Genomic DNA, 42,157 nt, shown 5'->3' with positions numbered 1-42,157 from the left:
CATGGGTTTTGAGAAAACCCTAAACTTGGCTCAGCAATCGCAATCTCTTCAAAAGGTCACCCTCAAGAAGAGCACTCAATGATTTCTCGTTGAGTGTTTGTGATGCTGATAATCTTGCTGACTACCAGTCTTACCTCACAAGCACCCACACGAATTGCTTGATTCAGTTGTTAAAGAGCGTTTCGATCAAGTCTTTCGTCTCAACCGAGGCCGCGCATTCTACAGCAGCCTTGTTTCTCGTCAAGCTGTTTTTGAAGAACTTTTTCTTTCTTCTCAAGCGCTTGCGCTTCCGATCAACCTAGCGTCTCTCGTTAGCGGGAGGCGAATCATACAGCGTCTAAAACCGCTGTCAACCACCTCTTTCAACCGCTTCCGATCAACCTGACCGAAGCCACTAACAGGACTCAACCACCACCCTGCCAGCCCGGCGCATTCTACTCGAATTCGCCACCCGTGCAACCCTTTATTTTTGCTAACTCCTTGATTTACAAGAGGTTTCGCTAAAGGCCTGCGCCGGAGAAGGTGCGCATTATAGGCACTCAGATTCTCACGTCAACCGTTGTTTTGAGCTTTGTTGATTATTCACCTGCTGGGTCTGGCGATCGTGTTCCTATATAGATGTAGAGGCTTCAAAGTCTGCCCAGGCTTTCTTCAAACCGGGGTCGACAGGCTTTACACTCAGCCCCTCGTCTCTATGTATCCGATGATCCATATGCCCCACACTTCTGCCGAGCCGCTCGACCTCTTGCTATTTCCGACCTGGCTCGTCCCAGTCGAGCCAGCTGGTGTTGTGCTGAAGAACCATGCGTTGGGAATCCGTGACGGACGCATCGTGCTGATAGCACCCCGAGAACACGCCGGACAGCACGTGGCCAACGAGACGCGTGACCTTTCCGGAATGCTTCTTGCGCCAGGGCTTGTAAATGCTCACGGCCACGCAGCTATGACCCTTTTCCGCGGTCTGGCTGATGATCTACCACTGATGACCTGGCTGCACGAGCATGTCTGGCCGGCAGAAAGCAGGTGGGTCGACGAGGCGTTTATCAAAGCAGGCACCGAGCTGGCTATCGCGGAACAGCTGCAGAGCGGGATTACCTGTTTTTCTGATATGTACTTCTTTCCTGAGGTCGTCAGCCAACTCGTACATAAACACGGGGTTCGCGCGCAAATAACGATTCCGGTTCTGGACTTTCCTATTCCTGGGGCCCGCAACGCCGACGAGGCGCTTCGTAAAGGTGTTGGGCTGTTCGACGACCTCAAACACCATCCACGCCTAAGTATCGCCTTTGGCCCCCACGCTCCCTATTCGGTCAGCGACGATAAGCTGGAAAGCATCCGGACATTGGTCGCAGAAATGGACATCGGCATACATATGCATGTCCATGAGACTGCACATGAGGTGGAAGAAGCGCTGAACCACTATGGTGAGCGCCCGCTTGCACGCTTGGCGCGCCTACAGCTTTTAGGGCCTCGCTTCCAAGCCGTGCACATGACCCAGGTAAACGACGACGACATTGCTCTGCTGGTCGAACATAACTGCAGCGTGATCCATTGCCCTGAGTCCAACCTGAAATTGGCCAGCGGTTTTTGTCCTGTGGAGCGTTTGTGGGAAGCTGGCGTGAATGTGGGCATCGGCACTGATGGAGCGGCCAGCAACAACGATCTCGACCTGCTGGGAGAAACCCGCACCGCGGCACTGCTTGCTAAGGCCGTTTCGGGATCGGCGGCCGCTCTTAATGCCCATCGCGCGCTGCGTATGGCCACGCTCAACGGTGCACGCGCTCTTGGGCTGGACGATCACACCGGATCGCTCGAGATCGGGAAATTCGCGGATCTAGTGGCCTTCGATTTATCGCGCCTAGCACAGCAGCCCGTTTATGATCCCGTATCCCAACTTATTTATTCCAGCGGCCGAGACTGCGTGCGTCATGTCTGGGTTGCCGGTAAGCAACTGCTCGACGACCGTCATCTCACCCGCATGGACGAGGAGCAGCTCATCGCCACCGCCCAGGAATGGGGAGAGAAGATCAGCTCAAAACACTGAGACGGGGCTACCCTCAGTTTTAACCACCGCGACAAACTGACTTACACGAAGCGTTTCAGTAGATGTCCCGCATCTGACCGAACCTGGCAACATGGGCCTCTGCTGCTCAAGCTTCCCCCTCAGGCTTATAAATGGAACAGACAATGAGCAACGTCGATCACGCCGAAATCGCCAAATTCGAAGCTCTCGCACATCGCTGGTGGGACCGCGAAAGTGAGTTCAAACCGCTGCACGAGATCAATCCGCTCAGGGTCAACTGGATTGATGAGCACGTATCGCTAGCCGGCAAAAAGGTCCTGGACGTTGGCTGCGGAGGCGGAATTCTCAGCGAAGCCATGGCTCAGCGCGGCGCTACGGTGACGGGCATCGACATGGGCGAGGCACCCTTGTCCGTTGCCCGTCTGCATTTGCTTGAGTCAGAGTTAGAGATCGAGTACCGGCAGATCACTGCTGAGGCCTTGGCAGAAGAAATGCCAGAGCAGTTCGATGTAGTGACATGCCTTGAAATGCTCGAGCATGTCCCTGACCCCGCCTCGGTCATTCGCGCGTGCCACAAGATGGTAAAGCCTGGTGGACAGGTGTTTTTTTCAACGATCAACCGTAATCCGAAGGCCTATGCGTTCGCAATCGTCGGCGCGGAATACGTGCTGCAACTGTTGCCGCGTGGCACACATGATTATCGCAAGTTCATCCGCCCATCCGAACTGGGCGCCTGGAGCCGCGAAGTCGGGCTTCTGGTGAAGGACATAATCGGCCTGACATACAACCCCCTGACGAAGCACTACAAGCTCTCACCTGACGTGGATGTGAACTACATGATCCAGACACTGCGGGAGGCCTGATGCGTCTGCGCGCAGTGTTATTCGATATGGACGGCACGCTGCTCGATACCGCTCCGGACTTTATCGCCGTGGCTCAGGCTATGCGCATGGCGCGCGGCCTAGATCGTGTTCCCGATCAACAGGTGCGTGACGTCGTTTCCGGTGGTGCCCGGGCGATGGTACTCAGCGCTTTTGACGTCGACCCGCTTTCTGATGAGTTTGAGATACTCCGGCTGGAGTTTCTGGAGCGTTATCAAGGGCACTGTGCCGTTGAGAGCAAGCTATACGAAGGGATGGCAGAACTACTGAGCGAGATCGAGCAAGCAGATCTGATCTGGGGTGTGGTCACCAACAAGCCGGTGCGTTTCGCCGAGCCGATCATGCAGCAATTGGGCCTGGCCTCTCGCTCCGCTGTTCTGGTCTGCCCCGATCATGTCAGCCAGAGTAAACCCGACCCTGAGCCTATGCTGTTGGCCTGTAGCCAACTCGACCTCGACCCTGCAACGGTCCTGTTCGTTGGGGATGATCTTCGCGATATCGAGTCCGGCCGTGCAGCAGGTAGCCGCACGGCCGCCGTGCGTTACGGCTACATCCACCCCGATGACGATCCGGATACCTGGGGCGCAGACGTGGTGGTGAATCATCCGCTCGAGCTCCGTCAGTTTCTCTAGCTGCGAACGCTGGACTGACCCTTCTCAGCCATCACTTTCTTCCGACAACCTTCAGTGGGCAATTACCCCGCTCTGTTTATGAGGCTTCAGATGTTCGAGTACTCCGCCCGTCCCGACCTGCTCAAGAATCGGATCATCATGGTCACCGGCGCAGGGCGCGGAATTGGCGAAGCCGCCGCGAAAGCCTACGCAGCACATGGAGCAACCGTCCTTTTGCTGGGTAAGAACGAGGACAACCTCAACCGTGTTTATGACGACATTGAGGCAGCCGGCTGGCCTCAACCCGCTGTGATACCGCTCAATCTGGAAACGGCCTTACCGCACCAATACGACGAACTTGCCGCCACCGTTGAACGGGAGTTCGGACGGTTGGACGGCCTGCTCCTTAATGCCAGCATCGTCGGCCCCCGCTCACCGATCGAACAGCTGTCAGGTGACAATTTCATGCGCGTCATGCAAGTGAATGTCAACGCAACCTTCATGCTAGCCAGCACCCTATTGCCTCTGCTGAAACTGGCTGATGACGCTTCCGTGATTTTCACCTCCAGCAGCGTTGGCAGGAAAGGACGCGCCTATTGGGGCGGATATGCGGTCTCTAAATTCGCCACCGAAGGCTTGATGCAGGTGCTGGCCGATGAGCTCGAGGGTACCAGCTCTGTGCGCAGCAATAGCATCAACCCAGGTGCGACCCGTACCGACATGCGCGCAAAAGCCTATCCAGGGGAGAATCCCGAAGTGAATCCATTGCCCGCGGAAATCATGCCTGCCTACCTGTATCTGATGGGCCCCGATAGTCAGGACGTAAATGGGCGGGCATTTGACGCCCAGTAGAATATCCAGCAGCGGCGCCTGTTTACTGGCGCCGCTATGGCGGCCTGCATGTCAAATTGGCATCAGTCCGCCGTTTCGCTGGCAACCTGTTGCCGCCGGATTCGCCATCATTTACCTAACCAACTGTTTTTATTAGATATTTTAAGTTGGCATCATATTCGCTATAGAACCTCTATCAACGCAGGCAGCGTTCTGAGGTTCACTCCCATGCTGGCAGATAAGCAGACCCCTTCTACAATCGATATCGGCACCGCGCGCGTTCGACGGCTGGACATCAGTTTCAGCAAAACATTGTCGACGGACCAACATGGCTTTTCCGAGCGGCTAAGGCTACTGACGCTGCGTTTGCAAACCAGCTTGGAGCTCGACCGCCTGCTAGATTTCTTTTTTGAAGAAGTCAGCAATCTGGTTCCACTGCGAGCCCTTTCCTACAGCCACTCCGGCACCGACTTCCAGCTTCAAATAGGCGAAGCCAACGGCTTTGATGTCAGCTATTCACTTTCCCATAGCGGAGATTGCCTTGGCGAACTGTGCCTGTTCAGCTCGCAGTACGTACCCGACCCTGTCTTGGAACAACTGGAAAACGCCCTCGACTGCCTGCTGTTTCCATTGCGCAACGCATTGCTTTACCGACAAGCCGTTCAAGCCTCGCTCAAGGATCCGTTGACCGGCGCCGGTAACCGCGCGGCGATGGTTCACGCATTGTCGCGAGAGACCGAACTGTCCCGCCGCCACAGCCAAGCCGTGTCGGTGATCATGTTGGATATGGATCATTTCAAGCGCCTCAACGATACCTACGGACACCAGGCCGGAGACGCCGCCCTGAAAGCCACCGCGCTATTGCTCAAGGAGCAGTTGCGCAACGTCGACATGGTGTTCCGCTTTGGTGGCGAGGAGTTCGTTCTCGTATTGTCCAACAGCGGACCGGAGGCTGCGGCCGTTGTGGCCGAACGGATCAGAGCCGCCATTCAAAACCTATGCTTGCTGGTCGGAGACAAACAGGTCCGGCTGTCGGCCAGCCTTGGTTGTGCGACCCACCAGCCTGGCGAGTCACAGGACGATCTGCTGCGTCGCGCCGATCAAGCCCTTTACCAAGCCAAACAAGACGGACGCAATCTGACGCGCGTGGCCTCGGCGTAGCGAAATTATCCGCGGGTCAAACAAACAAAAAAGGGCGAGACCTAATGGCTTCGCCCTTCTTTTTTCGCTTTACGCTATGCCGTCATGGCCGCTTGGAGCGATCACCACGCCCGAAACCAGGACGCTGACCGTCAGTAGCTGCCGGACCACCGCGCTTCACCGGTGAGGGTTTGCGATCTCGGCCCACAGCACTTGGCCGCTCCGCCACGGGTGTACCGCGGCTTGGTTTACTGCGCTCATCATTGTCGCGCGGCTTGCGTGCAGGTTTATCACCGCGAGCGCCCCGGCCGCGACCTGCATCCCCAGCCACATCAGCTTCATGGGAAGAGCGCAACACGCGAGGCCGACGGTCCCCACGTCCGATTGGCTTGGCCACCTTGCGCTGCATGCGATCAAGCTTGTCCTTGGTCTTGGCTTTCATGCCTGGCAGCGCCACTGACTTGAGGCCAACCTCTTCGCTGAGGATATCGACTTCGCTCTGGGACATTTCGCGCCAGCGCCCCATCGGTAAGTCGGAGGTCATGAACACCGGACCAAAGCGCACACGCTTTAGACGGCTGACCACCAGCCCCTGGGACTCCCACAAACGTCGGACTTCTCGATTACGACCTTCCATCACTACGCAGTGGTACCAGTGGTTGAACCCTTCACCACCCGGCGCCTCCTGGATGTCTGTGAAACGAGCCGGGCCATCTTCGAGCATGACGCCCGTCTTCAGTCGCTCGATCATCTCCTCGTCGACCTCGCCACGCACCCGCACCGCATACTCACGGTCCATTTCGTAAGAAGGATGCATCAGACGGTTGGCCAGCTCGCCATCGGTGGTAAACAGCAGCAATCCAGTCGTGTTGATGTCGAGACGACCGATGTTGATCCAGCGCCCCTCTTTCGGACGCGGCAGGCGATCGAAAACCGTCGGGCGACCTTCCGGATCGTCACGGGTGCAAATTTCACCATCGGGCTTGTTGTAGATGAGCACGCGGCGAACTGTTTCAGCCGCTTCTTCTCGCTTGAGCAAGCGGCCATCGACCGCAATGGCGTCATGCAAGTCGACACGCTGTCCGAGCGTCGCTATGGATCCGTTGACCTTGACTCGGCCAGCCGCGATCCAGTTTTCCACGTCGCGTCGCGAGGCAAGGCCAATACGGGCCAATACCTTCTGCAGTTTTTCGCCGTGGGCAATATGCGGGGTTGTATCTTCGTGTTCGGTCATCTGGGCACCTCCCGGTGTGGCAGTTCCGATAGAAAGGCCGCGCACTATACGCGCAACGGAATGCTGAAGCACGAGAAGGTTAGCAGCCAGATAGGAGGCGCGCCCGGCGCGCCTCGATTTGCGGTCAGCCTTTGTTCAACGAGGCCAGCGCTTCAGCCGTGGCTTGCTGAATGGCCTCCCAATCGCCGCTTTTGAGCGCGGCACCATCAATCATCCAAGTCCCGCCGACACACATGACATTCGGAAGCGCCAAGTACTGCGCCGCGTTGTTTGCATTCACGCCGCCCGTTGGGCAGAAGCGCACATCGGCAAAAGGTCCACCCAGCGCCTTGATGGCGGCGACCCCGCCGCACACTTCGGCCGGGAACAGCTTGAAACGTCGATAGCCGAGCGCGTAGCCGCGCATGATGTCGGATGCATTGCTGATACCGGCCAGCAGTGGCACGGAGCAATTGACGCCAGCTTGCAGCAGTTCGTCGGTGCAGCCCGGCGAGACGATGAACTGGGCCCCGGCCGCCTCGACCTCGTCCATCATGCGCTTGTCCAGCACTGTACCCGCACCGACACAGAGGTTGGGCCGCTCCTGGCGCAAGCGACGAATGGCGGTAAGCCCATGCGCAGACCGTAGAGTGATCTCAAGGGCCGTCAGCCCACCAGCAGCGAGTGCATCGGCCAGCGGCAGGATTTGCTCTTCGCTGCCAATGGTGATCACCGGCAGGATGCGAGCTTCGGTACAGATCTTCTCGATCAGCGCGTTTTTCTGGTCCATGGTCATGGAAAAGTCCTCGGGCCTCACGGGCACCAGTAGATCTCTAAAGGAGAATGCAGAAACGCCCGAATCGGCATCTGCGAAGGTTCGAGCCGCATGGCCTGGCGCAGCGTTTCCAGCTTGGCGGAGCCCTGAATCGCCAGGCATTGAACGCGAGCGGATGCCAGCAGCGGATAGGTCATGCTGATGCGCTGCTCCGGACTGACAGGCGCCAGCATGGGCAGACAGAAGTCAGTACCATTTTCATCCAACCCTTTTGCCAACAGCGGGCTGTTCGGAAATAGCGATGCGGTATGCCCATCACTGCCCATTCCAAGCACCAGCACATCGATCGGCCGAGCGAAGCCAGCCAGCTTCTCGCTTGCCCGCTCTGCCGCTTGCTCCAAGGTCTGAGCTGCTTGATACAGGCCCACAAGCTGCGCATCGGCCGCGGCGTTTTGTAGGAGGTGTCGGCGGAGCAAGCCCTCATTGCTTTCCGGGTCTGCCGGTTCGACCCAGCGCTCGTCGGCCAAGCTGACCTGCACTTTCGCCCACGGTAAGTCGCGCACTGACAGCGCTTCGAGGAACGCTATAGGGCTCCGTCCGCCCGACACCACCAGGCTCGCACGATCATGATTGGCGATTGCGTATTGCAGCGCACCGGCAACCCGATCAGCCAACGCCTGCGCCAGCTGTTCCGGCCCCGGCAGGCTGTGCGCAACCACGTCCGACGGCAGCTCAAGTTCAGAGATCGCCATACCAAGACCTCCCGTCGCGGGTAATCAATGCAATGGAGGCGACAGGGCCCCAGGAGCCCGCGGGATAGGGCTTGGGCGAGTCACCGATACGCGACCACCCATCGATAAGCTGATCGCACCATTGCCAGGCGTATTCGATTTCGTCCTTACGGACAAATAGGTTCTGGTTGCCCTGCATCACCTCAAGCAACAACCGCTCGTAGGCATCCGGAATGCGCGAGCTTTTGTAGGTCTCGGAGAAGTTCAGCTGCAGTGGGCCGCTGCGCAGATGCATGCCTTTGTCCAGGCCCTGCTCTTTGGTCATGACCTGCAACGAGATCCCTTCGTCCGGCTGCAAGCGGATAATCAGCCGATTGCTGATCAATGACCGTTGTTCGGGCGCAAAGATATAGAAAGGCGGCTCTTTGAAGTGGATGACGATCTGCGAGACCTTTTCCGCCATCCGCTTGCCTGTCCGCAGGTAAAACGGCACACCGGACCAGCGCCAATTACAGATGTCGGCCCGCAGTGCAACGAAGGTTTCGGTGCTGCTTTCAGCGTTGGAATTTTCTTCTTCCAGATAACCTGGAACCTGCTTTCCGCCGACCGCTCCCCCCACGTACTGGCCACGCACAACCTGGCGAGATAAACGCTCCGGCGTGATCGGCGCCAGCGCCTTGAGCACCTTGACCTTTTCGTCACGAATGCTATCGGCAGTCAGGTCGCTTGGCGGATCCATCGCTATCAGACACAGCAGCTGCAGCAGATGGTTCTGGATCATGTCGCGCAGCTGACCCGCTTGATCGAAATACCCCCAACGCCCTTCGATCCCGACCGTCTCGGCGACCGTTATCTCGACGTGGGAGATGTGGTGCTGGTTCCACTGGGTCTCGAACAGGCTGTTGGCGAAGCGCAGTGCAATCAGATTCTGCACAGTCTCCTTGCCAAGGTAATGATCAATCCGGTAAATGCGCGTCTCGGGGAAGAACCGTGCGACCGAGTCGTTGACCAATCGCGACGACTCAAGATCGTGTCCAATCGGTTTTTCCAGCACCACACGGGTTTGTTCTGCTAGTCCGGCACCCGCGAGATGCTCGCAAATAGAGCCGTAAACAGCAGCAGGCGTGGCGAAGTAGGCAATCAGTGGCATCGCCGGAGACACTTGTTCAGCCAGCGCTGCGTAGTCCTCCGCATTACGGAAGTCCATGGTCAGATAGCCCAGACGCGCCTGAAAGCGGCCCAGGGCGGCCTCATCCAGTTGCGCTGCCGGCACGTAGCGCCGCAGCGCTTGATCGATGCGCTCGAGATGGGTTGCTGGCTCTCCCTTGTCGCGGGACAGCGCCAATATGCGCGTATCGCTATTGAGCAGCCCCGCTCGGTCGAGCTGATAGAGTGCAGGGAACAACTTGCGCAGCGCCAGATCACCGAGGGCGCCGAACAAGGCAAAGGTAGTCGCGTCAACAGTAATAGCAGGCATGATTTTTATATTAACCAAATTAGGCTGCGTGACAGGTTCATCGCCGCATTTTAAGCAGAAAATGTTGTTATTAAAACAACATAACTCGATTTTTTCGTGCTCCAGTTTCGCTACTATCCGTAGCTTCGGGCACGAGTCCCTGAAGGAAGAGACATGGATCGCATGAAAAATCTCTTGGAACAGATAAAAAATCGGCTCGACGAGCTGAACAAGGCGGAGCGCAAAGTCGCTGAGGTGATCCTTCGCGACCCGCAGGAGGCGACGCGCTACAGCATCGCGGCACTGGCTCAGGCAGCAAAGGTCAGCGAGCCAACGGTGAATCGCTTCTGTCGCTCATTCGGTGCGGCCGGTTACCCCGCTCTGAAAATCCAGCTGGCACAGAGTCTCGCCAGTGGCGCGGCCTATGTCAGCCGGGCCGTAGAGGCCGATGACGGCCCAGAGGCCTATACCAGAAAGATTTTTGGCAGCGCCATCGCGTCGCTCGACAGTGCCTGCCAGGCAATCGACCCTCAGGCGATCAGCCATGCCGTCGACCTGATGATTCAGGCGCGTCAAATTCATTTCTTCGGTCTGGGTGCATCCGCATCGGTCGCGCTCGACGCACAGCACAAGTTCTTCCGGTTCAACCTGCCAGTGACCGCACACAGCGATGTCCTGATGCAGCGGATGCTGGCATCGGTTGCGCATACCGGTGATCTGTTCGTGATCATTTCCTACACCGGCCGCACCCGTGAACTGGTGGAAGCTGCAACCATCGCACGGGATAACGGCGCCTCCGTTCTCGGACTAACGGCCGCCGGCTCGCCGCTGGCGAAAGTCTCCACGTTGAGCCTGGATATACCGCTGCCGGAAGACACCGATATCTACATGCCAATGACGTCTCGGATTATCCAGCTAACGGTACTGGACGCATTGGCAGCGGGCGTGACACTGAAGCGAGGCGTGGATTTCCAACCCCATCTGCGCAAGATCAAGGAAAGCCTGATGGCGACCCGCTACCCAAGCGAAGAGAGCTGATCACTTCTTTTTCTTCTTCGCCTTGCCTAGCTGTTTGAGTCGCTCGGCGGCCACTTCGTTGACCGCCTTGCGCTCCTTGTTCTTCATCCCCTTCCAAGCCTTCATCTCGTCCCGGCTGCGCCCGCAGCCGATACAGATGTCGTCTTTTAGCTTGCAGATACTGACGCACGGGTTTTTCGCCTTGTCGCCCAAAACCACCTCCAGTTCAGCTAAGGCCCCCTACGAAGAGTAGAAGCCCTTGCCGCCACTAGGTTCTAAGCGAATTAGGCTATCGCCTCGATCAATCCCACCAATATTCGACCTGGACGCCGAAGTTGGACCCATGCTGCGCGCTGCCGAAAGCACCCGTTTCGGACAGCGCGCTGCCAGTGGCCATGAGATTGGCGGCTTCTTGCGCAGCGTCGTTCCACTGAGCGTAGGTGTAATACAGGCGGAACTCGGGACGCGCCCAGAACTCAGGGCCAGCGGGTGACCAGGTCGGGGCGATGGTGAACTTGGTCAGTTTGCGAGTCCCGGCTTCAGCGTCGATCTGATCGTGACCCAGCTCGGCCACCAGTTTGAACTCCTCGGTCAACGCATAAACCGGGCGCACGCCTACCGAAATCCAATCCTGATCGCCGCCATCCTGACGCGTGTCCTTCTGATACACAGCCTGGAATTGCCCACCGAAACGCGGGGTCACCTGCCAGTCGAAGAACTCCACAACCCGCCAGCTCTTAGCACTCTCATCCAGGGTCACATCGCCCGTGTAGCCAAGCCCGGTGCCCGGGCCCTCGCCGTATTGCACTGCGAAGGTATTGCTGCCACCCAGAAACCCGATCTGCTCATGCTGAGCCGTCACGGACCAGCCACTGTTGGAGTCGCCACGGTCCGGATCGGCGATGTAGCTGACACCGAACTGCAGCTCGCCGTTGGGGTTGGTGTCGAAGCCGCCGACGTTGAAATCGTGACGATTGGTGTAATTTTCCTGGAAGACGCTGTCCTTACGCGAGAACGCGTAGCTGTATTGCAACCCTCCAATTTCGACGTTCTCGATGCCGGCACCGGTTGCACTCTGGTTCCAGTAATAGAAGTCGGATATGTGGATGTCATTCCGCTTGTAAAACCTACGGCCGGCCCACAAAGACCCGTTGTTCAGCGCAGCAACGTTGCTCCATTCGGCGTAGGCCTGTACAAGCCGCGCGAAGCCATGGTCGCCGGTGAACTTCGGAGTGTGGTCGTATTCGTTATACAGCGCAGCCATGCCCTCGACGCTCAGCACCGAGCCGTCATCCATCGTGAACAGGTCCTGACGCAGCCCCAACTCGGCGTACTGCTCGCATTCGTTGCCCAGTCGGAACTTGGATGCTGCGCCCGGCAGCTGGAAGCAGGCCTGCGATTCGCTTGCAGTCGATTCGCCGATACCACTACGCACATAGCCGTTGAAGTCCAAAGCCTGCGCAGTAAACGGCATAGCGAGACTGGCCAGCGAGACTGCGAGGCCCAGGCGTGTCGTTTTTTTCATATCCGCTCCAATTAGCTCTTATTGTTGTTACTGCTCTTGGATTGAGCCGGTATGGCTCTCCTTTCGATCCGCATGCCAGCTTCGCTGCTCGTTGCGGCTCTATTTTTCACGGCAGGCGACCTTCGTCACCTACAGTTGAAAAACCTGAAATATCAATAACATTCCCAGGAGACAGGCGCCGGTACGCAGATACACGGCGACCCGGCCTTTTCTTCACTTTGCTGTACCGCGGCTCACCGCGCGACCAACCGGGTCACGGTGCCGTTGCGACCCGAGGAGCCGTTTCCGGGCGTGACGCCCAGTCGCTCACCGCTCTGCGCATCGAACAGCAGCACCTTGTCCGGCTCGAATTGCAGCGTCAGGCTCTCACCCGGATTCGGCGCGGCGTCCGGCGCCAGCCGGCAACACACCTTGGTCTGGTTGAGGCTGACGAAGATCATGGTGTCAGGCCCTGTCGGCTCGATGACCTGAACTTCGGCACGTAGCGAAGGCAGATCGGCTTCGGTCCCCACACTGATCTGCTCCGGGCGGATGCCAAGGATGACCTCTCGCCCTTCCAGTGATTGTCCATCCGCCAGATTCAACGGCAGCTCACAGCGATCCTGACCGCTTTCCAGCAGCGCGCGCCAGCCATCGGCCTGACGGGTCAGCCGCAGCGGGATGAAATTCATCGGCGGCGATCCAATAAAGCTCGCCACGAACAGGTTGGCGGGGTTGTTGTAGATATCCTTCGGCGTACCGAACTGTTGGACGATGCCGTCCTTCATCACCGCGACCTTGTCCCCCAAGGTCATTGCCTCGATCTGGTCGTGGGTGACGTACACCGTCGTGGTTTTCAGCCGTTGATGCATCAGCTTGATCTCGGTGCGCATCTCTACCCGCAGCTTGGCATCGAGGTTCGACAGCGGCTCGTCGAACAGGTAGATCTTCGGCCGCCGTGCCAGTGCCCGGCCCATGGCGACGCGCTGCTGCTGGCCGCCGGATAGCTGAGAAGGTTTCCGGCCCAGCAGATGTTCGATCTGCAGCAACTTGGCGACACGCGACACTTCTTCCTCGATTTTCGCCGCCGGCACCTTGCGCATCTTCAAACCGAAGGCGATGTTTTCCTGCACGGTCATGGTCGGGTACAGCGCGTACGACTGAAACACCATGGCGATGTCGCGGTCCTTCGGGCTGGCACCACTGATGTCGGCTCCGTCCAGACGGATCTCTCCACCCGTGATCTCTTCCAGGCCAGCGATGCAGTTCATCAGCGTGGATTTCCCACACCCGGACGGCCCGACCAGGATCAGAAATTCCCCGTCGTCGATTTTCAAATCGATGTCTTTCAGCGTGTCGTGGTTGCTTCCGGGATAGCTCTTGCGGACGTTGCAAAGTTCAAGTGCAGCCATGATTGTTCTCCTACCCCTTGACCGCGCCGGCCGTGAGGCCACGCAGGAAATACTTGCCGGCGAGGATGTACACCAGCAGTGTTGGCAGCCCGGCGATCATCGCCGCAGCCATATCGACGTTGTATTCCTTGACGCCGGTACTGGTGTTCACCAGGTTATTCAGCGCCACGGTGATCGGCTGTGTATCGCCACTGGCGAACACCACGCCGAAGAGGAAGTCGTTCCAGATCTGAGTGAACTGCCAGATCAGGCAGACCATGATCGTTGGGATCGACATCGGCAGCAGAATCCGCGCGAAGATCGTAAAGAAGCCGGCGCCGTCTAGACGTGCTGCACGAATCAACGCGTCTGGAACACTCACGTAGAAATTGCGGAAGAACAGCGTGGTAAACGCCAGGCCATAGACCAGGTGCACCAGTACCAACCCCGGCGTGGTATTGGCCAATCCCAGCTGCCCCAAGGTGAACGACGCAGGCAGCAAGATCACCTGGAACGGCAGGAAGCAGCCGAACAGCAGCAACCCGAAGAACAACTGCGAGCCGCGGAAGCGCCACATGGCAAGCACGTAGCCGTTCAGCGCACCCAACAGCGTCGAAATGATGACGGCTGGAACGGTGATCTTGACCGAGTTCCAGAAGTAGCCGCCCACGGCATCCCACGCCTTGACCCAACCGATGATGGTCGTGACCTCCGGCCATGAAAGCAGGTTGCCGGTACGGATGTCGGCAGGTGTCTTCAAGCTGGTCAGCAGCATGACCACCAGCGGTATGAGATACATCGCAACAGCCAGAAGCAGCGTCGCGTAGATCGCCACTCGGCTGAACGTCAGGCGCTTGCGCCCTACATGGCTAGTCATGGCGCTTGTTCCTCAGTTCCGAATACAGGTAAGGCACGACGATTGCCATCACGGCGCCCAGCATCAGGATGGCGCTGGCAGCGCCGAGCCCCATCTGTCCGCGAGTGAAGGTGTGCGTGTACATGAACATCGCCGGCAGGTCGGATGCATAGCCGGGGCCGCCTGCTGTCATCGCCGCCACCAGGTCGAACGCCTTGATGGCGATATGCGCAAGAATCATCAATGCACTGAAGAACACCGGCCTAAGACTAGGCAGAATGATGCGCAGGTAGATGCTCGGCAGGCTGGCACCGTCGATCTGCGCGGCACGCACGATGGATTGATCGACCCCACGCAAACCGGCAAGGAACAGAGCCATAACGAAACCCGAGGCCTGCCATACGGCGGCGATCACCAGGCAGTAGACCACCCGGTCCGGGTCTACCAGCCAGTCGAAACGAAAGCCCTCCCAGCCCCAGTCGCGCAGCATCTTGTCGATACCCAAGCCAGGGTTCAGCAGCCACTTCCATGCCGTGCCGGTAACAATCATCGACAGCGCCATTGGGTAGAGGTAGACGGTGCGAATGAAGCCCTCGCGGCGAATGCGCTGGTCCAGCAGGACTGCCAGCAACACACCAATCGCGAGACTGATCGTGATGAAAAGCCCACCAAAGACCAGCAGGTTCTTGCTTGCCACCCACCAGCGATCATTGTTCCAGAGCCGCTCGTACTGCAGCAGCCCGACCCACTTGTAGCTGGGCATGAAGCTTGAATTGGTGAACGAAAGCAGAAAAGTCCACAAGATGTAGCCATAGAAGCCGACCAGAACGATCAGCATGCTTGGTGCCAGCACCAGCTTGGGTAGCCAATTCTGCAGCGCATCCAGCGGGGAAGCCTTCGTGAAAACGGCTGTTGAGCTCATGGTTGGCTCCGATTGTTTGCAGGTTTCATCACAGTCCCGTTACAGAAAGCGTCGATGTCAGCAGTCCAGCAAACGGACAGTCACAACAGAGATTTCGAGCAAGCCGATCCCGTTGCGGCCAGCCCGTGGCAGACCGCAGGGGAGCATCAGGTTGTTGTTCGTAAGACGGGGCGCGAGAACCCGCGCCCCAATGCGCTACTGGACCGCCTGAATTGCAGCGGCCAGTTGCTGGGCCGCCTTCTTCGGATCGGCCGACGGGTCGTTGAAGAAGTTCGTCACGACGTCGAAGACAGCGCCCTGCACATAGCTCGATGCGGCCATGCCGTGAGCCAGGCTAGGCACCAGCCCTGGCCCCTGTGCCGCTTCCTTGAAATCCTTCATCGACTGCTGGGCACAGGCATCGAACTCGCTCATGTCCTGATCGAGCCGCACCGGGATAGAGCCCTTGTTCTGATTGAAGAACTGCTGGAATTCCGGCTCCATGACGATCCGAGCAAGATCCTGCTGAGCCTTGCGATTGTCATCGTTACTCAGCTTGAACATCGCCAGTGAGTCGATGTTGTAGGCAAAGCTGCCTTGGGTGCCGGGGAACGGCACGCACTTATAATCCTCACCCGCGATCTTCTTCGCCGCGCTCCACTCGCTCTTCGCCCAGTCGCCCATGATCTGCATGCCGGCCTTGCCGTTCATGACCATGGCCGTCGCGCTGTTCCAGTCGCGGCCCGCTGCGTTGTTATCAACGTAGCTGCGCAGCTTCTTCAGAGCCTCAAAGGTCTTGACCATCTTGTCGCCAGTCAGCACGTCGCGATCGAGCTCGACAAAAGCCTTGCGGAAGTCTTCAGGCCCAAGGATCGCCAGTGCCAGATCTTCGAAAACGGTTCCGTCCTGCCACGGTTGGCCGCCATGGGCGAGCGGCATGAAGCCCGCTGCTTTCAACTTCTCGGCGGCTGCGAAGAATTCGTCCAGGGTTTTCGGGGGCGTGGCGCCGGCCTTCTCGAACACGTCCGGATTGATCCACAGCCAGTTGACGCGGTGTACGTTCACCGGCACGGCAACGTAATCGCCGTCGTATTTCATGGCGGCGGACACCTGCTTGGGCAGCAGTTCGTCCCAGTTGGCTTTTTCAGCGACCTCGTTGAGGTCGGTCAGCAGCCCTAGTTCACCCCATTCCTGGATGTCGGGGCCTTTGATCTGAGCGGCGGCGGGTGCGTTGCCGGATACGGCACGGGTCTTGAGGACGGTCATGGCAGCTTCGCCACCCCCACCGGCGACAGCGAAATCCTTCCAGGTGTGACCCTCTTCCTCCACGAGTCGCTGCAAGGTATCGGCGGCGCGCTTTTCGCCACCGGATGTCCACCAATGCAGAACTTCAACTTCGCCGGCCTGGGCAAACGGAACGAGGGAAACAAGGGAAACAGCAGTAACTAAACGATGAATCGCGTTCATGAGGGTTCCTTTTCTTGTTGTTATCGATGCAAGTCTTTGCTTGCGCTGCATCGATTCTAGGCGCGCCAACCTTCGCGCCGGGTAACGAAGGGATAGTGATTGGTCACCGTTTCGTTACAAAGCTCGGGTTTTGTAACAAGTGGAGAGAGTCGTCTGCTGCGGAGGGGCTTCATTCGGTCGTGCGCGGCAAACTCAAGGTTACGCGCAAACCACCGGCAGGCAGATTGCGCAGGCTGACCTCACCACCATGGGCATGCGCGATGTTGCGCGCGATACCGAGGCCAAGCCCATAGCCGGGTTGCTTGGCAGCGAGACGGAAGTTGGGCTCGAACACCTGCTTCAGCCAGCCCTCGGGTACGCCGGGGCCTTCATCATCGACATGCAGCACGAAGGTCCCGTTGTCGTCTTCGATCAGCAGATGGGCGCGCTCGCCATACTTCAATGCATTATCCAGCAGGTTGCCTATGCAGCGTTTCAGTGCCAGCGGCTTTCCGGCATAGGGTGCGCGAGCCCGACCTTGAACCGTGACACGACCATTGCCCCCGGGTGCCAGATACGGCTCGGTAACGCAATCGAGCAAAAGGTTGAGATCCAACGGTTCGATGTTTTCGTGGATATCGGTGTCCTTCACGCATTGCAGCGCGCCTTTGACCAATAGCTCCAGCTCGTCCAGGTCGCGGCTGAATTTGCGCTGCAAGGCTTCGTCCTCCAGCAGCTCCACACGTAACCGCAGCCGTGTGATCGGTGTGCGCAAATCATGCGAAATCGCACTGAACAGCTGGCTACGCTCGGTCAGGTAGCGCCCGATGCGCTCTCGCATGCTGTTGAATGCACGGCTGACCTCCACCACCTCGCTTCCACCCGCCTCGGGCAGCAATTCAACCTCGCTGCCAAGCGACATTTCCCGCGCCGCTTGCGCCAGCTGCTTGAGCGGGCGGCTCTGCCAGTGCACCAGAATGCCGATGAACAGCAGTAGGAAACTGCTGGTAAGAAAGATGAACCAGAGTTGCTGCCTGGGGATGCCCTCGTCTTCGAGGCTGACATAGGGCGCCGGCATCAGCGAGGCGAGATACAACCATTCGTTCGGCGCGATCTGGATCTGGGTGACCAGCACCGGCGGGTTCAGCGGTTCCAGGCTCAATGCGTAATGCGCCCAGGATCGCGGTAGCTCATCGAGCTTCAGGCCGCCGTTGAATATGCGCAGATCGTCTGGACTGACGAAGCTCACCGACATGTCGACGTCCTTGCCGAGGCGTTCACGCAGCACCTCGTCGACTTCGGCCAGCACCGCCTGCTTACGCTCGGTCGGCGGCAGAATCTGCATCTCCAGGGGCTTGTCGTTCAGCGACACGAAAAAGCGTGTGCCACCCATGCTACGCAGCTGATCAAGCACCAACGGACGATAGCCCAACGGCAGGGAGCGAAAGTAGCTGACGCTGGCTGACATCGAATGCGCCAGGCTGCGTGCGCTGGTAAGCAACCCCTCCATCTGGCTTGCGCGAAGTTGCGAGACCCAGATGAAACTGGACAGCGCCTGCGCCATCAGCACCACCAGCAGCGTCAGGAACAGCATGCGGCCGAGCAGTGAGCGTGGAACGGGCAGCCAGCGACGCTTAACCGAGTGCGTCATGGTGCGGTGCGACCTGCGCGGCGAGCATATATCCACTGCCCCGAACGGTTCGAATCAATCGCGGGCATTTGCCGGTATCGCGTAACCGCTGGCGCAGGCGACTGACCGCCATGTCGACGATCCGCTCGAGCGGCATGACCTCTCGGCCACGGGTGGCGTTGGCAATGGTGTCGCGGTCGAGGATCTGCTGGGGATGGTCGAGAAACAGTTTGAGCAACGCAAAGTCGGCGCCAGACAGCAGCACCTCTTCACCGTCCTGATGGAACAATCGGTGACTGACCATATCCAGCCGCCACTCGTCGAATGCCCGCACATCGTTGCCACGCTCCTGGCCGAAGTTGACCCGACGCAACAGCGCCTTGATCCGCGCCAACAGCTCACGCGGACTGAAAGGCTTTCCGAGGTAATCGTCAGCGCCCAACTCCAGGCCGATCACTCGATCAGCCTCATCGGAGCTGGCCGTCAGCATAATGATAGGCATCTGTGCCAGCCGCTGGTGGCCCCTCACCCAGCGGCAGAGGCTGAAGCCGTCCTCGTCAGGCAGCATCACATCGAGAATGACCAAGTCCGCCGGGTCGTGGCTCATGGCCTCACGAAACTGCGCGCCGTCAGCAACGGTGCGCACCCGAAAGCCTGATCGACTGAGGTAGGCGTCTAGTAGCTCGCGGATTTCCTGGTCATCGTCGACCAGCAGAATCGATCTTCCAACCTGGCTCACTGGCATCCATTCTCTTGTTATGTAGGTGTATCGAAGCGGGTCAGCCTCCGCTGGATGGGCCCTCCAGCAATTGCTGTAACGCTACGCCCGCGCCTTCCAGCCCAGGGTAGTCAGCGGTTACCACCCAGACCGGAATCTCGTCAAAATAACGGCTCATGCAGCCTTTGTCGCGAAAACTCTGGCTGAACCCGCTACGGATGAAGAACTCAACGAAGCGCGGCACGATTCCGCCGGCGATGTAGACACCGCCTCGCGAACCCGTAGTCAGTACGTTGTCGCCAGCGATCCGACCCAACCAGACGCAGAATTGTTCCAGTACCGATGACGCGTAGGCGTCGCCGGTCAAAGCCGCCGCGGTGACTTCGGCGGGCGTAGCCAGGCTTGGCTGTTTGCCATCCAGCACGCAGCTGGTTCGATAGAGTTCCAACAAACCGCCGCCACTCAGGATCGCCTCAGCATTCACGTGCCCGAACTTGTCGTGCAAACGCGCCCAAAGCGCAGCCTCACGCGAGGTGCCGATCGGCAGACAGACATGCCCCCCCTCCCCCGGCAGCGCCCGCCAGCCGCCGTCCGGCAAAGGCAGGAGCGTAGCGACGCCAAGGCCAGTGCCTGGGCCTATCACAAGGCGTGCTGCACCTGGCTCAGACCGACCCGGGCAGACCTCGATTAGCTCACCTTCGCGCAAGCGGGTCATACCCAATGCCATCGCGGTGAAATCGTTGACCAGCAGCAGATCGCTCAGACCCAGGTCTTCACAGAAGGCTTTACGGCTCAAGCGCCAATGGTTGTTGGTGAACGCGAACTCATCGCCCGAGACCGGCCCGGCGCAGGCGAGGCAGACCGCCTGCAGCGCGTCAACGCTCTGCCCTGTGCCTTGCAGATAGGCACGGATCGCATCTTCCGGACGTGGATAGTCGACGGTGGGCAGCACACGCACCGACTCGATCTTCTGGTTTCGCCACAGTGCGAAGCGCGCATTGGTGCCGCCGATATCGCCTACCAGTGCCGTCACTTGAGCGCCTCCAGCCCCTCGGTAAATACACTTGCGCCCTTTTCCGCCGGGCTGAAGGCCGCCCGCAGGAAGCCGAACAGCTCGCGTCCACAGCCGATGCCAAGATCGCTCGGGGCTGACACATCGTCACGGCTATCGAATTCGGCTTGATCAACCAGAATTCGGAGCTCACCGGTTTCGCCGTCGACTCGAATGATGTCCCCGTCGCGCACACGGCACAACGGGCCGCCATCCAACGCTTCCGGACTGACGTGGATAGCGGCTGGGACCTTTCCTGAGGCGCCTGACATACGACCGTCGGTTACCAGTGCGACTTTGTAGCCACGATCCTGCAGCACGCCGAGGAATGGCGTCAGCTTATGCAATTCAGGCATGCCGTTGGCCTTGGGACCCTGGAACCGCACAACCGCAACGAAGTCCTTCTCCAGCTCGCCATCCTTGAACGCCTGGGCCAGCTCGGCCTGGTCACTGAATACCCGCGCAGGCGCCTCCACGAAGCGATGCTCAGGCGCAACAGCCGAAATTTTCGTAACGCCGCGACCCAGATTGCCTTCCAGTACCCGTAAACCACCCTCAGGCGAGAAAGCGCGCTCGACCGGGCGCAGGATGGCTTCGTCCAGGCTGTTGGTCGGCCCTTCACGCCAGACCAACTTGCCGTCTTCGAGGAAGGGCTCCTGGGTGTATTGGTTAAGGCCTTTGCCCAAGACCGTATAGACGTCTTCGTGCAGCAAACCGGCCTCCAGCAACGTCCGCACCATGAACGGAACGCCACCGCAGGCATGAAAATGGTTAACGTCTGCCTGCCCGTTCGGGTAGACCTTGGCGAGTGTCGGCGTCACTGCGGAAATATCCGCCATGTCCTGCCAGGTCAGCTGAATCCCGGCGGCCTGTGCAAATGCCGGAATGTGCAAGGTGTGGTTGGTCGAGCCGCCAGTAGCGTTTAGGGCTACGACCGAATTGATGATCGATTTCTCATCGACGATCTTGCACAGCGGCACGTAATTGCCCGACTGCGGCGTCAAGCGAGTCACCTGCCGCGCTGCTTCACGGGTGAGTTCGTCGCGCAGCGGGGTATAGGGATTGACGAACGACGACCCCGGCAGGTGGAGGCCCATGATCTCCATCACCACCTGATTGGTGTTGGCTGTGCCGTAAAAGGTGCAGGTGCCAGGGCTGTGGTAGGACAGCATTTCCGATTCCAACAGCTCCTCGCGGCTGGCCTTGCCCTCTGCGTAGCGTTGGCGCACTTCCGCTTTCTGCTTGTTGGGGATGCCCGAGGTCATCGGGCCGCCAGGCACGAACACCGACGGCAGGTGACCGAAGCGCAGCGCGCCAATCATCAGGCCCGGGATGATCTTGTCGCAAATCCCGAGATAGAGCGCCCCGTCAAACATGTTGTGCGACAGCGCGACGGCGGTCGCCATGGCGATCACTTCACGACTGGCTAGACTCAACTCCATCCCCGCCTCGCCCTGGGTTACGCCGTCGCACATCGCTGGCACGCCACCGGCGAACTGTCCGATCGAACCCACTTCCCGCAGGGCTTCTTTGATCAGGTCGGGGAAATACTGATACGGCTGATGCGCCGAGAGCATGTCGTTGTAGGCCGAGACGATGGCCACGTTGGCCTCGTTCATCAATCGCAAACGCTGCTTGTCATCCGCCGAGCCACACCCGGCAACGCCATGAGCGAAGTTGGCGCATTGCAGCTTGCCGCGCTGGGGCCCGTCACTCGCCGCACCGGCCATTTGGGCCAGGTAACGCTGTCGGGTCGGCCGGCTGCGTTCGATCAATCGCTCGGTCACTTCTTGAATCCGCGGGTGCATGCCATCACTCCTGCTCATGAATCTGTAGTTTTACCAACAAAACAACATGGATTTGGGCTTGATTTCTATTTTGACAGGAATAATCTTGTAATTCCTACAACAAATTCCGCCCAGGACCTCTTATGACTATTCGCATCGCCATCAACGGCTTCGGCCGTATCGGACGCAACGTCCTTCGTGCTCTGTACAGCCAGAGCTATCGCGAGCATTTGCAGGTCGTGGCGATCAACGACCTCGGCAGCCCTGCGATGAACGCCCACCTGTTGCAGTTCGACAGCGTCCATGGCCATTTCGACGCAAAAGTCGAGGTGTCAGACGACCAGCTGCGGGTCAATGGCGACCCGATTGCCGTCACGGCGATCCGCAACCCTGCCGAGCTGCCGTGGCGCAAGCACAACGTCGATGTGGTCTTTGAGTGTACCGGGCTGTTCACCTCACGTGAAAAAGCCAGCGCGCACCTTCAGGCCGGTGCTGGCAAGGTCATCATTTCTGCCCCGGCATCCGGTGTTGACGCCACCATCGTTTATGGCGTCAACCACGACACGCTGCGCCAATCGCACCAGATCATCTCCAACGCGTCATGCACGACCAACTGCCTGGCGCCGGTTGCACAGATCCTGTCACGCGAATACGGCATCGAACACGGCCTGATGACCACCATTCATGCCTACACCAATGACCAGAACCTGTCGGACGTCTATCACAGCGACCCGTTCCGGGCACGTTCGGCGACCCAGTCGATGATTCCGACCAAGACCGGCGCCGCCGAAGCGGTAGGCCTGGTGCTACCGGAACTGGCGGGCAAGCTGACCGGCATGGCTGTGCGCGTTCCGGTGATCAACGTCTCGCTGGTCGACCTGACCCTGGAGTTGAGCCGCGAGACGACCGCCGAGGAAGTTAACGCACTGATGCTCGAAGCCAGCCGGCACTCACCCATATTGGCCTGCAACTCGCTTCCCTTGGTCTCGTGCGACTTCAACCACAACCCGATGTCTTCGATCTTCGACACCAACCACACCAAGGTTAGCGGACGCTTGCTGAAAGTGATGGCCTGGTATGACAACGAGTGGGGTTTTTCCAATCGGATGCTCGATACTTGCCGCGCTCTTCACGAAGCGTCATAACCGCATCAGCCCATCCCAGCGACCAAGGAAGAACATGAACCGCATCGATTTCGTGAGCGCGACACTCCCGGCCCGTAAACGTATCGCACTGGTCGCGCACGATCACTGCAAGGAGCGCCTGCTGGATTGGGCAGATCGGCAAAAACCTCAGCTGGAGAAACATGAGCTGCTGGCCACCGGCACCACGGGACTGCTGCTCGGGCGGCGGCTGGGGTTGCCGGTCGAGTGCATGATCAGCGGCCCGCTGGGCGGGGATCAGCAGATTGGCGCACGTATTGCTGAGCGCCGGATCGACATGCTGGTGTTCTTCTGGGACCCCTTCGAGCCACAACCCCATGACCCGGATGTAAAGGCGCTTCTACGGGTCGCAGCAGTGTGGAACATTCCACTGGCGGCCAACGAAAGCAGCGCTGACTACCTGCTATCCAGTCCGCTGCTGGACCAGGCGCATACGCTGAGCATTCCGAACTACGCCAGTTACCTGGCAGACCGTCAAACAGCGGATCAGTAGTCGCGGCGGTCTTCGTCCGAAACGGGTAGATCTTGCTCAGTTTCGTCACGCAGGTCGTCAAAATCGGTCTTCAAACCGGTTTCCATGCTGTCCAGCTCGGCCAGAAGACTGCAGAAACTGGTGTGTTCACGCGGCGCCTCCAGATCCTGCTCGAGATCGGCGCGAGCCTGCAGCGCCGCCGGCACCGGCGCTTCCTCAACATCGATCGGCTGGGGTTCGGGCTCCATCTCACGCAACACTGCCAGCGGCGGCAGCTCATCAAGGTTCTTCAAGTTGAAATGGTCGAGGAACTGCTTGGTGGTGGCGAACATGGCTGGCCGCCCTGGCACGTCGCGATGACCAACCACCCGCACCCACTCGCGCTCCAACAACGTCTTGACGATCTGGCTGTTGACCGCCACACCGCGGATGTCCTCGATCTCGCCGCGCGTAATTGGCTGTCGATACGCAATCAGAACCAGCGTCTCCAACAAAGCCCGTGAATAACGCTGCGGCCGTTCCTCCCAGAGCCGGCCCACCCAAGGCGAAAAGCGCTCGCGCACCTGCAGGCGATAACCACTGGCGACCTCTTTCAGCTCGAACGCTCGGCCCTTGCAGGATTTGTCCAGCACCTCAAGGGACTTGCGCAGCAAGGCTGGCGTTGGCCGCTCGATTTCGTCGAACAGCTCAGCCATTCGCTCAACCGACATGGGCTTGCCGGATGCCAGCAAAAAGGCTTCGAGCAGTGAGGCGAGATCTTTGGGATCGGATAGATTCACAGGCTTGGCTCCCCTGGCTCTTCCTGGTGTAACGAGGGCTCATCGCTGCGTGCCCTGACATGAATCGCCGCGAAGGGCTCGTTCTGCACCAGCTCCACCAACGACTCCTTGATCAGCTCAAGCACTGCCATGAAGGTCACCACCACACCCAGACGGCCCTCCTCAGCGGTGAACAGTGCGACGAAAGGGACAAAGCCCCCGCCCTTGAGCCGTTCGAGCACATCGCTCATGCGCTCGCGGGTCGACAGCGTCTCACGCGTGACCTGATGGCTTTCGAACATGTCGGCACGTCGCAAGACCTCGGCCATGGAGATCAACAGCTCTTCCAGACTGACCTGGGGCAGCAGCTTGCGGGCCCGAGCTTCAGGCGCGTCGAGTTTCGGTATATGCAGGTCACGCCCCACCCGCGGCAGCTGGTCGAGATCTTCCGACGCCGCCTTGAACCGCTCGTATTCCTGCAGCCGGCGGATGAGCTCGGCGCGCGGGTCGAGTTCCTCTTCCTCCACCTCTGCTGAGCGCGGCAGCAGCATGCGCGACTTGATCTCAGCCAGCATGGCCGCCATCACCAGATATTCGGCCGCCAGCTCCAGGCGCACGGCCTTCATCAGCTCGACATACCCCATGTATTGGCGGGTAATTTCCGCGACTGGAATATCAAGAATGTCGATGTTCTGTTTGCGGATCAGATAGAGCAGCAAATCCAGCGGCCCCTCGAACGCCTCGAGAAACACCTCCAGTGCATCTGGCGGGATATAGAGATCCTGCGGCAGATTGTTGAAAGCCTCGCCGTAGACAAGCGCCAGCCGCAGCTGCTCGCCGGGCGCCTTGACGATCGCCTCGGCCTGGGTGTCCTGCATGCTCTCTCCGAAACGAACAAATAGTGGAAGCGGCGACTGCCTCAGCAGGCTGTACGCTCAATGGCCCTAGCGGTAATTCAAACCCATGGCCTGACGCACGACTACCAGCGTTTCGCGGGCTTCGTCACGGGCCTGCTCAGCGCCTTCAGCCAAGATGCTGCGCACCAGATCCGGGTTCGACTCATAGTCATGGGCACGCTCCTGCAGTGGTGCCAATTCGAGCTTGATCGCATCGATGAGTGGCGCCTTGCACTCGAGGCAGCCGATTCCAGCGGTGCGGCAGCCCTGCTCTGCCCACTGACAAACGTCTTCGGTCGAATGGGCCTGGTGCATCTGCCACACCGGACAACGCGTCGGCTCACCCGGATCATGGCGGTGAACACGTGCCGGATCGGTCGGCATACGCTTGATCTTTTCTTCGATCTCGTTCGGCGTGTCGCGCAGAAAGATGGAATTGCTGGTGGATTTGGCCATCTTGCCACCATCGAGCCCCGACACCCTGGGGGAGTCGCTCAGCAGAGCCTGCGGCTCAGGCAACAGCAGCCTGCCGCTGCCCTCCAGATAGCCGAACAGGCGTTCCTGGTCGCCGATGGTAATAGTCTGCTGATCTTTTAGTAGCGCACGGGCCGTGTTCAGCGCCTCGAGGTCGCCCTGCTCCTGGTAGCTCTTACGCAAGCTGGCGTAAAGCTTGGAGCTTTTTTTGCCGAGCTTGCGTATTGCCGCTTCGGCCTTAACCGCAAAATCCTCTTCGCTGCCATACAGGTGATTGAAGCGCCTGGCGACATCGCGAGCGAATTCAATATGCGGCAACTGATCGGCGCCAACCGGTACGACACCAGCGCGGTAAGCCAGGATATCGGCGGCCTGCAACAACGGATAACCGAGAAAACCGTAAGTGCCGAGGTCCTTATGTTCCGAATCGAGCTGCAGCTCCTTGTACGACGGCACGCGCTCCAGCCAGGCCAATGGGCAGATCATCGAAAGCAGCAGGTGCAACTCGGCGTGTTCAGGTACCTGAGACTGGACAAATAAAGTGGCAGAACTCGGGCTGACGCCAGCTGCCAGCCAGTCGACCGCCATCTCATGGACGTTGCGGGCGACATCTGCGCCCGCTGCGTAGTCGGTGGTCAGTGCGTGCCAGTCAACGATGCAGAAAAAGCACTGGTACTCGTGCTGCATCCTGACCCAGCTCTTCAGCACGCCGTGGTAGTGGCCAAGATGGAGACGGCCATTAGGCCGCATTCCGGAGACTACACGTCGCTGCGAATCCATGGAGCTCAAAAGGGTTTCCTTCGTAGGTTTGAGAAAAACGAACGGTTCAGCCGGCGAACGGTGCGGGATCGCCGCAGCCGACCCGCACAACTTCCGGATCGCCATCAACCAGACTGATCACAGTCGACGCTTCGACGCCACCGTAACCGCCGTCAATGATCAGGTCTACCTGATGCTCCAGCGCATCCCGCATTTCGTAAGGATCGCTCATCGGCTCGGTCTCGCCGGGCAGTATCAGGCTGACGCTCATCAATGGCTCACCCAGCTCGGCGAGCAATGCCTGGGCAATCGGCTGGGCAGGCACGCGCAGGCCGATGGTACGGCGCTTCGGGTGCAACAGCATTCGCGGCACTTCCCGAGTAGCGCTGAGAATGATGGTGTATGGTCCTGGCAGATGCGTCTTGAGCAGACGGAAAGCAGCGGTATCGACCTTTGCGAACAATCCGAGCTGGGACAGGTCGCGACAGACCAGCGTGAAGTTATGCTTGTCGTCCAACTGGCGCAGGCGACGAATGCGCTCGATGCCGGTCTTGTTTCCCATCGAGCAGCCCACAGCGTAAGAAGAGTCGGTGGGGTAAACCACCACGCCGCCGCTGCGAATGATCTCCACGGCCTGCTTGATCAGCCTGACCTGTGGATTTTCCGGATGTATTTGAAAAAACTGGCTCATGAAAACTCCATGTTCAGCGGGCCATAGCCTCGCCGGGCTCATGATCGAAAGACCTCCATAGCGGCCTGAGGTCGTCAGGCAGGGCTCGATACATACCCAACTCCGACCAGTCGCCCGGTGCGTGAAAATCGCTGCCGATACTGGCCATCAGGCCGAACTCGCGCGCCAGAATCGACAACCCTCCGACCTGCTCCAACGGCTGCATGCCGTTAACCACTTCCAGCGCATGGCCGCCAGCCTGAGCGAACTCACTGACCAGCCGGCGCCGTTTGCTGCGCGTGAAATCGTACTGCCAGGGATGCGCCAAGCTGATCCAGGCGCCGGCGTCCCGCAGCGTACTGACGGTTTGCTCAAGCGTCGGCCAATGCTGCTTCACATCACCCAACTTGCCCGAGCCGAGCCACTTGCGGAATGCCTCGGCACGGTCGCGAACATGACCGGCTCGCACCAGATAGTCTGCAAAATGCGGGCGCGCAGGAGCATTTTCACTGTCCCCCAGCTCTTGCTGGATTGCCCGCGCGCCTTCCAGCGCGCCGGGCATGCCCTTGGCCTCCAGGCGCTGCGCGATCGTCTCGGCACGCTGCCAGCGACCGGCGTGCAAATCGGCAATGGCTTGCTGCAATGCAACTGCATCACGGCGAAACGCGTAGCCAAGCACATGGATCGTGGCACCGCTCCAGACACAGGACAGTTCGATGCCGTTGACCAGCCGGACGCCAAGCGAATCAGCCGTGGCGCGAGCATCATCGAGGCCTTCGAGGGTGTCGTGATCGGTCAGAGCAAGCAGCTCGATTCCACGCGCATGGGCGCGCTGCACCAGTACATCAGGCGCGAGCACACCGTCAGAGGCGGTGCTGTGGCAATGCAGATCAACAATCATTCGGGACAGATTCTCCAGGGGGCTTGGCAGCTCACAGCGTGTGACCGCCAGCGCCAGCGCTCGTGCCGTCGTCCAGTTTGCCAAAGCTTGCGCAATGTCGTGGAAACGGCAGGCGGACAGCGTTCCGCCAAAAGCGCGGTTTGTTATTATGCCGGGCACATCTGCCCTCTGGCGCGCCTCGTGAAACAAATCATCGACTTCGTTCCGCTACTGCTGTTCTTCATCACGTACAAAATCGAGCCTACAACGGTCGCGATCGCCGGCTTCAGCCTTGGTGTGGGTGGCATTTTCAGCGCAACGGCCGTTCTGATCGCCAGCTCTGTCGTGATCTACGGCTTCTTGTTCGTCCATCAGCGCCGGCTTGAAAAAAACCAGTGGCTGACGTTGGCGGCTTGCCTGCTATTCGGCGGTTTGACGCTGGGGCTGCATAGCGAAACGATCCTGAAGTGGAAAGCGCCCGTTCTTAACTGGCTATTCGCCCTGGCATTCTTTGCCAGCCACTTTGTTGGTGACAGGCCGCTGATTCAGCGAATGATGGGCCACGCGGTCCGTTTGCCGGCGGCGCAGTGGTCGCAGCTCAATGTCGCCTGGATTCTGTTCTTTCTCGTCTGTGGCTTCGCCAATCTTTTCGTTGCATTCGTCTATCCCGCGATCTGGGTAGACTTCAAGGTCTTTGGCAGCCTTGGTCTGACGCTACTGTTCATGGCTGGCCAGGCACTTTATCTGGTGCGCCACATGCAACCCGAACCTGAAGAATCATAGGAGTTCACCATGCTCTACGCCATCATCGCTACCGATGTACCCGACTCATTGCAGGACCGCCTGGCTGCGCGACCCGCTCACCTGGCGCGTCTCGACCAGCTCAAAAGCGAAGGCCGGCTCGTGCTGGCTGGCCCGCACCCGGCGGTGGACAGCAATGATCCGGGTGCAGCCGGCTTTACCGGCAGTCTGGTTGTCGCCGAGTTCGACTCGCTGATCGCGGCTGAACAATGGGCTGCGGCCGATCCATACAAAGCGGCGGGCGTTTATGGTGATGTCGTCGTCAAGCCTTTCAAACAGGTCTACCCCTGAGTCGATCGACTGACTCCAGGTCGTCGTTTCGTCATGGCCACTTAGAGACAAAACCGTTGAGGAAAAAGGAGTTCCGATGCGCCAAGGTCCGCTGTCCCTGCTGCTTGTTCTAGGTCTTGCAACACCCTTGCTGCAGGCTCAAGAAGCCCCCATCGATCCGCCCGCCGAACGGCAGGTCGAGCTGGAGCACCGTCTGAGTGAAAATCTGCAGCAACGAGAGGTGCTCAAGGAAAACCTCGACGCAGCCGCCAGCGCGGCGGGCCAGGCCCAGCTGCTGAGACTGCGCCAGGAAAACCAGCGCCTGCGCCTGCAGCTTGAACAGGAGCAAGCGCAGACGCAGCTGCAGCCACCGCTGCTTAACGACCAGCAACAGTGGTTCGCGGTCGGGGGCGGGGTTGGCGTGCTGGGCTTTCTGCTTGGTGTCCTGACCACGCGCGGCCGCCGTCGCCGACAATGGCTGAACTGAATCGACACGAGCGAACCATGAGCGAATTGCTGCTGATAGACGACGACCAGGAGCTCTGCGAGCTGCTGGTCAGCTGGCTGGCCCAGGAAGGTTTTGTTGCCCGCGCATGCCATGACGGCAAAAGCGCCCGCGCCGCACTTGCAGAACACCAACCTGCTGCCGTCGTGCTCGATGTGATGCTGCCTGACGGCAGCGGTCTGGACCTGCTAAAGCAGCTACGCAGCGAGCATCCTGATCTTCCGGTATTGATGCTTTCCGGCCGCGGCGAGCCGCTAGACCGCATTCTCGGCTTGGAGCTGGGTGCAGACGACTACCTCGCCAAGCCCTGCGACCCGCGCGAACTGACCGCTCGCTTGAAGGCCGTTCTACGCCGCAGCCAGCCGGCCAGCACACCGACACAGCTGGCGCTGGGGGACCTCTGGTACAGCCCCGCACGCGGCGTGGCGAGCATCGGCGATCATGAAGTCACCCTCACCCTCTCTGAAGGACGCATCCTCGAAGCACTCCTCAGCCAGCCAGGCGAACCACTGGAAAAGCAGGCCCTGGCGCAGCTGGCGCTCGGTCGAAAACTCACCCTCTACGACCGCAGCCTGGACATGCACGTCAGCAACCTGCGCCGCAAGCTTGGCCCCCATCCAGACGGCCGTCAGCGCATCGTTGCCTTGCGCAGCCGTGGTTACCTTTACGCCTCCTGATAGCCTTTACCCAGCCTTTACCCAGCCCTGACCGCCGTTGACCTTGCGCGCCCTAGACTGAAGTCATCCGGTCGAAGCCTGTTGAGGCGCCCTAGACAGGCGCTTTATTGGCAACCGGTTTCCATATCAAGGAGAAACTCATGATGCGCAAGACTCTCATCGCCGTACTGTTCGCCTCCACCCTGCCCACCATTGCGATGGCCATGCCAGACGGGAGCCAGCGCCATCATGGCGGCCAGCACTCGCCCTTCGAGCAGCTCGACCTGACCAAGGAACAACGGACCGAGATGCGCCAACTGATGCGTGAACAGATGAAGAATCATCGCGAGATCACCCAACAGTACCTGAGCAAACTGCCCGAAGCCCAACGCAAAGCGATGCAGGAAGAGCTGAAGGCCAACCAGGAAAAAACTCAGAAGCAGGTGCGTGACCTGCTCAAGCCGGAACAGCAGAAAAAGTTCGACGAGCTGCATGAAAAGATGGCGGCCAAGCGTGCCGACCGTGCTGAGTTCGCGCAGTGGAAAGCCGAGCGCGATAAGACCAACTGATCCACTCAAACAGCAAACCTGCCCGGTTCGCCCCTTAGGGATTACACGCGCCGGGCTTTTCCCTGGAGTATCTGACCGGTGCGATCACTGTTCTGGCGCATTCTTGCGACATTCTGGCTAGCCATTGCGCTGGTGGCAGGCTTGGCCATGCTCCTGGGGCATGCGCTCAATCAGGACGCCTGGATTCTCAACCGTCACCCGGGCGTCAATGGCCTGGCCGAAGTATGGACCAAGGTCTACGAGCGCCAGGGGCCGATCACTGCACAGTTTCTGCTCGAGCGGCATCGCAACCGCTACGGTGTCGATGTCCAGGTGCTGGCCGAGAACGGCCAGCCCATCATCCGCGGTACCTTCCCGGCTCGCGCCGCCGCGTTCGAAGCGCGACAGGAACACCGCGACGGTCGCCTACCCTGGCGGCGGCTGACCACCGATTACACCAGCCCCGAGACCGGCAATACTTACCTCTTCATCTATCGCATCCCGAATCAGGAGCTACAAGCCTGGCACCGAGGCAGCCTGTTCTGGCCACTGAGTGCGCTGGCCATCGCTTTAATCGTCCTGACTGGATTCAGCCTGTTACTGACCCTTTCCATTACCCGTCCGCTCGATCGACTTCGCGGCGCTGTTCACGACCTTGGCCAAACCACCTACCAGCAGAATTCTCTGGCGCGCCTGGCAACGCGACGCGACGAACTGGGCGTGCTCGCCAAGGATTTCAACCGTATGGGCGCCCGGCTGCAAAGCCTGATCGGCAGCCAGCGACAACTGCTGCGTGACGTTTCTCACGAGCTGCGTTCGCCGCTCGCCCGCCTGAGAATCGCACTCGCACTGGCGGAGCGGGCCACGCCGGCCGAACGTGAGGTCATCTGGCCTCGGCTAGCCAAGGAGTGTGATCGTCTGGAAGCCCTCATCAGCGAGATTCTGGAGCTCGCAAGGCTGGACGCCGACCCAGGGGCGCCGAACCCCATCAACTTGCGTTCGATATTCGAGCAGCTTGAGGAGAACGCCCGCATCGTCTCGCCGAATCAGCGAATCGACAGCCAAGTCCAAACCGAAGTCCAGCTGCAAGGCTGGCCGGACATGCTCGAGCGTGCCCTGGACAATCTGTTACGCAACGCTCTGCGCTTCAACCCCGAAGGCGCGCCGATAGAACTGCGAGCCAGCAGCGACACACAGCACCTGCTGCTGAGCATCCGCGACCAAGGGCCAGGGGTCGACGAGGCCCATCTCGCGCAACTGAGCGAACCCTTCTTCCGCGCACCGGGACAAACCACCGCTGGACACGGGTTAGGGCTGGCGATTGCCCGCCGAGCCGCGGAACGGCATAACGGCGAGCTTCTGCTGGGCAATCACCCGGACGGCGGTTTCATCGCCACGGTGAAGCTACCACTGAACCCAGCTGACGAGGCCCGATTACAAGCGGAGTGACCTAGTTCGCCCCGGTCCATTCACTGACGAATTGCTTGGGCTCCAATGCCGGCGGGGTCCGCAGGGTTCCTTCAGGGGTGCCAATATAGATGAATCCCAAGATCTGCTCGTCGCCGGTCAGTCCCAAGGCTTTTGCCAGGTACGGATCGTAGGAAAACTCACCGGTACGCCATACGGCCCCGAGACCCTGTGCATGCGCAGCCAGCAACAAGCCGTGCGCCGCACAAGACACCGCGAGCACCTGCTCCGAACCCGGCACCTTCGGGTGCGGCTGCACGCGGGCAATGACGACCACCAGCAGCGGCGCGCGCAACGGCATCTTGCGGGCTTTCAGCAAGGCATCATCGCTGGCCTCAGGCGAGCGCACACGCAACGACTCAGCCATCAACTTCCCCAACCGCTCCCGGGCTTCGCCTTGAATGGTCAGGAACCGCCAAGGGCGCAGCTGACCATGATCGGGCGCACGCAAGGCCGCACGAAACATCAAGTCCAGCTGGGCCGACGTCGGCGCTGGATCAGTAAGTCGCGTGACAGACACGCGGTTGAGCATCAGGTCGAGAGCTTCCATCCGACTACCTCCAAAACGAATCGGACATTCTAGAGGCCCGAGCCGTTCGTTTGGCAGTGGAAGCGTGGCAACCGCCACGTTGGCTAGTTCGTCTCAAGCCACTCGATCAGGCGAAAGCTGGGGCTCCAGTGGTGGCATCAGCGGCGGCAACCCATGGGCGGCCCGAGCCGTGTCGCAATGCGCATTATGCTGACCATCTACCCAAGAGGCCTCGAATTCGCGGCACGTACTCGAACGTTGCTCATACATGGTGCAGCGCACGCCACATCCCACATCGCCCATCAAGCCGACACAACGCGCCGGCTTGGTTTCCGTCCCGAGCATGGCGACGTGAAACGGACTGACCTGCACGGTTGCGCTGTCGGGAACTGCACCACCGGATGAGGCGCATTCGCCCCAAAAGAAAGACACACGAAAATACGCGCAGCAGGCGCCGCACGTGAGGCAGGGATTGTCGATGGACATGGGAGCTGAACACTCAGAAACCGGCAAAGGGCCGGCACCGGGCGGCTATTCTATTCATCGCAGCGAACTTGGGAAGAGGCCTACAGGGCGCCTTGTAAAAGATTTTTCTGCACACCGATAGTCGGTTTACTGCCGCAGCGACAGGCGTAGAATGGCGACCTCATTTTTCGAGCCGAGCAGCAATCACACATGGCCTTGCCGACCCTGCGCATCATCGGTTTCATTCTCGGCATTTTCCTGATCACACTCGCAGTCAGCATGGTCATTCCGATGGTCACGCTGTTCGCGTTTGACCGAACTGACGATCTTCAAGCGTTTCTGTGGTCCAGCCTGATTACTTTCGGCTGCGGTTTTGCGCTGGTTGCACCAGGTCGACCGGCCAATACCAACCTGCGCCCGCGCGACATGTATTTTCTGACCACGGTTAGCTGGGTAATCGTGTGCTGCTTCGCCGCCCTGCCGCTCATGCTCATCCAACACATCAGCTATACCGATGCGTTCTTTGAAACCATGTCCGGCATCACCACCACCGGTGCGACCGTACTCTCCGGTCTCGATAGCGCCTCACCGGGCCTGCTTATTTGGCGATCATTGCTGCACTGGCTTGGCGGTATCGGCTTCATCGGCATGGCAGTCGCCATTCTGCCGCTGCTACGCGTTGGTGGTATGCGACTGTTCCAGACCGAATCATCTGACTGGTCAGAAAAGGTCATGCCGCGTTCACACATGGCCGGCAAATACCTGATCGTTATCTACCTGGTCTTTACGCTAGCCGCCTTCATCGCATTCTGGCTGGCAGGAATGAGCGGATTCGATGCGATCAACCATGCGATGTCCACCGTGGCGACTGGCGGCTATTCGACCTCCGACGCATCGCTCGGCAAGTTCGGTCCAGCCACGCATTGGGTTGCGATCTTCTTCATGATTTTGGGCAGCTTGCCGTTCACCCTGTACGTAGCCACCGCTCGCGGCGACCGTAGGGCATTGTTTGGGGATCAGCAGGTTCGTGGGTTTCTGGTAATGCTCACGGCAACAAGCCTGTTATTCAGCCTGTGGTATTGGTTCAACCATGAAGACAGTTTTCTCGACTCGCTGCGGATCGTGACATTCAGCGTTGTATCGGTCATCACGACCACCGGCTATGCCGTCAGCGACTACGCCCAATGGGGTGGCTTCGCGGTCATGGTGTTCTTCTATCTCACCTTCCTCGGTGGTTGTTCCGGGTCTACGTCCGGCGGCTTGAAGATGTTTCGTTTTCAGGTCGCTTACACCCTGCTGCGCTCGAACCTCAAGCAACTGGTTCACCCACGGGCAGTCATCCGCCAACAGTACAACGGGCATAATCTGGACGAAGAAATTGTCCGTTCGATCCTGACATTTTCGTTCTTCTTCACCATGACCATTGGTGTGCTGGCCTTGTGTCTGGCATTGCTTGGGCTGGACCCGATCACCGCGCTCACAGGCGCCGCGTCAGCGGTGTGTAACGTAGGGCCGGGGCTGGGACCAATCATCGGCCCGGCTGGCAATTTCTCAACGCTACCCGATGCCGCCAAGTGGTTATTATCCGTCGGCATGCTGCTTGGCCGGCTGGAAATCATCACCGTGCTGGTGATGCTGACCCCTTCGTTCTGGCGCCACTGACGGGCTTACGTCTCGCCGATGTCCTCGTTCCACAGCTCAGGGCTTTCGGCGATAAAGCGACGCATCATCTCTACGCAGCGTGCCTCCTGCAGCACTTCGACCTCAACACCTCGGCCACGTAACAGCAGCTCCTCGCCCATGAAGGTCTGATTCTCACCGATCACGACCTTGGGTATGCCATACAGCAGGATCGCCCCGCTGCACATGGGACACGGCGACAGTGTGGTATAGAGGATCGACTCGGCGTAGACGCTGGCCGGTTGCCGACCAGCGTTTTCGAAAGCGTCCATCTCCCCGTGCAGCACCGCGCTGCCCTGCTGAACCCGCCGGTTGTGGCCGCGGCCAATGATTCGCCCCCGGTGGACGATTACCGAACCGATTGGAATGCCGCCCTCAGCGAGTCCCTTCTCCGCTTCCTCAATCGCCGCCTGCATGAATTCATCCATTTACACTGCCCCCTTTTTGTCTTGGTAGATGGTGTTATCGCTATCAAGCGGTTTCGGATCGACGCTTGAACAGGCGTTTGCTCAGCTCGACCACTGCAAACACCAGACCGCCGGCCAATATCCCGAAGGCAGCATCCAGCAGCGTCGGCAACAGCCCGGCCAGAACCGAGCCAATGTAAGGTAGCGCCACAGTGTGCTCTGCGCTGTTCTCGATGAAGTGGTGGATAGCCTTGAAGCCGTGGGTCAGGATGCCACCGCCGACCATGAACATGGCGGCCGTGCCAATCACCGACAAGGACTTCATCAACCAGGGCGCGACCGAGAGAATGGCGCGGCCCAGCGACTGCGCTGCAGAACTGCTGCGTTTGCTCAGCGCCAGGCCCGCGTCGTCGAGTTTGACGATGCCGGCAACCAAACCGTAGACGCCAATGGTCATGATGATCGCAATACCCGCGAGCACGGCGATCTGCTCTACGAAGCTCGCGGCGGCGACCGTACCCAGCGTAATGGCGATGATCTCGGCAGACAGAATGAAATCGGTGCGCACCGCCCCACTGATCTTGTCGCGCTCGAATGCCACCATGTCGACGCTCTCGTCCGCCAACGCCTCGATTTGCTTGGCATGGTGGTCCTCATCGCGATGCAGGAACCGGTGCGCCAGCTTCTCGAAACCTTCGAAACAGAGGAACGCGCCGCCAAGCATCAACAACGGTGTGATAGCCCACGGGATGAATGCGCTGATCAGCAACGCCGCCGGCACCAGAATCAGCTTGTTACGCATGGACCCTTTGGCCACGGCCCAGACCACCGGCAGTTCGCGGTCCGCGTTGACGCCGGTGACCTGCTGAGCATTGAGTGCAAGGTCATCTCCCAGCACGCCGGCGGTTTTCTTCGCCGCGACCTTAGTCATCAGGGATACGTCATCCAGGACCGAAGCGATATCGTCGATCAAGGCAAGAAGGCTACTGGCCAATGCGGGTCATCCTATTGGTTTTTCAAAAAGCGGCGCGAGGGCGCCGCGGTCATATATACGCAAGCTAAGGCTATAGCGGCAGAGCACAAGTTCCGGCAGGGCCACGTCAACACTGCGCCCGGTATTCGCCAGGAGTCATTGCAAACCAGCGTTTGAAGGCGCGAAAGAAATTACTCGGATCGGCAAAGCCCAGCAGATAGGCCACTTCCAGCAAGGCGAGATCCGCTCGCGCCAAGTACTGCTCGGCAAGCGTTCGCCGCGTGTCGTCTAGCAATTGCTGGAAACTGGTGCCCTCCTCGTCCAGGCGCCGCTGCAAGGAACGTTCAGACAGGTGCAGCGACTGCGCCACCGTTTCGCGTCGCGGTTCTCCTTGCGGCAACAGGCGGCAGATCACCTGCCGTGCCTGATGGGTCACGCGGCTGTCCGAGAAGCGCGCCAGGTAATCGCCGGCAAACCGGTCATGCAATTGCGCCAGTTCAGCGTTGGCAGTAGGTAGCGCAATATCCATATCGACATGACGCATCAGCATGCCGTGGTACTCGGCATTGAAGCGTAACGGCGCCTCAAACGCGGCTTCGTACGGCTCGATATCCGCCGGTGGCGGGCCTTGGAAGTAGACTTCAATCGGGACCAGCGGCTTACCGGTCAGCCACCGACAGAATGCAAGCGTACTGGCCAACGAGCCATCTGCGCTCTGGCGCGCCGGAGGCAGTTGGTCGCCATGGATCGCGAGGGTTAACAAGGCGCCGCGATTGGTTGACCCAAACTGCAAATCCGCGCCTTCGGCAATGATGCGCTGGTACCGCACCAAGCGCTGGAAGCTGTCCCTGAGCGTACTGCTGGACATCAGGGCATATCCAACCACATGCATCGCGCCGGGGCGCATCACTTTCGCCAGATTCAAGCCGATCGCCGGATTGCCGGTAATTTCCACCGCACGCTGCCAGAGCCGGGTCATGCCATCCTGGGCAAAACGCGCGTCGGGGTCGTTCAGCGCGGAATAGTCGAGCCCCAGCTTGACGAACAGGTCCTGGCAGTCGAGGCCGTCGAGCTCAAGCGCCTGGACAATACTCAAGGCCCAGCTCGAGGACGTGGTGCGTTCTGTCATCAATCGATTCACTCATGCTCAGACTGTACGTGGCGCGCCGTCACTACAGCGATCTGCGCAGTTTCAACCGCTGATCAATGGTACACAAGGGTACTAAACTGGCACCTGGAGTCAGTGGCCTGCCGTACCTAAGGTTCTAGACTCCAACGACCACAATGACAGGAGGTGCGGCATGAGCACGCAAACCGCCGAACGCTTTACCCGCTTTGCAGATTTCTACCCGTTTTACCTCGCCGAACACAGCAACCCCACCTGCAGACGCTTGCATTACATTGGCAGCTTGCTGGTACTGGCGATCCTCGCCTATGCGCTGATCAGTCAACAGTGGCTATGGCTGCTGGCGATGCCTTTGGCTGGATACGGGTTTGCCTGGGTGGGCCACTTCATCTTCGAGAAGAACCGTCCAGCGACGTTTCAGTACCCCCTGTACAGCTTTCTAGGTGACTGGGTGATGCTGAAAGACATGCTCACCGGCAAGATTCGATTTTGATTTAACTAAGTCATCCGGGCCGAGTCGCAACGGCTGCCGGTCACGGAATGGACCGGCGGTTTGGCGCAGTGGTGGCGACTTGGTTATGATCGCCGAGCCAGCGCCGACCGATGCGCTGTCGCCTCCAACGGCGCATTCCAGAGCGCCGGTTTCTTTCAGGGATAGCAACCATAATGTCAACCGTGACCGGTGAACGACGTAACGGGCTCGCGACTCGTCCACTGCGTGAATATTACGCGCGAGTCTTCGCCTATCTGATCTGCGCCGCCACGCTCGCCGCCGGTGTCTATAGCCAGCAGTTTGCACTCGACCTTTTGTGGTTGGTGCCCTATACGCTCTTGTATCCGCACTTTGCCTATCACCTCAGCTACCGCTTCAAGCGCGAACACCCGGAAACCACCTCCCAGACCCTGTTGTGCCTCGATGCCTTGAACGCGGGCGCTGGTATCGTGCTGCTCGGATGCAGCCTCGTGCCGAGCCTGATGTTTCTGCTGACGCTGAGTTTCAGCGCGCTGGTGGTCGGTAGTCTGCGTCATCTATTGATGACGCTATTGATGGTCTGCATCGGCGTCGGACTGACCAGCTTGCTGGTGCCTTTGCGTTTCGAAGGGGGCAGCTCGGTTCTGGTATCGGCAGTCAGCATCCTGTTCACCACCCTTTACGTGTGCGTAACGGCTTATTACGTGCACCAACAGGGCATCCGACTGGCGCAGGCACGCAGCGAAGTCGAAGCCCAGCAGGCGAAAGCTGCGCGGTTGGCACGCAATCTCGCCAAGTACCTGTCTCCACAGGTGTGGGAATCGATTTTTTCCGGCAAGCGCAGCGTGCGACTGGAAACCCAACGCAAGAAGCTCACGGTGTTCTTTTCCGACATCAAGGGATTCACCGAACTCTCCGAAGAGTTGGAAGCTGAAGCCCTCACCGATCTGCTTAATACCTACCTCAATGAGATGTCGAAGATCACTCTCAAGTACGGCGGCACAATCGATAAGTTCGTCGGCGATTGCGTCATGGTGTTCTTTGGCGACCCCGCCAGCCAGGGTGCGAAAAAGGATGCCGTGGCAGCCGTTTCGATGGCTATTGCCATGCGCAAGCACATGAAAGTCCTTCGCCAACAATGGCGCGGCCAAGGCATTACCAAGCCGATGGAAATCCGCATGGGCATCAACACCGGTTACTGCACAGTCGGCAACTTTGGCGCCGACACCCGAATGGACTACACCATCATCGGTCGCGAAGTGAATCTGGCGAGCCGCCTGGAAAGCTCCGCCGAGGCAGGGGAAATCCTCATTTCCCACGAGACCTATTCGCTGGTCAAAGACGTCATCATGTGCCGCGACAAAGGCCAGATCACAGTCAAAGGCTTCACCCGTCCGGTGCAGATCTACCAAGTGGTCGACTTCCGTCGCGACCTCGGTGCTACCAACAGCTTCGTCGAGCACGAACTGCCCGGTTTCTCGATGTATCTCGACACCAACGGCGTGCAGAACTTCGACAAAGAGCGCGTCATCCAGGCGCTCAATCAGGCCGCCGACAAGTTGCGCGACAAGGTCATCATGTAGCACCGCCTGGCCCGGCTCGGGTCAAAGGGTCATCACCCATCGCTATCTGCCGGCGTTCCGCATGCAGTCGAGGTCTACCATGCCGCCCATCCTTTCCCTGCGTCATTACAACCACGACCAGATCATCCACAGCCACGAGCACACGCAGCTGGTGTTCGGCTTGCGCGGGCAGCTGGATTTTGAGATTGACGGCCAGGGCAGTCGCGTCCAGCAGCAGCTTTTGGCCGTCGTGCCCAGCGATGCGCGCCATGCCTGCGGCAGCGCCGAGGGTAGCCTCTGCCTGGTGGCCGATATCCCCAACTGGGACTGGCTGCGGCAGCGTCTAGGCCACCATGCAGATTCCGCTCATCGCTTGCTCGAACGGCCTGCGGCGTTGCGCCTGAGCCCGACACAAAGCCAGCTGGTCGGCTGGCTCGCGGCCAGTCCAATCAACGATCCGATTATCAGCGAGCAAGGCGCAGCACTGTTGCTGGCGAGCCTCGCCTCCGGTTGCGAGCCAGCCGATCGGCAATATCCGCTCCCGCTGACGGCGCTGCATGCGTACGTCGACAGACACCTGTCACATCCACTTGAAGTCAGAGACCTCGCGAGAGTTGCGGGCCTTTCCGTGCAGCGCTTCCACGCACGCTTTGCCAGCGAAACGGGCTTTACGCCTCAAGAATTTGTCCGGTTGCGGCGCCTGCATCAGGGACGAGAACTTCTGATCAGTACCCATCTGGCGGTCGGCGAGATCGCTGCGCGGGTCGGTTATGCCTCGCAAAGTGCTTTTACCGCAGCGCTGAACCGCCACTACGGCCTTACTCCACGGGCTGTTCGGCGCGAGGCGCGCGACAAATCGCGAGAGTAACGCGACAGACCCACCGCATCCCGCGCCGTACCATGAGCACTCCCTGTTGCAGATGCGCAAACGCACGCCACCACGAGGGCTCATGGACCGTTCCGACTCCCCTTCATCAGGTTTCCGAATATCTGCTGCGCTGGACGCCAGGCCATGACCCATCGCAACGCTTTACTGGCGATCCACTTCGGCGCGCTCATGTTTGGTCTCTCCGGGGTCTTCGGCAAGCTGGCCGATAGCACGCCTCTGATCATTACCCTTGGCCGGGCAGGATTTGCTGTCGTGGCGCTTTTACTCGCTGCACGATTCCTGCGTAGCGGTGGCACGGCCCCAAGCCCACGCCAGCGGGCCGGACTGCTTCTCGGTGGGTTGTTGCTCGGCGGCCACTGGCTCACCTTTTTCATCGCCGTGAAGACCGCCGGTGTCGGTATCGCCACACTGGGTTTCGCCAGCTTTCCCGCCTTTACCGTATTGCTGGAAGGGGTCCTGTTCCGCGAGCGCACCCGACCGGTTGAGTTCGGCATGGTCGCCCTGGTCTGTGTGGGACTGCTACTGGTTACGCCACAATTCGACCTGGCTAGCGAAAGCACGCTGGGGCTGATTTACGGCATCCTCTCGGGGCTGATGTTTGCCCTGCTTTCATTGCTCAATCGCGCGGTTACCCGCAGCGTGGACCCGGTCCAGGCTGCACTCTGGCAGAACTGCATCATTCTGCTGTGTCTGCTGCCTTTTTCATGGTCGTCACTGCCAGCCGTCCCGGCCATGGACTGGCTGTGGCTGGCGTTGCTCGGCGTGCTCTGCACCGGCCTGGCACACAGCCTGTTCGTGGCGAGCCTGAAAGTGTTGAAGGCTCGGACGACATCGGTGATCTTCTCGCTGGAGCCGGTATATGGCATCGCTATCGCCTGGTGGCTGTTCAACGAACAACCTTCGCTGGGGATGCTCGCTGGCGGGGCTCTGATCATCCTCGCCTCGGTCATCACCAGCCGATTGAAGGCGCCATCTGCAGCAACCGCTGCCTCCCCATTGGCCAAAACGCCCTAGCGGCAGGAGACGCTACGTCTCGACCGCTGGGCTTTGCCGATCAGTGTGAATGCCGTGGTACACCGGCACCGCGGCAGCCAACCAGAAAGTCGAAGTCGCAACCTTCGTCGGCTTGCATGACATGCTCGACGAACAGCCGCCGGTAACCACCGTCCCACAACAGGCCTTGCGGGGCTTTCCAGGCATTCAGACGCTCTTGCAGTTCGGCATCCGGTATATCCAGATGCAGGCGGCCCTCATAACAGTCCAGCTCGATGAAATCACCGTTACAGACCACCGCCAGCGGTCCGCCAGCGGCGGCCTCCGGCGCGACGTGCAATACCACGGTTCCGTAAGCGGTACCGCTCATACGGGCGTCGGAAATTCGCACCATGTCGGTGATGCCCTTGGCCAGCACTTTTGGCGGTAGGCCCATGTTGCCGACCTCGGCCATGCCGGGGTAACCCTTGGGTCCGCAGTTCTTCATGACCAGAATGCAGGATTCATCGACATCCAGATCGGGGTCGGCAATGCGCGCCTTATAGTCGTCAAAATCCTCGAATACCACTGCACGGCCGCGGTGCTTCATCAATGCCGGGGTCGCCGCCGAGGGTTTCAGCACAGCGCCACTGGGGGCTAAATTGCCGCGTAATACGCAGATGCCGCCGTCTTTGCGCAGTGGATTATCCAGCGCACGAATGACCTCGTCCTCGCCGTAGATCGGGGCCTGCACGCAATTTTCCCAGAGTGTTTTGCCGTTGACCGTCAATGCGTCAGGGT

The 42,157-nt window shown here is 59.5% G+C and carries 44 protein-coding genes (1 of these 44 cut by a window edge); 19 read left to right on the top strand and 25 right to left on the bottom strand.

Going from position 1 to position 42,157, the window contains the following annotated elements:
* Positions 1-712: 712 nt before the first annotated feature.
* The 5 genes from ACIGHL_RS06640 (at position 713) to ACIGHL_RS06620 (ending at position 5,507) form a co-directional block, all read left to right on the top strand.
* Positions 713-2,044, top strand: coding sequence for a TRZ/ATZ family hydrolase (locus ACIGHL_RS06640; RefSeq protein ID WP_128120666.1), 1,332 nt, complete (start codon positions 713-715; stop codon positions 2,042-2,044).
* 143 nt (positions 2,045-2,187) lie between these two features.
* Positions 2,188-2,886: a bifunctional 2-polyprenyl-6-hydroxyphenol methylase/3-demethylubiquinol 3-O-methyltransferase UbiG gene (gene ubiG, locus ACIGHL_RS06635; protein ID WP_128120656.1), complete on the top strand. Its 699-nt coding sequence runs from the start codon at positions 2,188-2,190 to the stop codon at positions 2,884-2,886.
* Positions 2,886-3,536, top strand: coding sequence for an N-acetylmuramic acid 6-phosphate phosphatase MupP (gene mupP / locus ACIGHL_RS06630; RefSeq protein WP_128120655.1), 651 nt, complete (start codon positions 2,886-2,888; stop codon positions 3,534-3,536). Before ubiG ends, mupP begins: the two co-directional genes overlap by 1 nt.
* A gap of 90 nt (positions 3,537-3,626) precedes the next feature.
* A complete protein-coding gene (locus ACIGHL_RS06625; RefSeq protein ID WP_128120654.1) occupies positions 3,627-4,367 on the top strand; it encodes a YciK family oxidoreductase in 741 nt (246 codons plus the stop codon).
* Positions 4,368-4,574: 207 nt separating this feature from the next.
* The gene (locus ACIGHL_RS06620) at positions 4,575-5,507 is read left to right on the top strand and encodes a GGDEF domain-containing protein (RefSeq protein ID WP_128120665.1); all 933 of its coding nucleotides are present in this window, start codon (positions 4,575-4,577) and stop codon (positions 5,505-5,507) included.
* 82 nt (positions 5,508-5,589) lie between these two features.
* Here the strand turns inward: ACIGHL_RS06620 and rluB are convergent, their stop codons facing one another.
* The 4 genes from rluB to zwf all read right to left on the bottom strand — a co-directional run bounded on the left by rluB (position 5,590) and on the right by zwf (position 9,682).
* Positions 5,590-6,720: a 23S rRNA pseudouridine(2605) synthase RluB gene (gene rluB, locus ACIGHL_RS06615; protein ID WP_128120653.1), complete on the bottom strand. Its 1,131-nt coding sequence runs from the start codon at positions 6,718-6,720 to the stop codon at positions 5,590-5,592.
* Positions 6,721-6,844: 124 nt separating this feature from the next.
* Positions 6,845-7,495 carry a bifunctional 4-hydroxy-2-oxoglutarate aldolase/2-dehydro-3-deoxy-phosphogluconate aldolase gene (locus ACIGHL_RS06610; RefSeq protein ID WP_128120652.1) on the bottom strand — a complete coding sequence of 217 codons (651 nt, stop codon included), beginning with the start codon at positions 7,493-7,495 and terminating at the stop codon, positions 6,845-6,847.
* Positions 7,496-7,512: 17 nt separating this feature from the next.
* Positions 7,513-8,226, bottom strand: coding sequence for a 6-phosphogluconolactonase (pgl, locus tag ACIGHL_RS06605; protein ID WP_128120651.1), 714 nt, complete (start codon positions 8,224-8,226; stop codon positions 7,513-7,515).
* Positions 8,213-9,682, bottom strand: a complete 1,470-nt coding sequence (gene zwf, locus ACIGHL_RS06600) for a glucose-6-phosphate dehydrogenase (protein WP_128120650.1) — start codon at positions 9,680-9,682, stop codon at positions 8,213-8,215. Before zwf ends, pgl begins: the two co-directional genes overlap by 14 nt.
* A 162-nt stretch (positions 9,683-9,844) precedes the next feature.
* Between zwf and ACIGHL_RS06595 the strand changes: the two genes are divergently transcribed.
* Entirely contained in the window at positions 9,845-10,699 is an 855-nt protein-coding gene (locus ACIGHL_RS06595; RefSeq protein WP_177327113.1) for a MurR/RpiR family transcriptional regulator, read from the top strand.
* Here ACIGHL_RS06595 and ACIGHL_RS06590 read toward each other — a convergent pair whose 3' ends face one another.
* From ACIGHL_RS06590 to edd, 10 genes are all read right to left on the bottom strand, one after another.
* Positions 10,700-10,891, bottom strand: a complete 192-nt coding sequence (locus ACIGHL_RS06590; RefSeq protein WP_127839052.1) for a DUF1289 domain-containing protein — start codon at positions 10,889-10,891, stop codon at positions 10,700-10,702.
* 88 nt (positions 10,892-10,979) lie between these two features.
* Positions 10,980-12,203, bottom strand: coding sequence for a maltoporin (locus ACIGHL_RS06585; RefSeq protein WP_128120649.1), 1,224 nt, complete (start codon positions 12,201-12,203; stop codon positions 10,980-10,982).
* A gap of 233 nt (positions 12,204-12,436) precedes the next feature.
* Positions 12,437-13,594: an ABC transporter ATP-binding protein gene (locus ACIGHL_RS06580; protein WP_128120648.1), complete on the bottom strand. Its 1,158-nt coding sequence runs from the start codon at positions 13,592-13,594 to the stop codon at positions 12,437-12,439.
* Positions 13,595-13,604: 10 nt separating this feature from the next.
* A complete protein-coding gene (locus tag ACIGHL_RS06575; RefSeq protein WP_045427973.1) occupies positions 13,605-14,450 on the bottom strand; it encodes a carbohydrate ABC transporter permease in 846 nt (281 codons plus the stop codon).
* Complete coding sequence (locus tag ACIGHL_RS06570) at positions 14,443-15,351, bottom strand: carbohydrate ABC transporter permease (protein WP_045427975.1); 909 nt, start codon at positions 15,349-15,351, stop codon at positions 14,443-14,445. Before ACIGHL_RS06570 ends, ACIGHL_RS06575 begins: the two co-directional genes overlap by 8 nt.
* A 195-nt stretch (positions 15,352-15,546) precedes the next feature.
* Positions 15,547-16,797: an ABC transporter substrate-binding protein gene (locus ACIGHL_RS06565; protein ID WP_128120647.1), complete on the bottom strand. Its 1,251-nt coding sequence runs from the start codon at positions 16,795-16,797 to the stop codon at positions 15,547-15,549.
* A 169-nt stretch (positions 16,798-16,966) separates the two neighbouring features.
* Positions 16,967-18,427 carry an ATP-binding protein gene (locus ACIGHL_RS06560; RefSeq protein ID WP_128120646.1) on the bottom strand — a complete coding sequence of 487 codons (1,461 nt, stop codon included), beginning with the start codon at positions 18,425-18,427 and terminating at the stop codon, positions 16,967-16,969.
* On the bottom strand, positions 18,411-19,145 hold the full coding sequence (locus tag ACIGHL_RS06555) for a response regulator (RefSeq protein ID WP_128120664.1): 735 nt from the start codon (positions 19,143-19,145) through the stop codon (positions 18,411-18,413). Before ACIGHL_RS06555 ends, ACIGHL_RS06560 begins: the two co-directional genes overlap by 17 nt.
* Positions 19,146-19,185: 40 nt before the next feature.
* The gene (locus ACIGHL_RS06550; RefSeq protein WP_127839047.1) at positions 19,186-20,157 is read right to left on the bottom strand and encodes a glucokinase; all 972 of its coding nucleotides are present in this window, start codon (positions 20,155-20,157) and stop codon (positions 19,186-19,188) included.
* Complete coding sequence (gene edd / locus ACIGHL_RS06545) at positions 20,154-21,983, bottom strand: phosphogluconate dehydratase (protein WP_128120645.1); 1,830 nt, start codon at positions 21,981-21,983, stop codon at positions 20,154-20,156. Before edd ends, ACIGHL_RS06550 begins: the two co-directional genes overlap by 4 nt.
* A gap of 122 nt (positions 21,984-22,105) precedes the next feature.
* On the opposite strand from edd, the gene gap reads away from it, so the two are divergent.
* Both gap and ACIGHL_RS06535 read left to right on the top strand, forming a co-directional pair.
* Positions 22,106-23,107 carry a type I glyceraldehyde-3-phosphate dehydrogenase gene (gene gap, locus ACIGHL_RS06540; protein WP_128120644.1) on the top strand — a complete coding sequence of 334 codons (1,002 nt, stop codon included), beginning with the start codon at positions 22,106-22,108 and terminating at the stop codon, positions 23,105-23,107.
* A 34-nt stretch (positions 23,108-23,141) separates the two neighbouring features.
* The gene (locus ACIGHL_RS06535) at positions 23,142-23,618 is read left to right on the top strand and encodes a methylglyoxal synthase (RefSeq protein WP_127839045.1); all 477 of its coding nucleotides are present in this window, start codon (positions 23,142-23,144) and stop codon (positions 23,616-23,618) included.
* Here the strand turns inward: ACIGHL_RS06535 and scpB are convergent.
* The 5 genes from scpB to ACIGHL_RS06510 form a co-directional block, all read right to left on the bottom strand.
* On the bottom strand, positions 23,612-24,376 hold the full coding sequence (gene scpB, locus ACIGHL_RS06530) for an SMC-Scp complex subunit ScpB (RefSeq protein WP_128120643.1): 765 nt from the start codon (positions 24,374-24,376) through the stop codon (positions 23,612-23,614). The genes ACIGHL_RS06535 and scpB overlap by 7 nt on opposite strands.
* Positions 24,373-25,233: a segregation and condensation protein A gene (locus tag ACIGHL_RS06525; protein ID WP_128120642.1), complete on the bottom strand. Its 861-nt coding sequence runs from the start codon at positions 25,231-25,233 to the stop codon at positions 24,373-24,375. Before ACIGHL_RS06525 ends, scpB begins: the two co-directional genes overlap by 4 nt.
* 66 nt (positions 25,234-25,299) lie before the next feature.
* Positions 25,300-26,505: a tryptophan--tRNA ligase gene (locus ACIGHL_RS06520; RefSeq protein ID WP_181690005.1), complete on the bottom strand. Its 1,206-nt coding sequence runs from the start codon at positions 26,503-26,505 to the stop codon at positions 25,300-25,302.
* A 46-nt stretch (positions 26,506-26,551) separates the two neighbouring features.
* The gene (locus ACIGHL_RS06515; RefSeq protein ID WP_046164183.1) at positions 26,552-27,175 is read right to left on the bottom strand and encodes an L-threonylcarbamoyladenylate synthase; all 624 of its coding nucleotides are present in this window, start codon (positions 27,173-27,175) and stop codon (positions 26,552-26,554) included.
* Positions 27,176-27,188: 13 nt separating this feature from the next.
* A complete protein-coding gene (locus tag ACIGHL_RS06510; protein ID WP_045428006.1) occupies positions 27,189-28,055 on the bottom strand; it encodes a PHP domain-containing protein in 867 nt (288 codons plus the stop codon).
* A 180-nt stretch (positions 28,056-28,235) separates the two neighbouring features.
* Here ACIGHL_RS06510 and ACIGHL_RS06505 point away from each other — a divergent pair, with 180 nt between their 5' ends.
* The 6 genes from ACIGHL_RS06505 (at position 28,236) to ACIGHL_RS06480 (ending at position 32,263) form a co-directional block, all read left to right on the top strand.
* Positions 28,236-28,817 carry a septation protein A gene (locus tag ACIGHL_RS06505; protein WP_128120663.1) on the top strand — a complete coding sequence of 194 codons (582 nt, stop codon included), beginning with the start codon at positions 28,236-28,238 and terminating at the stop codon, positions 28,815-28,817.
* A gap of 9 nt (positions 28,818-28,826) precedes the next feature.
* Positions 28,827-29,126 (top strand): YciI family protein, encoded by a 300-nt coding sequence (locus tag ACIGHL_RS06500; protein ID WP_045428009.1) that lies wholly within the window; start codon positions 28,827-28,829, stop codon positions 29,124-29,126.
* A gap of 76 nt (positions 29,127-29,202) precedes the next feature.
* Positions 29,203-29,592: a hypothetical protein gene (locus ACIGHL_RS06495; RefSeq protein ID WP_128120640.1), complete on the top strand. Its 390-nt coding sequence runs from the start codon at positions 29,203-29,205 to the stop codon at positions 29,590-29,592.
* A 17-nt stretch (positions 29,593-29,609) separates the two neighbouring features.
* Positions 29,610-30,287 (top strand): response regulator transcription factor, encoded by a 678-nt coding sequence (locus tag ACIGHL_RS06490; RefSeq protein WP_045428013.1) that lies wholly within the window; start codon positions 29,610-29,612, stop codon positions 30,285-30,287.
* 143 nt (positions 30,288-30,430) lie between these two features.
* Complete coding sequence (locus tag ACIGHL_RS06485; RefSeq protein WP_128120662.1) at positions 30,431-30,835, top strand: Spy/CpxP family protein refolding chaperone; 405 nt, start codon at positions 30,431-30,433, stop codon at positions 30,833-30,835.
* 78 nt (positions 30,836-30,913) lie between these two features.
* Complete coding sequence (locus tag ACIGHL_RS06480) at positions 30,914-32,263, top strand: sensor histidine kinase (RefSeq protein WP_128120639.1); 1,350 nt, start codon at positions 30,914-30,916, stop codon at positions 32,261-32,263.
* 1 nt (position 32,264) lies between these two features.
* Here ACIGHL_RS06480 and ACIGHL_RS06475 read toward each other — a convergent pair whose 3' ends face one another.
* Both ACIGHL_RS06475 and ACIGHL_RS06470 read right to left on the bottom strand, forming a co-directional pair.
* Positions 32,265-32,831 carry a nitroreductase family protein gene (locus ACIGHL_RS06475; protein ID WP_128120638.1) on the bottom strand — a complete coding sequence of 189 codons (567 nt, stop codon included), beginning with the start codon at positions 32,829-32,831 and terminating at the stop codon, positions 32,265-32,267.
* 93 nt (positions 32,832-32,924) lie between these two features.
* Positions 32,925-33,296, bottom strand: coding sequence for a YkgJ family cysteine cluster protein (locus tag ACIGHL_RS06470; RefSeq protein ID WP_128120637.1), 372 nt, complete (start codon positions 33,294-33,296; stop codon positions 32,925-32,927).
* Positions 33,297-33,485: 189 nt separating this feature from the next.
* On the opposite strand from ACIGHL_RS06470, the gene ACIGHL_RS06465 reads away from it, so the two are divergent.
* Positions 33,486-34,937, top strand: a complete 1,452-nt coding sequence (locus ACIGHL_RS06465) for a TrkH family potassium uptake protein (RefSeq protein ID WP_128120636.1) — start codon at positions 33,486-33,488, stop codon at positions 34,935-34,937.
* 5 nt (positions 34,938-34,942) lie between these two features.
* Here ACIGHL_RS06465 and ACIGHL_RS06460 read toward each other — a convergent pair whose 3' ends face one another.
* The 3 genes from ACIGHL_RS06460 to ACIGHL_RS06450 all read right to left on the bottom strand — a co-directional run bounded on the left by ACIGHL_RS06460 (position 34,943) and on the right by ACIGHL_RS06450 (position 37,464).
* Positions 34,943-35,383, bottom strand: coding sequence for a nucleoside deaminase (locus tag ACIGHL_RS06460; RefSeq protein WP_046164189.1), 441 nt, complete (start codon positions 35,381-35,383; stop codon positions 34,943-34,945).
* A gap of 43 nt (positions 35,384-35,426) precedes the next feature.
* Entirely contained in the window at positions 35,427-36,356 is a 930-nt protein-coding gene (locus ACIGHL_RS06455) for a DUF808 domain-containing protein (RefSeq protein WP_128120635.1), read from the bottom strand.
* A 106-nt stretch (positions 36,357-36,462) separates the two neighbouring features.
* A complete protein-coding gene (locus tag ACIGHL_RS06450) occupies positions 36,463-37,464 on the bottom strand; it encodes an AraC family transcriptional regulator (RefSeq protein WP_128120634.1) in 1,002 nt (333 codons plus the stop codon).
* A 172-nt stretch (positions 37,465-37,636) separates the two neighbouring features.
* Between ACIGHL_RS06450 and ACIGHL_RS06445 the strand changes: the two genes are divergently transcribed.
* The 4 genes from ACIGHL_RS06445 to ACIGHL_RS06430 all read left to right on the top strand — a co-directional run bounded on the left by ACIGHL_RS06445 (position 37,637) and on the right by ACIGHL_RS06430 (position 41,398).
* On the top strand, positions 37,637-37,954 hold the full coding sequence (locus tag ACIGHL_RS06445; protein ID WP_128120633.1) for an Mpo1-like protein: 318 nt from the start codon (positions 37,637-37,639) through the stop codon (positions 37,952-37,954).
* A gap of 173 nt (positions 37,955-38,127) precedes the next feature.
* The gene (locus tag ACIGHL_RS06440) at positions 38,128-39,516 is read left to right on the top strand and encodes an adenylate/guanylate cyclase domain-containing protein (RefSeq protein WP_128120632.1); all 1,389 of its coding nucleotides are present in this window, start codon (positions 38,128-38,130) and stop codon (positions 39,514-39,516) included.
* A gap of 79 nt (positions 39,517-39,595) precedes the next feature.
* A complete protein-coding gene (locus ACIGHL_RS06435) occupies positions 39,596-40,363 on the top strand; it encodes a helix-turn-helix domain-containing protein (RefSeq protein WP_216706853.1) in 768 nt (255 codons plus the stop codon).
* Between the two features lie 144 nt (positions 40,364-40,507).
* Positions 40,508-41,398, top strand: coding sequence for a DMT family transporter (locus ACIGHL_RS06430; RefSeq protein ID WP_128120630.1), 891 nt, complete (start codon positions 40,508-40,510; stop codon positions 41,396-41,398).
* A gap of 40 nt (positions 41,399-41,438) precedes the next feature.
* Here ACIGHL_RS06430 and ACIGHL_RS06425 read toward each other — a convergent pair whose 3' ends face one another.
* Positions 41,439-42,157, bottom strand: partial view of an IlvD/Edd family dehydratase gene (locus ACIGHL_RS06425; RefSeq protein WP_128120629.1) — the end only. 1,018 nt of this gene lie beyond the right edge of the window; the window shows 719 of its 1,737 coding nt (coding positions 1,019-1,737); the start codon falls outside the window, past its right edge — the gene reads right to left on this strand; the stop codon is at positions 41,439-41,441.

The organism is Pseudomonas sp. NPDC077451, from assembly GCF_044543345.1.
Lineage (GTDB): Bacteria > Pseudomonadota > Gammaproteobacteria > Pseudomonadales > Pseudomonadaceae > Stutzerimonas.
Note: the sequence above shows the minus strand (reverse complement) of the source record. Positions and strands in the feature narration are given on the sequence as shown.

Bases quoted from the DNA above. Each gene is read 5' to 3' on its own strand.
- ACIGHL_RS06560 (WP_128120646.1), bottom strand. From the start codon at position 18,427: ATGACGCACTCGGTTAAGCGTCGCTGGCTGCCCGTTCCACGCTCACTG.
- ACIGHL_RS06430 (WP_128120630.1), top strand. From the start codon at position 40,508: ATGACCCATCGCAACGCTTTACTGGCGATCCACTTCGGCGCGCTCATG.
- ACIGHL_RS06525 (WP_128120642.1), bottom strand. From the start codon at position 25,233: ATGCAGGACACCCAGGCCGAGGCGATCGTCAAGGCGCCCGGCGAGCAG.
- ACIGHL_RS06625 (WP_128120654.1), top strand. From the start codon at position 3,627: ATGTTCGAGTACTCCGCCCGTCCCGACCTGCTCAAGAATCGGATCATC.
- ACIGHL_RS06495 (WP_128120640.1), top strand. From the start codon at position 29,203: ATGCGCCAAGGTCCGCTGTCCCTGCTGCTTGTTCTAGGTCTTGCAACA.
- ACIGHL_RS06515 (WP_046164183.1), bottom strand. From the start codon at position 27,175: ATGAGCCAGTTTTTTCAAATACATCCGGAAAATCCACAGGTCAGGCTG.
- ACIGHL_RS06440 (WP_128120632.1), top strand. From the start codon at position 38,128: ATGTCAACCGTGACCGGTGAACGACGTAACGGGCTCGCGACTCGTCCA.
- ACIGHL_RS06435 (WP_216706853.1), top strand. From the start codon at position 39,596: ATGCCGCCCATCCTTTCCCTGCGTCATTACAACCACGACCAGATCATC.
- ACIGHL_RS06475 (WP_128120638.1), bottom strand. From the start codon at position 32,831: ATGGAAGCTCTCGACCTGATGCTCAACCGCGTGTCTGTCACGCGACTT.
- ACIGHL_RS06610 (WP_128120652.1), bottom strand. From the start codon at position 7,495: ATGACCATGGACCAGAAAAACGCGCTGATCGAGAAGATCTGTACCGAA.
- ACIGHL_RS06485 (WP_128120662.1), top strand. From the start codon at position 30,431: ATGCGCAAGACTCTCATCGCCGTACTGTTCGCCTCCACCCTGCCCACC.
- ubiG (WP_128120656.1), top strand. From the start codon at position 2,188: ATGAGCAACGTCGATCACGCCGAAATCGCCAAATTCGAAGCTCTCGCA.
- ACIGHL_RS06520 (WP_181690005.1), bottom strand. From the start codon at position 26,505: ATGGATTCGCAGCGACGTGTAGTCTCCGGAATGCGGCCTAATGGCCGT.
- ACIGHL_RS06575 (WP_045427973.1), bottom strand. From the start codon at position 14,450: ATGACTAGCCATGTAGGGCGCAAGCGCCTGACGTTCAGCCGAGTGGCG.
- ACIGHL_RS06595 (WP_177327113.1), top strand. From the start codon at position 9,845: ATGAAAAATCTCTTGGAACAGATAAAAAATCGGCTCGACGAGCTGAAC.
- ACIGHL_RS06510 (WP_045428006.1), bottom strand. From the start codon at position 28,055: ATGATTGTTGATCTGCATTGCCACAGCACCGCCTCTGACGGTGTGCTC.
- ACIGHL_RS06580 (WP_128120648.1), bottom strand. From the start codon at position 13,594: ATGGCTGCACTTGAACTTTGCAACGTCCGCAAGAGCTATCCCGGAAGC.
- mupP (WP_128120655.1), top strand. From the start codon at position 2,886: ATGCGTCTGCGCGCAGTGTTATTCGATATGGACGGCACGCTGCTCGAT.
- ACIGHL_RS06470 (WP_128120637.1), bottom strand. From the start codon at position 33,296: ATGTCCATCGACAATCCCTGCCTCACGTGCGGCGCCTGCTGCGCGTAT.
- ACIGHL_RS06500 (WP_045428009.1), top strand. From the start codon at position 28,827: ATGCTCTACGCCATCATCGCTACCGATGTACCCGACTCATTGCAGGAC.
- ACIGHL_RS06620 (WP_128120665.1), top strand. From the start codon at position 4,575: ATGCTGGCAGATAAGCAGACCCCTTCTACAATCGATATCGGCACCGCG.
- ACIGHL_RS06570 (WP_045427975.1), bottom strand. From the start codon at position 15,351: ATGAGCTCAACAGCCGTTTTCACGAAGGCTTCCCCGCTGGATGCGCTG.
- ACIGHL_RS06640 (WP_128120666.1), top strand. From the start codon at position 713: ATGCCCCACACTTCTGCCGAGCCGCTCGACCTCTTGCTATTTCCGACC.
- rluB (WP_128120653.1), bottom strand. From the start codon at position 6,720: ATGACCGAACACGAAGATACAACCCCGCATATTGCCCACGGCGAAAAA.
- ACIGHL_RS06445 (WP_128120633.1), top strand. From the start codon at position 37,637: ATGAGCACGCAAACCGCCGAACGCTTTACCCGCTTTGCAGATTTCTAC.
- ACIGHL_RS06490 (WP_045428013.1), top strand. From the start codon at position 29,610: ATGAGCGAATTGCTGCTGATAGACGACGACCAGGAGCTCTGCGAGCTG.
- pgl (WP_128120651.1), bottom strand. From the start codon at position 8,226: ATGGCGATCTCTGAACTTGAGCTGCCGTCGGACGTGGTTGCGCACAGC.
- ACIGHL_RS06585 (WP_128120649.1), bottom strand. From the start codon at position 12,203: ATGAAAAAAACGACACGCCTGGGCCTCGCAGTCTCGCTGGCCAGTCTC.
- ACIGHL_RS06460 (WP_046164189.1), bottom strand. From the start codon at position 35,383: ATGGATGAATTCATGCAGGCGGCGATTGAGGAAGCGGAGAAGGGACTC.
- ACIGHL_RS06535 (WP_127839045.1), top strand. From the start codon at position 23,142: ATGAACCGCATCGATTTCGTGAGCGCGACACTCCCGGCCCGTAAACGT.
- ACIGHL_RS06465 (WP_128120636.1), top strand. From the start codon at position 33,486: ATGGCCTTGCCGACCCTGCGCATCATCGGTTTCATTCTCGGCATTTTC.
- ACIGHL_RS06565 (WP_128120647.1), bottom strand. From the start codon at position 16,797: ATGAACGCGATTCATCGTTTAGTTACTGCTGTTTCCCTTGTTTCCCTC.
- zwf (WP_128120650.1), bottom strand. From the start codon at position 9,682: ATGCCTGCTATTACTGTTGACGCGACTACCTTTGCCTTGTTCGGCGCC.
- ACIGHL_RS06450 (WP_128120634.1), bottom strand. From the start codon at position 37,464: ATGACAGAACGCACCACGTCCTCGAGCTGGGCCTTGAGTATTGTCCAG.
- edd (WP_128120645.1), bottom strand. From the start codon at position 21,983: ATGCACCCGCGGATTCAAGAAGTGACCGAGCGATTGATCGAACGCAGC.
- gap (WP_128120644.1), top strand. From the start codon at position 22,106: ATGACTATTCGCATCGCCATCAACGGCTTCGGCCGTATCGGACGCAAC.